This window comes from Metabacillus sp. 84 (assembly GCF_050107715.1).
Taxonomy (GTDB): Bacteria; Bacillota; Bacilli; order Bacillales; family Bacillaceae; genus Metabacillus_B.
Genome location: NZ_JBNILN010000001.1, coordinates 114,038 through 169,059, shown reverse-complemented (window position 1 = coordinate 169,059; position 55,022 = coordinate 114,038). Strand labels below are relative to the sequence as shown.

Sequence of the window (55,022 nt, the reverse complement as noted above, 5' to 3'; positions counted from 1 at the left end):
GGGAATGGCGGGGTATGAGCTGGGGCGGATTGCTTAAAGCGTATAAGGACTATTTGCCGGTAACGGACCGCACCCCCTCTCTGTCTCTTAATGAAGGAAATACACCGCTTATCCGGCTATCCAGCCTTTCAGAGCAATTCGGGATCGATTGGTATGTGAAGACGGAAGGAACCAATCCAACCGGGTCATTTAAGGACCGGGGAATGGTATTGGCTGCAGCAAAAGCGAAAGAGTCAGGCAGCAGCACTGTCATGTGCGCATCAACGGGAAATACATCGGCCGCCGCAGCCGCCTATGCTGCCAGAGCGGGAATGAAATGCATCGTGGTTATTCCGGAGGGGAAAATCGCTCTCGGAAAGCTTGCACAGGCGGTTATGTACGGGGCAGATATTTATGAAATTCCAGGAAATTTTGATGATGCACTCAAGATTGTAAGAAGTGTATGTGAAAAACTGCCGATTACACTCGTCAACTCTGTCAATCCTTACCGGCTTGAAGGACAAAAAACGGCTGCATTTGAAGTGTGCGATGTTCTTGGCGGAGCCCCGGATGTTTTATCCATCCCTGTCGGCAATGCTGGAAATATTTCAGCGTATTGGAAAGGGTTTGTAGAATACAACGGCAAGCACCAAACAGGCTTGCCTCAGATGAGAGGCTTTGAGGCAGAGGGAGCAGCCGCCATTGTCCGGAACGAAGTGATTAAGCAGCCCGAGACAATCGCGACTGCAATCCGGATTGGCAATCCCGCAAGCTGGGATCTTGCTGTTGCTGCAGCCAGTCAGTCCGGAGGAAAAATCGATGAGGTGACAGATGAGGAGATTGTCGAAGCTTATAAATTGCTGGCCCGGACAGAAGGGATTTTTGCGGAGCCTGCTTCATGTGCTTCCATTGCAGGAGTCATGAAACAGCTCCGGAATGGCGATCTTCCTAAAGGTATCCGTGTCGTATCCGTTCTGACTGGAAATGGGCTCAAGGACCCTAATACGGCAATTGACCGAAATGAAATAAAGCCGGTTTCTCTACCGAATGATGAAGCAAGTATGCTGGAGCGGCTGGAAGGAGTGCAAACCGTATGAAGGAAGGCGAGATGCTAAAGATTAAAGTACCCGGCAGCACCGCCAACCTGGGACCGGGCTTTGACTCCATCGGACTCGCATTAAGCCGGTTCTTAATCCTGACGGTATCATTAGCTGAAGAATGGTATTTTGAATCAGAAAGTCTGGAAACTGCCGGATTGCCGGAAGGGAAGGATAACCTGATCTGCCAAGTGGCAGAGCGCACAGCCTTAGCTTATGGAGCCAGCCTCCCCCCATGCCATGTTAAGGTATGGAGTGACATTCCCGTAGCCAGAGGACTTGGAAGCAGTGCCGCCGCTATTACAGCGGGCGTAGAGCTTGCAGATGCTTTATGCGGACTTGCACTTACGCTTGAAGAAAAGGCAAGGTATGCGAGCCTGGAGGAAGACCACCCGGACAACGCTGGAGCATCTGTCTACGGAGGACTGGTTATAGGCCTCCATCAGGAGGAAGAGACACACCTCGTTCATCTTCCTGAGCTTAAAATGGAGCCGGTTGTAATCATCCCATCCTATAAAGTGTACACAAAAGATGCCAGAGACGTACTGCCGGCCTCTTTGCCCTTCAAAAAAGCGGTAGAGGCGGGAGCTGTCGGCAATATGCTGACAGCTGCGCTGATGACGGGGAACTGGCCGCTCGCGGGCAAAATGATGGAAAAGGATCTTTTTCACCAGCCATACAGAGGAACCCTCACACCCGAATTAAAGCTGGCTTCGCTGGCTGCAAAAGAAGCAGGAGCCTACGGTGCCGCTTTAAGCGGTGCAGGTCCTGCTATCATTTGTTTTGCGAAGGAAGGGGAGGGAGCAGGCATCGCCCGGGCACTCAGCCTCCGGTTTCCTGATTGTGAAGTGGATCGCCTCTATGTGCCTGCCCATGGAAGCACAGTAGAGCGTTTTTCAAGCTTTAATCCGACCGGCAGTTTATGAAGGAAAGGCACGCATTCGGAAGCGTGTCTTTTTTTGTGTGAAAAACATAAAAGAGAACCCTTTCGGAGGCCGAAATAAGTATAATGAGAAGAAAAGGGAGTGGTCCTGATGAAAAAAGAGAAAATCACACCTGAAGATTTATTCCGGCTGAAAACTCCGGCTGATCCCCGCTTTTCACCTGATGGAAAGAGAATCGTCTTTTCGGAAGCATCCATTGATCAAGAATCCTATACGTACCATTCCCATCTATTCGTCATAGACCGCAGTGATTATTCGATGCAGCAATGGACCTTCGGGCAGAGCAATAACCATTCACCAAGATGGTCGCCTGACGGCAAGCTTGCTTTCATCTCCAGCCGGTCAGGAGAGCCTCAGCTATACGTAATAAAATCAGATGGCGGAGAAGCTAAGCAGATCACCAGCTCAGAAAGCGGCGCGCAAAATCCTGTATGGATGGATGAACAGAGAGTGCTGTTCACCTCTTTTTTACGGGAGGAGAGCTTGAAAGGCAATTCTTTGCATAATCCTGAGCACCCCATTCCTTTTGAGCTGACAGAACTGCGGTACAAATCGGATGCGGATGGAATCTTGCATGGCCGGAAAAATCAGCTTTTCATTGCCGATCTTACAACTGGAGAGACAGAGCTGTTCCTGACGTGTGAAGGAGATGCAGCAAGCCCGGCAGTTTCCCGGGATTGGCTTGCCTATATTCACTATCCGGAGGAGCGGCCAGGCAAAGGGATGACAGCAGATGTTCACCTGCGAAGCCTCCAGACCGGTCAGGATATAAACCTAACTGAGGGGAGAGGCATCTTCAGCGAGCCCCAATTTTCACCGGATGGCAGGTATTTAGCTTTTCTTGGCCATGAGAAGGAATACAAAAGTGCGACCATTCAGAAGCTTTGGCTGTATGACTTGGCAAATGAAGCCCTGATTTGTCTGACGGGGGAATGGGATATGCACGCCGGGGATGCTGTAGCAGGAGATGCCATATATGGTTCTGTATTTCCGGGGATTCAATGGACATCCGACTCAAAAGGATTTTATCTGATCGTATCAGACCGGGGCAGCACTGGAGTTTATTATGGATCAGTGGAAGGCCTGATGTATCCTGTACGAATGGAAGCTGAGCATGTGAGCGGCATGAGACTGCACCCAAGTTATCACTTAGCTGTATTGGCCATCAGCACACCAGAATTCCCATCAGAATTATTTGAAGTTGATTTTCAGACAGGAGATTCTATCCAACTGACCCGTTTAAATGAAGAATGGCTGCAAAAATCGGCTGTATCAAAACCTGAACCATTTGAAACAGAAGCAGAGGACGGCTGGACGATTCACGGCTGGATGATGAAACCGGCGGATTGGAATCCGGAAAAAAAATACCCGGTGATTCTCCAGATTCACGGAGGGCCGCATATGATGTACGCCAACACGTATTTTCATGAGTTCCAGGTCCTTGCCTCCAAGGGCTATGTCATCCTCTACACGAATCCAAGGGGAAGCCAGGGGTATGGACAGGATTTTGTGAACTTAGTCAGAGGGGATTACGGAGGCGGCGATTTTAAAGATTTAATGTGTGCAGTGGATAAAGCGATCGAGCAGTTTGATTTTATAAATTCAAGCAGGCTGGGTGTAGCCGGAGGAAGCTATGGCGGGTTTATGACAAATTGGATCGTCGGGCATACCAATCGTTTTAAAGCCGCTGTTACCCAGCGTTCCATCAGCAATTGGCTCAGCTTTTCCGGAGTAAGTGACATTGGACCCTCCTTCACTGAATCGGAGGTAGGTGGTGCGATGCCGGAAGACGCGATGATGCTGTGGGAACACTCCCCGCTTAAATATGCCGCAAGCATTGAGACTCCGCTCCTGATCCTGCACAGCGAAAAGGACTACAGATGTCCGATTGAACAGGCGGAACAGCTTTATGTGACCTTAAAAAACAAAGGCAAGACCGTCAAATTCATCCGGTTTCCAGATCAAAACCATGAACTGTCCCGAAGCGGCCATCCGAAGCTTAGAGTAGAACGCCTTCACGCCATCCTGAACTGGTTTGATGAATTTTTATAAACATACTGGAATTTTCAGTTTTTTCTGCCCATCAAAAAAACCCCCGGCAAAAGGGCCGGGGGTCATACTTAAAATACTTGTTCTACTTCCACAACACCGGGAACTTCTTCAAGCAATGCGCGCTCAATTCCGGCTTTCAGCGTAATGGTAGAACTTGGGCAGCTTCCGCAAGCTCCTAAAAGACGAAGTTTAACAATACCATCCTCTACGTCCACCAATTCACAGTCTCCGCCATCGCGAAGCAAAAACGGACGCAATTTATCTAGTACTTCCTGTACTTGTTCTCTTTGATTCTCTTCCATAGCAATCGTCTCCTTCCTGCTGCTATTATATTCCGGCCGAGCCGTAAAATCTAATGCCAAGACTTGAAAATAACCATATTTTATCCTATTGTATCACAATTTCAAGGATAAAAATACGGTGTTTTTGCCAGCATTAAAAACAAATGCAAAAGGATCCGATATCGAATACAATAAAGAAAAACAGCTTGAAAATTGGAGGGTCAGGCATGAATATTGACGTATATGGCGCAGAGGTTTTATGTCCAAGCTGTGTGAATATGCCATCTTCCCGGGAGACTCAGGAATGGCTTTCAGCAGCTTTATCAAGAAAATACCCCAACCAGCAGATTGATGTTACCTATATCGACATAGACAGACCGGAGCTTGAAGGGGAGCAAAAGGAAATCGCAGAAAAAATACGCAATGATGAATATTTTTATCCCCTGGTCGTCATCCAAGGCAGGATAGTGGGAGAAGGAAGCCCGCGCCTGAAAAAAATCTGTGAGGAGCTCGAAAGGCTCGGAATTGCCGCTACCTAAAAAGGCAGGGTGAAAAAAGACCTGCTTTATACATCGCAAAGAGTGCTAAATACACCTTAAATCCCTTATTATAGAAAAATGCATGAGTATTATTCCCTAACTTGTGGTATAGTCTTCTTATGAAGGGAGGCTAAAGCATGAGCAAATCAGGAATCATATCCAGACAGGCAGCAATCAGGCAATTCACTTATGAATACGAAATTGAACAGCACAAATGTACGATTGATATCCACCTTGCACTGGACCCAAAAGGAAAACAGATATATAAAGTTTATGTTGAGGACCAAAACGGACTCTTCCGCTCTAGTTCTTCCGACCAGCTGAAAGCTAAAGCGGTCAGTAAGGCGATCTTGAAATATAAATGGAACTGTGCAGTGTAATGAGTACTTCCTGCAAATTCAATAATGGAACAATGGAAGTACTCTCAGCCAAGAGTGCTTTTTTGTTTTTTTACAAGGAAAGCACCAAAAAAACGGGGAAGATTCCCCGTCAAAAAAGTTATCCATTATGAAACTTGTACATCCATAAAATACCGGATTTAAGCAAGCGCGGCACGCGGCCCATCAACGGCTTCTCATTTAAAAGACCAAACCCGTGTTTTTTCCCTAGAGATCCGAGCACGCCCTTCAGCTTAAATTGAGGAAACGATTCTGGCTCCGGCTCATTTTTCCAGCGTTTCTGAAGAACCTGGACAATTTGCTCCGCCTGCGCTTCCGCAAGCTGTGCGCTTGGCGCATAAGGAAGCGAAGCGCAATCCCCTACGACAAACACACTTTTATCATCGGGAACATAATGCTGTGGTGTAAGAATAACTCTTCCCTGCGCATCCTTTTCTGCATCCATCTGTCTGACTATCTTACTTGGCTGAATGCCTGCGGTCCAAACGATTACATCACTGGCAAACGCTTCATCATGGTTGTATAAAAGGTTGGGCTCAACCTTCGTGATGTTGGCGCAATTTACGATTTGTACCCCATGATCCTCAAACCACCCCTGTACATAACGGCTCAGTCTTTCAGGGAACATGGAAAGAATCATTTTGCCGCGATCAAACAGCTGAATTTTAAGATCCTTTCGGCTTTCGCGCAGTTCACTCGCCAGCTCCACTCCGCTCAGTCCGGCGCCCACAATGGAAACGATTGCACCTGCGGGCAGGTTGTTAACCGCACTGTACGTTCTGCGGGACTGATCAATGGTCTGAATGCTGTAAGAATACTCTTCGGCACCGGGCACCCCGTGATACTTATCTTCACACCCGAGTCCAATAACCAGGTCATCATAGCCAAGCCGGTCCCCATCAGCAAAGACAACCTCTTTTTGATTGCGGTCAATGGAAGTGACTTCCCCATATTTAGCAGTCAAATTCGCATGCTCCGGAAAGTCTACACGAATATGGTGATCCGAAATCGTTCCAGCTGCAAGCGCATAATATTCTGTCTTCAGGCAGTGGTAAGGATTTTTATCCACCAGGGTAATATGAACATCGCTTGGAAGGTTGTTTGGAAGCAGCCTGTGGAGAATTCTCATTCCACCATACCCGCCGCCAAGAATTACTAGATTTTTCATATGCGGATTTCCCCTTCTCCCCATGGGAATGAATAAAAAAATAGTATTCCAGACTGATAAAATTAAAGAAAACCTTTTCAAAATGCCACTAAAAAGTATATCGAATTTGCTGCAAAATCACAACATAAGGCGGAAAAATATCCGTTTAGTATGTAAAAACAATCAATTATACAACCTTATTGCACAAATGTGTTAAGTTAATTGTAACAAAGTGTTCCTTACAAATGGAAGGCTCCAAACCGGAAACATTGACGATTTTTGTTCAAACAGGGTAGGATAAGAGGGAATTAGAGAGGTGAGACCATGAAACCAATCATTGAGTTTTGCATAAGCAATCTTGCCAGCGGATCACAGCGGGCACTTGAGAAGCTGGAAAAAGACCCGAATCTCGACATAGTTGAATACGGATGTCTTGGATATTGCGGCAAATGCTTTGAATCCATGTATGCCCTAGTGAATGGAGAAGCGGTGTCGGCTGAAACTCCGGAAGAGCTCGTTGACAATATCTATCAGCATCTGGAAGAAAATCCGATGTTTTAATAAACGCGACAGCCTGACTAAATGTCAGGCTGTCGTTATGTATAGTGGTCTAGATGTCTTATTGTGCAGACAGCGCTTTTTCCGCCCTCATTTCCTGCCACCGGTCCTTCGCCATTTCGATGATTCCCTTTTCCGGAGAACGATGCTGATGTTCAATAATACGGGAAAAATACCGGATCGCCTGTTTCTCCTTCCCTGTTCTGCGGCTGAGCTCACCGATTAAATACAATATCCTCATATCAGTAAGCTTGGAACCTTCGTAATCTTCGTTCATATAAGATAGGATATATTCATTAAGGGACTGATCTAAAAACCGGTGCTCCTGCTCATGATCGCCAGCTGAACGGTAAAGCCAGGCAAGACGGTGATTCAGACCGGCCTTTGATGCGTGCTTCTCTAGCTTCAGTTCAGCACAATAAAGAGCAAGCTTGTAAGAGGAAACAGCCATATCCATCGATCTCTGCACACTGAAATTTCTTTTTGTCCAGCGCTTTGAAACATGATCAGTCAACCGCCTTCTTGAGGAAGGGGACATCTGGTCTGAAAACTCCTCTGAAAAAGAATAGCCGCATTCCGGGCATACTGTTACATAATAGAGCAAAGGATTATTCGTTTCGGAACGATAATGGGAATAAAAATCAGAATCGCTATAATCAATGCGGATAAAGGAAGAGCGGAGTTTTTTTGTTGTAAAGTGGGCCCTGCATAAAGTGCATGTGGTATTTTTGTCATATAAATGAGGAAAATCCAACTTTCTCACCCTTTCTCATAGAGACAATTGTATCATATTACCTATATCAAAAGAACTAAAAAGAATAATAAAAACTCCCGCACCTAACGCAAGGAGTTTTTATCATTCTATTCAAACGGGGGATATTTCTATTGTGGACTCTTTCAACTAACTTTATACTAGTAGAAATTATTTTTTTGGAGGCGAAGGGATGAAAACCGTAAACTTTACAAAAATGCACGGACTAGGCAACAATTATATATACATAAACCTGTTCAAGGAAAACTTATCCGGTTTGAACCTCCCTGAGCTGGCCAGACATGTAGCGAACCCCTTCACAGGCATCGGCTCAGACGGCCTGATCCTGATCTGTCCCTCTGAGGCAGCACCCGTGAAAATGCGGATCTTCAATAATGATGGCTCAGAAGCACTCAACTGTGGAAACGGCCTTAGGTGCGTAGCCAAATACGCGTATGAAAACCGTTTGGTTTCAGAGCCTGTTTTCCAAATTGAAACCCTCTCCGGGCTCGTTCAGGCAGAGGTTCATACGAATAAAGGAAATGTGTCCGCGGTCACCATTGATATGGGCAAGCCAAGGCTTTTAAAGAAAGACATACCGATGGAAGGAAGCCAGGAGGAAACAACCATATCTGAGGTCATGCAATTTCAAGGAAAATCCTACACGGTCACTGCACTATCGATGGGAAACCCGCATATTATTTTCTATATAGAGGACATTGAAAGTGCTCCCTTGACTGAACTGGGACCGGTTGTCGAAAAAGACCCCCGTTTTCAGGACGGCATCAATGTCGAATTCGTAGAAATGGTTAACAGCACCGAATTGAATTTCCGTGTATGGGAAAGAGGCTCGGGCATTACACAGGCATGCGGTACGGGCGCATGTGCCGCAGCAGTCGCATCGATCCTAAATGGCAAATCCCCCAAAGGAACAGATATAACCGTTCATCTTGCCGGAGGAGATTTGACCATCAATTGGACAGAGCAGGGAAACGTACGAATGACCGGCCCTGCTGAAACCATCGCAGAAGGCATCTATCATATCCGCTGAACCTGAAAATTTGAGTCAAAAGAAGTCAAGATGTATACTTATTACAAAGCCATAATTAAAGAGGAGTGATGACATGGCTGAAATTATCAGCATAACAGAAGCCGCATCCTTTCAAATAAAAGACATGATGAAGGAACACGAAGAAGAAAATGCCTTCCTGCGCGTCGGCATCAAAGGCGGAGGCTGCAGCGGGCTCTCCTACGGCATGGGATTTGACCATGAAAAACAAGAAGGCGACGTTGAACTTGAATTCTTCGGCATCCCCGTCCTGATTGATAAAGACAGCGCACCAGCTCTGAAAGGCACCATTATAGATTTCAAACAATCCTTAATGGGCGGCGGATTTACCATCGACAATCCGAACGCCATTGCTTCCTGCGGCTGCGGATCATCATTTGTGACCGCAACGAATAAGGGAACACCGGAAGAGTGCTAAGAATTTATTGCAAAAGGCTGGCCCATCGGGCCAGCCTTTTTAATCTCATCTGCCTTCTTACTCAGCTGCTTCTGTATCCTGCCACTTTAATTCCTCCACAAAAAATTTATAATTTTCCTGTGACGGTGCTGGAAAATGACTCAGCGTTTTCGCTTTATCTAAAATAGGGCAGTCCACCTGTTTCACAAAATAATAATAGCTGCTCCACCGGTAGCTTTCAGCCTGCTGCACAGCCGAAGCTTTGTAGGGGTTGAGATGAATATAACGGGAAGTGTTTAGAAATTTGGAGATAGTAGGAATGGGGTCTGCATAGAACCTGCCTTCAAACAAGTGGCCCTTGTAGCTGTGTCTGAAGTTGAAATAGCGGGCATAGCGGAAATTCAAGTGTTTCATAATAATGCTCGGCTGGTATTCGGTTACTTCAATGAGGAGATGAACGTGGTTTTTCATCAAACAGAAGGCATGTAGCTTAAATGGATACTTATCCTGTGTCTCCGAGAGGATTTCAAGGTATCGGTCTTTATCACGATAATCTTCAAAAAGTGCCCACTTTCTTATAGCTCTTGAAGTAATGTGATAGATCCCGCCAGAACCAGCTCTCCAGTTTCTGGGGCTCTGCATAGCATTCCACCTTTCTATTTTACTATCTAATTTAATTCGGCAAAGGAAGACAAATTCCTTTACGTTTCATGATAAAAAAGTACGCTTTTGTCAGACGATGGCCAAAATCAGTGCGTTGTCAGGCAAGAATGTCAGACAATGGCCAAAATCAGCGTCATGTCAGACAAGAATGTCAGACAATGCCCAACCCAGTGCGATGTCAGACAAGAATGTCAGACGATGGCCAAAATCAGTGCGTTGTCAGGCAAGAATGTCAGACAATGGCCAAAATCAGCGTCATGTCAGACAAGAATGTCAGACAATGCCCAACCCAGTGCGATGTCAGACAAGAATGTCAGACGATGGCCAAAATCAGCGTCATGTCAGACAAGGATGTCAGACGATGGCCCAACCCAGTGCGATGTCAGACAAGAATGTCAGACAATGATCAAAATCAGCGTCATGTCAGACAAGGATGTCAGACAATACGCAAACCTGGTGCGATGTCAGACAAGAATGTCAGACAATACGCAAACCTGGTGCGATGTCAGACAAGAATGTCAGACAATGGCCAAAATCAGCGTCATGTCAGACAAGAATGTCAGACAATGGCCAAACCGAGTGCGATGTCAGACAAGGATGTCAGACAATACGCAAACCTGGTGCGATGTCAGACAAGAATGTCAGACAATGATCAAAATCAGCGTCATGTCAGACAAGGATGTCAGACAATGTCCAAAATCAGCGTCATGTCAGACAAGAATGTCAGACAATGGCCAAACCGAGTGCGATGTCAGACAAGGATGTCAGACAATACGCAAACCTGGTGCGATGTCATACAAGAATGTCAGACAATGGCCCAACCCAGTGCGATGTCAGACAAGAATGTCAGACAATGGCCAAAATCAGCGTCATGTCAGACAAGAATGTCAGACAATGGCCAAAATCAGCGTCATGTCAGACAAGGATGTCAGACATGACGCAAACCCAGTGCGATGTCAGACAAGAATGTCAGACAACCCCCAAACCCAGCCTCATGTCAGACAAAACGTCAGACAACCCACAAAAAAACTCAACAAAAAAAACCAGTCCCCCACTATCAAAACCCCGGGGAGACTGGCCTCATTATGGCTTATTTATTTTCAAACAAACTTGTGCTGTGAAGCGGCTGAACGCGTGCTTTTGGATCCATGTATGCTTTTGCGTTGTTTACTGCGGTTGGCGCTTCGCCGAATCCGCTGGCAATCAGCTTTACTTTTCCTTCGTATGTGCAGATATCGCCAGCTGCGTAGATGCCTTCGATATTCGTTTCCATCTTGGAATTGACCAGGATGTTATTTTTTTCGATGTTCAGATCCCAGTTTTTGATTGGGCCAAGGGAGGAGACGAATCCGAAGTTTACGATGAGGTCATCAATATCAATGACTTCTTTGCGCTCTCCTTTGACTTCTTGAAGAACGACTTGCTCGATGCGGTCTTCACCGATGATTTCTTCAGGTACGAATGGTGTCATGACGTCCACTTTGGAATTATGAAGAAGCTCTACGCTGTGTTCATGGGCGCGGAACTTGTCGCGCCGGTGGACGAGTGTAACTTTTTCAGCGATAGGTTCAAGCATGAGCGCCCAATCCAGTGCGGAGTCTCCTCCACCGCAGATCATGACACGTTTTCCTGCGAAGGAGTTGAGATCGTCGACAAAGTAGTGCATGTTTTTGCCTTCATATTGGTTCGCATTTTCCAGTTCAAGCCGGCGGGGCTGGAAGGCTCCGTTTCCAGCTGTGATAATAATGGTTTTGGTGTAGTGGATTTCGGAGTTTGTTGTGAGCTTGAATACTCCGTCAGCTTGCTTCTCCACTTCTTCGACTGCCTGGTCCAGGGCAATAGCAGGATTGAACATGGCCATTTGCTCTTTTAAGTTGTTGATCAATTCCTGCGCACGGACTTTTGGAAAGCCGGCTACATCATATATGTATTTCTCAGGGTATAGGGCAGACAGCTGTCCGCCAAGCTGAGGGAGGCTTTCAATTATTTTAACGCTCGCTTGTCTCATGCCTCCGTAAAAGGCGGTAAATAAGCCGACGGGTCCTCCGCCAATGATGGTAATGTCATAAACCTTTGAATCTTCTTTCACAATGCAACCCCCTAATTGATAACTATTCTTACTTACATGATACCATAATTTTTCTATTTGCTCATCTTGATAAATAAAACGGTAATTTTTCCCTTCAAGTGTTCGTAACGCTTGTTGATCACTGCGGACTTCTGCCTAGAGGAGCGGGTGAGATGACACCCGTCATGACTGGGGCGGAAAGTGCCGGTGAGCGGCGGCGGTATTTCCCGGAGTGTATTCAACAATTTTAGATAGTATCCTACATTATTTTCCGAATTTTCGCAACAGTGGTTTTAGGCTAATTATAACTTGAAAAACAATTCACAAAGCATTAGTATTGATTATAGGCATATATATTAATTTTTTGTGAATCATTTGTAAAAAGCAGCGGTTATTCATGCAGTAGATAGTGAAGTACTTCACAAAGTTTTTGGCAAAAATCAAAATAAAATGACGAAAAGAGCGGAAGATACAGTTAGGTATTATTTTATGTTCTTTTCCAACAAACTTAGCAAAGGTGATGTGATTCGTCTTGAGAAAACCAAAAGTAGTGGTTTTAGGTGCAGGTTATGGCGGTTTAATTACGGTTACCCGTCTTCAGAAGTTAGTAGGCGTGAACGATGCAGATATTACGCTTGTGAATAAAAATGATTATCATTATGAAACGACCTGGCTCCATGAAGCTTCAGCTGGAACGCTTCATCATGATAAGTGCCGTTACCAGATTAAAGATGTAATCAGCAGCCGCGTTGATTTTGTCCAGGATACGGTTACTTCCATCAATCCTGAGGCTAAAAAGATTGTGCTTGAAAAAGGCGAGCTTGAGTATGATTACCTTGTAGTGTCTCTTGGATCTCAGCCTGAAACCTTTGGAATTCAAGGTCTTAAGGAATATGCATTCGGCATTACGAACATTAATGCTGCGCGTCAGCTTCGCGAGCACATTGAGCTTCAGTTCGCAACGTACCACTCGGAAGAAGTGAAACAGGATGACCGCTTGACGATTGTGGTAGGCGGAGCAGGTTTCACTGGCATAGAGTTCCTTGGAGAGCTTTCTAATCGTGTGCCTAAGCTTTGCAGCGAGTACGATATTGATCCTAAGAAGGTTCGCATCATTTGTGTGGAGGCTGCTCCGACAGCTCTTCCTGGATTTGATCCTGAGCTTGTTGAATATGCAGTCAGCCACCTGGAACGAAAAGGTGTGGAATTTAAAATCGGCACAGCGATTAAAGAGTGTACAGAAGATGGAATTGTTGTTGCAAAAGACGACCATATGGAAGAAATCAAAGCTGGTACTGTAGTATGGGCAGCGGGCGTCCGCGGTAACAGCGTAGTAGAGGAAGCTGGATTTGAAAACATGCGCGGACGCGTAAAAGTAAATCCTGATCTTCGTGCGCCGGGCCATAACGATGTCTTTATCATCGGTGACTGTTCATTGATCATTAATGAGGAAATCAACCGTCCATATCCGCCGACTGCTCAAATTGCGATGCAGCAAGGTGAAACATGTGCGAAAAACCTCTCTGTCCTTATTAAAGGGCAAGGTGAGATGGAAGGCTTCAAGCCGGACATTAAAGGTACTGTCGCTTCCCTTGGTGAAGATGACGCAGTTGGAACAGTTTTCGGCAAAAAACTTGTTGGAACGAAAGCATCCTTTATGAAAAAAATGATTGATAACCGTGCTTTGTTTATGGTCGGAGGGCCTGGTATGGTGATGAAAAAAGGGAAATTCAAGTTTTTTTAATAAGATAGGGTTCTGAGAGGCAAAAGCGCTAAGCTTTTGCCTTTTATTATCGGATCATCCATAATTATTCTGAGACAAACTGTGGCAGAAGGAGTGGCAGCATGACAAATAAGAGGGGAAATGTATGGCTTGCAGCAGCTGGTATTGTAACAGACGAAATGGGCCGGTGGCTGGTTGTCAAAAAGAAGTATGGAGGGTTAAAAGGGAAATGGTCCCTGCCCGCCGGGTTTGTCGACGGATATGAGACAGTGGATCAGGCTATTGTCCGGGAAGTGTATGAGGAAACTGGAATTAGGGCCGTAATGCAAGGAGTGGTAGGGATTCGTTCCGGTGTAATAAAAGGGCAGGTCAGCGATAACATGATCATCTTTAAATTAAAGGCTTCGAATAGCGAGATCAGAGTTCAGGAAAATGAACTTTTTGAGGCTGCATTTATATCCCATGAAGAGCTGCAGTCCAGTTCGGATTCATCTCTGCTTTTAACGTCATTAACGGAACATAATCTGCTGTCCAAATTAAATTTAATCGATAAACTTGATCCCGGAGAGCAGTTCCAATACTCCGCGTATCACTTATTTTTATAATTTTCAAAAAAATAAGAAAATTAAAGCAAATCAGAGGGAAAAGCTGATGTATTCGCTTTCATTAGCTCATTTGTCATCTTATCTGACTTTATTGTTGACAAGATACCTGTTATCTTAGTTATCAATAAACGTAAGGGGGAGAACAGAGATGAGCACATTAAAAACTGATAAAAGAGAGTGTCCGTACTGTTCCGGTAAAGGATATTTTCAGTTATTGCTTGGCGGTACTGAAACCTGTGACTGCTGCAATGGAACAGGACGAAAATCTTGAAATATAGAAAATACAGAATAATGGATATTGACGAAGGTAATGCGCTTTCAGTACACTGAAATTGGTGTATTGGAGGTGCTTTCCTAATGATTCTGCCGGTATTCATCATTTCCATCGTTTTGTTTTTTGTGCTATTTTTTGGTATTGGGTTTCTGCTTAACATGCTTCTTAGAATGTCCTGGATTATGGCCATCATTTATCCTGTGATCTGTATCCTCATTATTGATGAAATTACAGCGATTACGTATTTTACGGCACCTGGTGAGGCTTTTCCGGAATTGCTGAGCAAGGTTGTTTCCCTGCAGGGAACGGATATTACCATTTTGGCGAGCGGTCTGGCGGGTGCGATTTGTTCAGGCTTCGTCATACAGGCTTTAAGAAAAAAAGGATATCAAATGTTCTAAGGCTTCCGGTTCGTCTGGAGGTTTTTTTGTTTTTCTAATTGTTACATATATTTCATTTTCTTTCTTTAAGCATACTTTTCCTTCCAGTTGGGAACTAATAGCTTAGTGAGAGGAGTGAAGAAAAAAAGATGAAAACAATTGGATTGTGGGCAAGACGACTTGTAATGGTTCTCCTGTTTGCAGGTGCATTGGCAGCTACATTTGAGGCAGTATCAGGTGTTAAAGCGAAGGAACTGACAAGGGATTTTCTCCACGAATATACATATAAGGATGACCGCGGTGTGTTCCGGGTGTTTGGATTATCGTTCAAATTCATGCCTTCAGAGCATACGATGAAACCTTTAACTTCAGCAGCTGAAGCAATCAACAAGGGGACTAAGCTAGAGACGGCTATTAATTGGGAGAAGTATCCGAAGCATAAAGTGACTGCAACAGGCTATACAGCAGGGTATGAATCTACAGGGAAAAACCCGGGCCATCCAGAATACGGCATTACCTATTCAGGAGTGAAGGTGAAACGGGATATGTTTTCAACCATTGCAGCAGATCTGACTATTTTTCCAATCGGCACGGTTCTTTTTATTCCGGATTACGGCTACGGAGTTGTGGCTGATAAAGGTGCTGCCATACAAGGAGACGAGCTTGATCTGTACTTTGACACAGTGTCGGATGTGTATGAGTACTGGGGGAAAAAAGAACTGGATGTTTATATTGTTAAAAAAGGAAACGGCAGCTTTACGGAAGAAGAGTTAACGGAGCTGAATGAGAGCGAATCTCTGCAGGCTTTCAGGCAGCAATACACAAATCAGAAGAACAGCTATTAAGGAACAAAAAAGCCAGCGGAACCCCCGCTGGATTATTTTGTTGACGGTTAGGATAATTCAAACACCGGTTTGTTTTGGAGTATGCTGATTTCTTCTTTAAAATGACCTGGATGAATGGTTTCGGCCAGAATCGCCAAACCTTCATAAAGCCTTGGTGATGGTCTGCAGAATAAAGCTTCCTGCAGCAGGTGAATTCTTCCGTTTTCAAGTGCCGCAAGACGGGATGATCCCGGCCGTTTCACCACATCGCTGATGGTCATTTTAGATTCCTTTACACCGACCCATACCATAAAAAAATAATCGGGATTTCTTGTTAGCACATCTTCCCAGTCTGTTTGAACGCTTGGGATGTCTGCGGCGCTGAAGATATTTTCCGCTCCTGCAAGCAGGCTCATTTCTGTGAGCCAATTTGTGCCTCCGGGTGTAAAGATGGGCTTTGGCCACCATTCAAAATAAACCTTTGGCTTAACTGGCAGTTCCTCTGACTTTAACTTGAACTTTTGAATGACCGTGCGGAGCAGTGCGGTTTTTTCTTTTGCCGTTTCCAGCCGTCCGGTTTTCTCCCCAAGCACAAGAAGATCTTCGTTTACATCCTCCAGGGACTGCGGGTTGAAAACCAGATAGGGCAGGTTTCTCCGTTCAAGCTCCTCTATGTTTCTCTCCATCCCCGGGACGCTCAATGAAGCAAGGACAAGGTCAGGTTCACAGCGTTCTAAATCATCCATGCGTATAGACAGGTCAGGACCAAGACGGGGAAGGCTGTTGAGCTCATGCGGCCAATCCGAAAAATTATCGAGCCCGACGAGCTGACCGGATAATCCTAGGCAGACAGCGAGCTCTGTGTTGCTTGGACAGATTGAAACAATGTTCATATTCTTTCACCCCGGTACTTATATTTGGAAAAACAGGTAGTGCATGAGCAAGGTTAAAACGATTCCTGTAATTCCGCCAAAGAATACCTCGATGGGCTGATGCCCAAGCAGTTCTTTTAATTTTTTCTGTTTTTCCTGTTCCTGTGTCTGCTGCCAGTCTTTAGCTTCCTTCATGAATCGGTTAAAATCGATAACCAGCTTGTTTAACACGGTAGCTTGTTCGCCTGCGTGGCGGCGTACCCCTGTAGCATCAAACATCGTAATGACCGCAAAGATACAGGAAACCGCAAAAAGGGTGGACCCGAGTCCTTCTTCAATAGCTACAGCAGTAGTCAGTGCAGTCACTGCTGCAGAATGGGAGCTCGGCATTCCTCCTGTGCTGGTGACAAGTGTCCAATCCCATTTTCGGATAGCGATGTAATGAATCGGAACCTTTACCACCTGCGCAAATAGGATCCCTGTCAGGGCGGCTATCAAAGGGAAATTAAAAAATATATCCATAATGGCTTCTCCTGCCTTCCGTATGTATCGGTGTTTAGTTGTGTGTTCCTGCCTTCCGGATGGTAGAATATAGATATCAAGCGAAGGGGGAACGCTCGATGGAGGGATATCCGGATGAATATTATCTGTTTTTTATTCATTTTAATGAAGGGGATTTCTACACTTGCCATGATCTCCTGGAGGAAATATGGCTGACAGATAAGTCTAATTTGTTTCTCAAAGGCCTGCTGCAAATGTCAGTGGCTCTTTATCATTACAGCTACGGCAATTTAAAAGGAGCGAGATCCATGATGCTTGCAGGAAAACAGTACATACAGCCCTACCGGCCGGAATATTGGGGCATAAACCTCGACCTTGTGCATCAGTTCATGGAAAATTGTTTACTCATTATACCACAGGCTCCGGAGAAGATACCGTATGAAATGACGAAGAGTCTTCCGGAAATCCCTTTGTTTACCCTTTACCTTGAATAGACAAGTAAGAAACCGGAGAAGGAGGAAATGTATATGTTTCATATAACAGAATCACTGACTGGAAAAGAAGAAACTCTGATCGTTGGGCTGTTCAGAAAAACCCAGCCTTTGCAAGGTACAATGGCAGAATTGGATGACCGACTTGAGGGACACGTAACTGCGCTTCTGAAGGACGGGGATATAAGTGCAGATTCGGGAAAGGTTACGAAGCTGTTTCCGCTTGGGAAAACCTCTTTAAAAAGGGTTTACATTGCAGGGCTCGGCAAAGAAAAAGAGTGGGGATTCGAAAGAGCAAAAGAGGTGTTTGCCACTTTGGTGAAACGGCTGCTTTCCGATAAGAAAACGATGGCCGTGATCGATCTTGACTCTTTCACATCGGACGATTTCAGCAAAATTGAAGCAGCCCATGCTTTTGCTGAAGCACTGGAGCTGGCTTCGTATAAAATTAAGGATTATAAGCACAAGTCGAATGAACCTGAAAAAGCGGTGGAGGAACTGACTTTTCTTTCAAAAGAGGACCCCGCTGAAATTAAGGCAGCTCTTTTTGTCGGAACAGCCCATGGGCGCGGAACGAACACGGCCAGGACGCTTGTCAATATGCCTTCTAATGTATTGACGGCTTCCGAACTGGCAGAGCATGCCGGGAAACTCGCGGAACGCTATGGGTTCGGTCTTGAAATTCTGGAAAAAGAAAATATGCAAAAACTGGGCATGGGAGCTATGCTTGCGGTGAATAAGGGTTCGTCCGAGCCTCCAAAAATGATTGTTCTTACATATAAAGGGGACGAAAGCGGATCCGAAACAATTGGCTTGGTAGGAAAGGGAATTACGTTTGATACCGGGGGCTACTCCATTAAGACCAAATCTGGAATTGTCGGCATGAAGACAGATATGGGCGGAGCGGCTGCTGTGTTAGGGGCGATGGAGATCATTGGAGAAACGAAGCCTGAAAAGAATGTAGTAGCAGTTATTCCTTCTACAGATAATGTCATCTCAGCAGAGGCTTTCAGACCGGATGATGTCATCATTTCCATGAGCGGGAAAACCATTGAGGTATTGAATACGGATGCGGAAGGAAGGCTGGTGCTTGCTGACGCAATGACGTATGCGAAGCATCATGGAGCAACCCATTTGATTGACATTGCTACTCTTACAGGTGGAGTTGTTGTTGCATTAGGAAATGACATGACCGGAGCAACGACAAATGATGCTGGTCTGTACCGGCAGGTAGAAGCGGCGTCTGCAGAGTGCAATGAACCAATTTGGCAGCTGCCGATTACGGAGAAAGACACAAAAAGAGTGAAAAGCAGCAAGATGGCTGATCTGAGCAATTCCCCTGGAAGAGAAGGCCACGCAATCATGGCAGCTGCCTTTTTAAAAGAATTTGCTGAAGAAACCCCGTGGGTCCATCTCGACATTGCAGGGACGGCAACGACCGCCAGGGAAAGCGTGCTCGGACCGACAGGGGGAACAGGCGTTATGGCAAGAACACTTGCCGTTTTCGTAGAGAATTTTGAATAATCGGGGCTTTCGCCCAACGCTCTGGATTGTTGTCCTGCATAAACTGCAGAAAGGTATGAGTTTTCAGAGACAGCATCGGTATGAAATGTACCATGGAATTAATATTCAGGACGTTAGACGGCCATACGGCTTCGGCTTAGGAAGACAGCTTGGTTTTGGATTCGGAGGGCCATTTGGTTTCGGCTACTTTTATTAATAGGTCTTTTTTCAGGCTTAAAGGGAGCGGGATCTAACAGGAAACGTGCCATAGCTAAAAGAGGAGCTGACTGCAGCTCCTCTTTTTAGTCATGCTGCATCCAGCTGATCCTTAGAGCAGCTAAACATTTGAATACGCGTGCGACCCGGCAATCAGCCAGGAATAGGAGATCTGCCTCGTCCTGTGCACAATGCCCTCAAGGCTGTCGCTGATTGACGAAAATGTTCGTGCCTGAGCGCTGCTCTCCCAGATTCTTAACAGAAGGAAGTTCATTTTGGGAAATGCTTTAGTTTGCTAATATGCTAAAATAAACAATTGACAGCCAGGATCTTTCTGTGATAATTTAAGTTCATGTTATTTTATCACTCTACCATATTATCGAACTAAAGTGTTTTGGGGGTTTATATATGAATGCAGTTTTGCTTGCTGTTGGTCTTGTTCTTTTGCTGAGTCTTTTTAGGGTGAATGTAGTTTTTTCACTGATAATCGGAGCTTTGGCTGGAGGACTTGTCAGCGGTCTGGATATTAAGACAATTGGTGAAACATTCTCGGGCGGGTTAGGCGGGAATGCATCTGTAGCTTTGAGCTATGCTTCTCTTGGGGCATTTGCTGCCGCCCTTACGAAAACAGGTCTTCCTGATGCCATGGTTAATGGTGCTGTTAAGCTTGTGGGCAAGGAAGGAGAGTCAAGCCGTAAAACACTCTCCAAAGTAATGATTTTGTTAATCATTTTGCTTATATCCATTTCATCCCAAAATGTGATTCCTGTTCATATTGCTTTTATTCCGGTTTTAATTCCGCCTTTACTAAAGATATTCAATCAGCTGAAGATTGACCGCAGGCTAGTGGCATCCGTGATTACTTTCGGTCTTATTACACCGTATATGTATGTTCAGGCTGGCTTCGGAGCCATTTTCCATGAAACGGTCAGAAGCAATATGGAAAAAGCAGGCCTCTCTATAACGCTGGCGGATATTCCGGCCGCAATGATGATTCCTTCTCTGGGAATGGTGACAGGGCTTATCCTGGCCTTCTTTATTTATAGAAAAAACAGACAGTATGAGGATAAAGAAGTAGCAGGTGCAGAGACTGTAAGCTATTCCAAACAAACCCTCATTTTTGCTGCCGCCGCCATTGCGGGCTCATTGGGAGTTCAGCTCTGGATGGCTTACCTGCAAATTGAAGGGGGCATGATTTTTGGAGCATTGGCCGGCATCGCCATTCTTTATGTGACCCGCGCAATGAAATGGACAGAGGCGGATAGCGTCATGACCCAAGGTATGCAGATGATGGCCTTTATCGGATTTGTTATGCTTGCGGCTTCAGGTTTTGCCAGTGTCATGCAGGAAACAGGGCATATTGATACGCTCGTGAAAAGCTCGGTTGAGTTAATTGGAACCAACCAGTCCTTAGCCGCGCTTCTAATGCTTCTCACCGGATTGCTCGTAACAATGGGAATTGGCTCATCCTTTTCAACCATTCCCATTATTGCCGCGCTTTTTGTTCCGCTTTGTGTCAGCCTGGGATTCAGTCCCCTTGCGACCATTGCGATTATCGGAACGGCCGGAGCATTGGGCGACGCAGGTTCGCCTGTTTCGGACAGTACGCTTGGTCCTACATCCGGACTTAACGCAGACGGACAGCATGATCATATTTGGGATACCGTTGTCCCGACCTTCCTGCTTTACAACATCCCGCTCATCCTTTTCGGCTGGATAGCAGCTGTAACACTCTAATTTCGGTATATCGTCTGTGCAGCCAGACTATATATAAAATCTTGCTAAAGCCATGATTGGAAAAGGGCCTTTCTCAGAAGGGCCCTTTTTTCCATTGAATGAGCGGCCGGCTTAATGTTTCAGAGTGTAATAGAAAAGCAAAAAGCATATCTAAAAAAAAGACCGCCGAAGCACGGCGGTCTATCATTAGTATTATTTACAATGCTTTTGCTTGTATGTTCTTCCATGCGTCCATCAGTTCAGCATCGTCCCAGTCGAACAAATAGTCTGCAGCAGACGGGGTATGGTGCAGTACTTCGTTTTCGAATTGTTCGCGGTCCAGTTCACTTAGAAAATAGCGTTTAATTGCTAATCCAGGCATGATCTCACCTCTTTTATTCCAATACTTGCATTATGCCATTTTAGAGCTCTGTTTATACCTCCAGCGGCAATAGTTAATAGATTACCTCAATTTCCAGGGTAATTCAACCCGTTTTGTTTAAAAATTACATGGGATATTATATGCAGACAGAAGCAATATGATTTGTTTTTAATTTTTCCAGTTATCTGGCGGGCTGGGGTATAATAACAGAATGAAGGATTAACAGGGGATAGGGTCCGGATGATGAGGCTGTTATGTAAAGATCTTGATTGATTGCATTCCGGATCATTTTTTTCAGCTGGAACCCATTCGGATAGATGCGGATTACAGTCCCGATTTGATCCAAAAACGGATTTTCGTATATGAAGTAACCGTTACTAAAGATGTGATGGCTGCAGAAGTTCTCAGCAAAATGATGAGGGAAGCATTTCTTGGAGATGTGCAGGAAGATCACCGCACAGGAGCGCTGATGAGGCTCGTTCCAGCTTAAAACGGAAGAGGAATTCATCACTTTGGCTGAAAGCAAGAGGAGTAAGGATAAACTGGCACTGTTGGAAACAGGATGGAGATTTGCTAAAGGAGCAGCTGGCAGATCTTTGGACCTTTTTGCAGAAATGATTGACTTGCATGCCTTTAGCCTTGATAGAAGTTCTTCCGATGGAACGGATGGCGGAGGAGATTAGCAGGTTCTCAAGAGGCGGATATTAAACATCCCGTTTCCTTGTTTTGTATGGTTTCCCCCTCCCGGACAAGGCAGCCGCTTCTCCCTTAAGTTGAGATAAAACGGCGGCTCTTGAAGGCTCATTATGTTCCCGGGATCTGTCACATAGCTAAGGAAGCTAGGCAGCCCGGCGTGTCATGCTTCCGGATCCCTTTTTTACTTGTTTGTATATACGCGGTGCAATGGCTCCGGCAAATACAGTGAAAACAATATCCTTTACAGCAAACCAGGCCATGATTTGCCAGGCAGCCAAGTAGGAAAGCTTCGTGCTAAGCACATAATTTAATACGGCATACATGTAAGTCGTGCCGAAAAGATAAATGATAAGGATTCCTGCGAAAGATGCAGCGATAAAAGCAGGAGGTTTAGGGTCTTTATTCCATTCAATGATTTTCCCTGCAGCATAAGCAGCGATTATGTAGGAGAGAATAAATCCGCCGGTTTGTCCTAAAATAACTCCGAACCCGGAAGAAAAACCGGCGAATACAGGGGCCCCTGCAGCACCGATCAGCGCGTAGACAATCATTGAAAATGCGGCTAGCCGGCTACCCAGCAGGAGCCCGGCTAGCACGCAGAAAAATGGAGCCATTGATAATGGTACGTTTGCCACCTGAAGAAAAGGAAGCCAGGAGGTCAGGTTGGCTCCTACTGCCATCAATGCAGCAAACATCCCCGCTAAAACGATATCAATTGTTCTAAATTTTTTGCCCATACCATAATCCCCTTTACACTAGTAGACTTTTGTATATAGACTAATAGATGAAAAACGCATTGTCAACTTAAATTAAACAAAGGTTAACATAAAGGATGGTGAGCAGATTGTATTTTGGAAAACCCAGAGCCCATACTGATTCAGAGAGGGTTCCTCCCAATCAGCACGTGACGAAGAAATTTCCCGTTCTGCATGCAGGCAGTGTACCGGAATACCCTGATTTAAACCGCTGGAACCTTCAAGTTTATGGGCTGGTGGATCAGCCGCTCCTCTTAAGCTTTTCTGACCTGATGAACTATCCGCAAACGACTTTAGGAAATGACATACACTGTGTAACGGGCTGGACAAGACTCGATAATGAGTGGTCCGGCATAAAGACTAAAATCATCGCAGAGGCAGCGGGAGTGAATGAGAGAGCAAGGTTTGTCATGCTTCATGCTGAAGAAGGCTGGACGGCTAACGTTGCAATTGAGGATTTTTTACAGGATATGAGTCTGCTTGCCCATTCTCATGACGGTCAAGCGTTAACACCCGAGCATGGCTATCCGCTGCGGGCTGTATTTCCTCATCTTTATTTTTGGAAAAGTGCTAAATGGCTGAGAGGGATCCAATTTACAGAGCATAATCACCCTGGATTTTGGGAGAAAAACGGCTACCATATGAATGGGAATCCATGGGAGGAAGAGCGTTTTTCATGGGACTAAAGAAGTAAATGTTGAATTGGAAAAAAATAATACTTGAAATTTTAAAAAGCTTTCATTTAGGGGGCGCTAAACCTTACATAGACTGGTATAATAATTATGCTGGCATACTGTCAGTTATTCAAATCCGTGAAGATTTAATGGAGTGTAAACCAACATGTATTTTACGTTATTGGCAATCATTGCGATCATTCCTTTCGTATTAGGTGTTCTGATTCTTTTTCACAACCGCACTCCTCTTTTTTATATCGCGGCCAGCTTTTTAGTGCTTCTGGCCTTTTGGCAATTCGATATATCAATTTTGTATGGGGTAGAATTATTTACACATGATCAGGCAATACAATCCTTTACCTTATTCCGTTTCGGCCTGATTTTTAATTTCCCGATGGTCTGCTATCTCATGTATATTCTTCTTACGCGCTACAGCAAAAGCAGTGTTTTTTCAAGGAAGCTTATTAAATGGGTGCTGAGGCTTTTATGTGTAAGTTCTTTTTCATTAAGTGCAGTTGTTTATGCAATCAGCAACACTCCTTTAGGAATAAAAGGCCTGGAAACTTACAGTCAGGGAAAGCAATTTCCTGTACATTATTATCCAATATTCGGAGAGTATCAGTGGCTGTTTGTTCTTAACAGCTCTTTAACGCTTATTACCGCCTTCTTATTAATCATCTATTCTATGTTTTTCGTTGTGAAGGAACAGCGTTTATTCAGTATGTATTTAAGTCTGACGATCTTTATCGTGATCAGCATTGGGCTGCTCAGCGGATACAAGGTACTTCCGCTTTTTGTGTCGGGATTTTCTTCTGTGCTGCTTACCCTGCTCATTTTTATTGCTCTTATTCAAAATTTAAACAGGGGATTAAAAGAACAGAAAAACCTGCTTCATACAATCATGAATTTAAACCCGAGTTACATTTATGTGAAGAATGCAGATCATCAATTTGTTATAGCAAATGATGCAATGGCGGACCTTTACAGTTTAAATGTATCGGAAATTTTGAATAAAACGGATCTTGAACTGAACCCGAGAAGTGTTCAGGCGGTAAAAATAGAGATGGAAGAGAAGAAGGTTCTTCTTGGCATAAAACAAAAATATGAAAAGCTTGAGAAGGTTATCGATTTAAATGGGCAAACCAGGTGGGTTGAAGTGCTGAAGATTCCGGTTACCCTAGAAGGAAAGCAGTTGCTGTTGTGTATCGGAAATGATGTCAGCCAGCGGAAACGGGATGAAGAATACATCCTTAAAACGGAGAAGATGAGCGTAGTAGGGGAGCTTGCAGCAGGTGTAGCCCATGAAATTAGAAATCCTCTTACTTCGTTAAAGGGCTTCGTACAATTTTTAGGCGAGGATGAAAACCTTAAGCATAAAAATCATTTGCGGGTCATGGCAGAGGAAATCGACCGTATCAATGAAGTCATTGATGAGCTATTGCTGATTGCCAAGCCTCAGGGAAAATCCTTTAAGAAAGAAAAAGCAAAGGAGATTATAGAGGATGTCCTCCTGTTACTGGAGGAAACGGCAAAAGCCGCGTATGTTCAGTTTTCCCTGCATGCGGATCCGGAACTTTACATCCTGTGCAACAAAAATCACTTAAAGCAAGTATTCCTTAACTTGGTGAAAAACTCAATCGAAGCGATGGAATTCGGGGGGACAATGACGATTCATTGCGCGATGGCAGCCGATGGATACGCCCAGTTCATACTAAAGGATGAAGGCAGCGGAATTGAACCGGAACGGATTGAAAAGCTGGGAGAACCTTTTTTCACGACAAAAGAAAAGGGAACAGGACTTGGTTTAACGGTATGCTACAAAATTGTCAAGGAAGAGCACAGAGGCACAATTCAATTTCAAAGTGAACTGGGGAAAGGGACAACAGTCACTATCCAGCTGCCTCTGGATCCAATAGAAGAAGCTAAAAAAAGATTTATCTAACACCGGGCAGAGAGGAAAAACCCCCGGATGGCTATAGCTATCCGGGGGTTTTTGCATTCTGTGGGAACGCATGAATCAAAGCGTAAAGCGTGTTCATTTCTTTGAAACGCGCGCCTCCAGTTCAATTGCAACATTGCCTTGCACAGCCCTGGAGATCATGCACGACTGCTCTGCTTTTTCCGTGAGCCTGCGTGCCATTTCCAGCTGTTTATAATCCGCTGCATCTGCTAAAATCAGCATAGGTTTATGGATCATTTTTTTATACGTAATGACACCTTTTTCAACCTCTACGATTCCTTCAGATTCCATTGAGAGGCTATCGACTTTAATAGCGCTTCTTTCAAGCATCGCTGCCAGAGTTATGATATAACAGGTTGCTGCAGCTCCTAAAAGCATCTCATCAGGATTTGTCCCCACACCCGGGCCGTCCATTTCAGGGGGGATGGAGATTTTCGTGTGTAAATTGCCGGCTTTGATCTCACCTACACTGTTCCGGCCGCCCGGCCAGTCTGCTTGAAGCAAAAAGCGGTGTTCTGCCATTGGAACCACCTCCGCATGCTAGTTTATCTCATTTAGCCCCTATAAGAAAAGGAAGGAGCTCAAGGTGATGAGATCCTTCCTTTTTAATTGCCGGCCTATTAGATGGCAAGCTCTTTATTCAATGCAACTTCTACAGGGACGTATGCATGGCCAAGATCTCTGGCGACAGCAGCATAGGTAATTTCACCCTTAGCTGTATTCAATCCTGCTTTAAGCGCTACATTTTCAGAGATCGCCTTAAATACCCCTTTGTTTGCAATTTGCAGGGCATAAGGAACTGTTACGTTCGTAAGGGCTAAAGTGGAGGTTCTTGGAACAGCTCCAGGCATATTGGCAACAGCATAATGAACAACACCATGTTTTTCATAGGTTGGCTGGTCATGAGTTGTTATATGATCGACTGTTTCCACGATACCGCCCTGGTCAATCGCGACATCAACGATTACTGAACCTGGCTGCATGCTCTTTACCATTTCCTCTGTTACGAGTGTAGGGGCTTTTGCTCCCGGAATGAGAACAGCACAGATGAGAAGATCGGATTCCGCAACAGCATGGGCAATGTTAACAGGGTTAGACATCAGCGTTTTAATTTTAGTGCCGAAGATGTCATCAAGCTCGCGCAGACGGTCTGCGCTTAAATCGATGATGGTTACGTCCGCACCAAGGCCAACGGCCATTTTTGCTGCATTTGTACCAACGACGCCGCCGCCGATAATGGTTACTTTCCCGCGGCTTACACCAGGTACTCCGGCAAGCAGGACTCCTTTGCCGCCTTTTGGTTTTTCGAGAAATTGTGCCCCGATCTGTGCGGCCATTCTTCCGGCAACCTCGCTCATAGGCGTAAGCAGCGGAAGTGTGCGGCCGGCTGAAACCGTTTCGTACGCAATCGAAATGACTCCGGATTGTTTAAGTGCCAGTGCCAATTCCGGCTCCGCCGCCAAGTGGAGATAGGTGAACAGAATTAACCCTTCGCGGAAATAGTCATACTCAGGCTGAAGCGGTTCTTTCACTTTCATTATCATGTCTGCTTGTGCCCATACATCCGCAGCAAGCTCGACCAGCTCTGCACCTGCTTCAAGATACGCGTCATCAGTAAAGCCGCTTCCCACTCCAGCTTCCTTCTCTACTAGAACACGATGGCCGGCTGCAGCAAATTGAACCACTCCTCCTGGAGTAAGCGCAACGCGGTTTTCGTTATTTTTAATTTCTCTGGGTACACCAATGATCATGAACCCTTCCTCCTTTAATGTCAGATAATAGTTAGTATGAGTTCTTCTATTAGTATAATACCTGCCAGACTAATTTGGTTTGTCTAAAAAAGAGAAAGGGTTTACATGTCTTTGTGAGATTTCACAAAGACATTCGTTCAAGCTTCAAATCCAGATAAATAGTCATCTTTTCATTGGGATTGCGCAAATCAATTTCAGCGATTTGTCCAATGCGTTTCAGCCGGTAGCCCAGCGTATTGACATGAACATTCAGCTGCTTTGCCGCGGTATGCACATTGCTGTCGGCTTCGAGATAAGCCTCAAGTGTTTGGATCAAGTTCGTTTTATGATCCGAATCATATTCCTTCAGCTTTTTCAGAGAATAATTTTCAAATCCCTCCTGCTTTCTTTTCTCAAATAAAATGTCTATATATTGATAAATGCCAAGCTCTGAAAAACTGGTGAGCGACATGGTTTCCTGTCGAAAGCGGTGCTTGATTTTTGAAACAGCCAGGGCTTCACGGTAGCTTTTCTCAATTTTCACCGTGTCATGGTAAACACCGCCTATGCTGGCTTCGGCATGACGAAGACCAAACCGTTCGTCCAGCTGTTTCACTGTGGAAAAGCAAAATTCCTTCAGCTCGGTCAGTGCCTGTTCCCCCCTCGGCTCTGCAAGAACGATGAGCTGATTGTAGTCGGATGTTGAGAGGAGAACATGAACCTGCTGGGTCGTCTTTAGCAAATAATCGATTTGCTTTTCTGCATTCTGGGAAATCTCCTCCGGAAACGTGAACAGAATCACAGAAAAGGCTTGGGGATACTTTACATGAAGCAGACCGAAGCCTTGCTGAATTTCTTTTTCAGACTGAATATTGCCTGTGAGCAGCCTCCAGAACATTTCCTGGCTTCGCTCCTGTTTCTTAGTTTTAGTGGCATGAAGATTCAGCAGCTTATTCCTGATCGCTTCTGCCGCTTCTTTCAAAAGACCAAGCTCAGCAGAGGTGAGTTTTTTTTCAATTTCGAGAGCCCATACAAACCCAAGCACTTCATCATTTTTCCAGATTGATATCGCAGCCCGGCTCCCAAGGCCCACCTCATCAATTTTATTGACTCGAATCGGCTCCTTAGTAGCCATCAGCTTCGGGATGGTCCCATCCTTCCATAGGCTATTGATCACCCGTTCAGGCACCCGCCGACCGATAATCGTTGAAATCCTTGCAGGATCTGTACACTCATCGTGGGTACTGTATGCGAGCAGCCGGTGATTCACATCTTCAATCGTTATCGGCAAGGATAAAACTTCGCTGATTTTATCGGCAATATCTTCAAGCCGGTCAAAATGATATATAAAAGGATGATCATATCGCTCTGCCATTTTTTTCACTCCCGAACGAGTTGTTAGCTAAAGTATGCGTAATCTGTTTGTAAAAATCAACAAAAAGAAGGGGGGGCTGCAGTCCATGTCGAGTGCCGGGCTCTTAAAAAGCGGCAAATCACACAATTCCACATAATTTTCCAGACATGAACAGCAAATCCTATAGGAGCAGGATCACTATAGAGAGGAAGTGTAAAGCGATGAAAAACATGTGGCTTCTAATCGGATTGGTGCTGGCGCTTTGCCTGCCGGGCTTTGTTTCAGCTGCACAGGGAGGAGAAGAAGGCCTCAGGCAGCACGAACGTTTTAAAAGTCAGAAACAGCAGGAGCTGATGGGTCTTGTGAGAACATATACACCCGAAAAGGTGCGGGAATGGGAAGCGGCACTGAAAGAAAGGGACCGGATCAAACAAAAGCTTCATAAAGATTATAAAAAGGATCGCATGGAGCTGCTGGAGTTAAAAAAAAGCTGGAAGGAACAGAATTTATCAGACGCAGAGATCCGCAGGAATCTGCAGGCATGGAGGAAGAGCAAGCAAGAAATTGGCGGACATCACCGTGACCGGAAAAAGGCTGCACAGGAGTTAAAACATGCCATTGAGCGCCGGGATGAAGGGGAAATAAAACAGTCACTGAATGACATGCTGAAAAGGATACAGCGCCGTAATACAGAGCTTGAAAAAAGGTGAATGAATGACTCACGGCTAACCTGCGCTTGAAGCGGCAGACTTCAAAAATTCGTTTGATTTCCCATACTTCTATCATCATTCTGCGTCATTTATCCGCTAGCATGGAATATGAAGTATTCAACTTAAGTATGGAAAGGGAGCTGAATCAGATGAAAAAATGGATTGCAGCGGGAACAGCTATGATGCTGGCCATCCCGGCGATGGCTTTTGCATCAGAAAGCAGTGAAATGCCAAAACAGGAATTTTCAAATGAAGAATCAGCCGGTAAAAAGGATAGGCAGCAGCTGAAAAAGAGAGCGGACGAAATTGTGAAAGAGTATGCTCCGGAAAAGCAAGAGGAGTTCAAGGAAGCTGCTGAAGAAAACAAAAGATTGACCAAACAGCTTAGAAGCGGTCAGGAAGAGCAGCTAAACAGGAAAGAGCGGTTGCAGGCTAAAGTAAAGGATTGGAAAACACAAGGGCTATCAGACCAAGAAATAAAAGAAAAGGTAAGTGCTTTTAAAGAAAAAAGAAAGGCGAATCGGAGCAGCCGTAAGGAATCTGCAGAAGATTTACGTACGGCAATAAAGAACAAGGATGAAGCTTTAATTAAAAAGCTTTTGGATGAAAAGTTAAAAAGCATGCAGGATCGTAATGAAAAACTGGAAAAGCGTTTAGCTGAAAAGGTAAAATAATCATATGGGATGAAAAGGGGCGTGCCTGCGCTCCTTTTCTAATGGGATAGAATACAAGGCAGACGATGACACATAGGTTTTTTCCAGTACATGCATGGGTGCCGGAGAGTCTTATGGAAGAAAAGCGGGGCAGAATCTGCAGCCCGGATGTCAAGCTTACGGAGGAATGAATATGTCTTATACCGTTTATTTAGTAGAGGATGAACATCACTTGAATACGGTTTTAACCACCTATTTAAAGCAGGAGAATTGGGAAGTTAAAAGCTTTTTAAATGGATCGGATGCGATTCATAGCATTCATGAGCAGCCTCATTTGTGGATTCTCGATATTATGCTGCCTGATATAGACGGGTATGATGTCATAAAAGAGATAAAAAAGGTTAATGAAGAAACACCTGTTATTTTCATCAGTGCCCGTGATGAGGACTTAGACCGGATTATTGGACTGGAGCTTGGTGGAGATGATTACTTATCAAAACCTTTTCTTCCAAAGGAACTGATCATCAGGGCAAAAAAAATTATGAAGCGGACTTATGAGAGGCAGGAAGAGCCAAGCTTAATCTATGGCCCCTACGTAATTAAGGAAAGAGAACGTACCATTTCAGAGAATGGGGAAGTGATCCAGCTTACTTCCAAGGAGTTTGACTTGTTTGTATACCTTGTGAAGCATGTAGGCAGCGCTTTAAGCAGAGAACAGATTTTAACATATGTGTGGGGGGATGATTATTTTGGTTCCGACCGTGTGGTGGATGACCTTGTCCGCCGGGTCCGAAAAAAATGTCCAAAGCTTCACGTTGAAACGATTTACGGGTTCGGGTACCGGACGGTAAAATACCTTGAGAAATAAACCGCTGTTTGTTCAGATTGCGGTACTTTTTACAGGATTGATTGTTGTTATGGCCATTGTCTTTTTCCTCGTGATTCCCTCAACCCTGAAGACCTTCTTCACAAATGAGCTGTTTCGCACAATTGAAGAAGCTCAGGAGAGGCTGACTCCGGGGTTTAGCGATTCAGTGCCCTCAGATTCAACTGCCGGCCAGCAGATGAGACTTGTTAAGAATCTCTACATATATGAAAACGGGGATTACGTCGGACCAAAATTTCAGCCGAAATCCATTGAGCTGTTCCTGTTTCAGGCAGAAAAACAAAAAGAAAACAGCCAGCGCTACAATGTTTCCGTTGGAAATAATGAAATTCTCTATGTCATTAAAAAAGGGTTTGATCCAAAAGGGAACGAGGTTGTACTCGTTTCTTATCTATGGGACACCTACCGGAATGAACTAATACAAACGTTATTAACCAGAATCTTTTTTATCTTTGCGCTAATTATTGTCGGAGGGATCGTTCTGGCTTTGATTTTTTCAAAGTGGCTGGTGAAGCCGCTGGATTTAATTACAGCACATGTAAACAAGATTTCTAAACGGAACCTGAACGAGTCGCTCCTCCTTGACCGCAAGGATGAAATCGGAAAGCTGGCCGCGTCCATTGACGACATGAGAAATCAGCTGAAAAAGCAGGATGAGTTTCAGCAGACAATGCTTCAAAATGTATCACACGACCTGAAAACACCGATTATGGTCATTAGAAGCTATTCAGAAGCCATGAAGGACGGAATTCATCCAACCGGTTCACCGGAAGGAACGGCAGATATTATCGAAAAAGAAGCACTTCTGCTGGAGAAAAAAATAAAGGATCTGCTGTATTTAACTAAGCTTGATTATCTCTCCCAGCTAAAGCTTGAGAACACACCGGTACAAGTGAATGAAACAGCTGAGGATGTTATCGTGAGGCTCAGTGCATCCAATCCTGCCATTCACATCCATTCGGATCTGGATCCTGTGTCGATCAGGGGAAATGAAGAGCAGATCAGGGTGCTTCTTGAAAATCTGCTTGAGAATGCGCTGAAATACGCGGAGACGAAAGTGGAGCTGTCCATCAAAGAAGCGCAGGATTCCATAACAATCCGCTGCTATAATGATGGAAAACCAATGAACGATCAATTGCTCGCCAACCTTTTTCAGCCATTTGTTAAAGGAGAAAAAGGGAATTTTGGCCTCGGTCTTGCGATTATTAAGAGAATAGCTACCCTCCATCATGCTAGAATTACAGTTGATAACGGCGAGCATGGCGTAGCTTTTAAGGTTGAATTTCCTGTTTAATGAGCCAGCTCGATGATGAAGTGATAATGTAAAGGGTTCATCTGGCTGCCCCCGTATTGGAAATCGGAGCTCTCACATACAGCCTGTTTAATACAAGGCCGCGAAGAAGCATAAGGTTGATGTTTCAACATCAGCTGATTGAAGCGGAAGCTGTGAGACTCATGCGGACAGGTTTCAGGCGAACGCAAAGCGCTGAGGAGGCACACCGCCCGCCCCTGGATAAGAGAACGGCTGAAAAAGAAATCAGCAGCCGGGTGAATAGAGATAAAAAGAATAAGAGGGTGCTCTGTTGAGACACTCTCTTAATTTTTTCATAGGGGAAGGATGTGACGCTGTCATGTCCTTCTCCTTCCTTAACCTTATTAAAATGCGGCAGGGCATCTGTATGGACAACACTCAATCCTTGTCATAGATTATAACATTTCATTTGATATTGCCTTCCCAATATGATAATTTGGAAAAAAATTTAGGGTAAGGAGGGTTCATAGATGAGGAAGGTTATGCTCACTGAAATCTTTGACCATCCCATTGCTCAAAAATATTTGCAGCGCTCCGGCATGGCTCACGCGGTCTCAGCTGCTTTTCATGCTTGCAGATTGGCATTTAAAAAAGGCGTCAATCCAGACCTTGCCGCAAAAGCCGCATTGCTCCATGATATTGGGCATTATGAATGGTATACCGATGGAGAATGGGATTTTGAACAGTATAAAAAAAATGATATTCATGCAATTAAAGGTGCAGAGCGTGCTCATAAGCTTTTGATCCGGCTTGGCGAAGACAGGGAGGCAGCAAAAGAAATTGCTTTGGCCATTCTGTTTCATACCGATTCCTATCTGCCTGAGGGTACATTTATCCAAAATCCGCTTCAGCATGTTGTAAAGGCAGCGGATGAAATGGATGAGGAACCGAATGGAAAGCATCATTACCGGACCATCTCTGTTCAAACAGCGAGAAAGAAACTGGCAGAACTGGATGATCATATCGATAAAAGGAACCGTCCCTTTAAACGAACCGTCTAAGCGCGAGTGGAATAATGGTGCTATCCCCGCTGAACAGCTCATACGTTAAAAGTGTGAAAACTGTATAAGGGAGATGACCAAACGATGCAAAATCAGGCTCCTCAGATGATTACCATCATTGATCCATACGTTTACCAGACGCTGCAGACCGTCATTGGGAAAGATTTGGTGATTCAGACAGTTCGGGACACAACAAGAGGAAAACTCACAGATGTCAAACCAGATCACATTGTGCTGAAGACAAATGGGGATTCCATATTTTTTATACGCATTCAGCAAATTGTATCGATCATGCCTGATGACGATTGATTAACCTGCAAAAGCCGGTCCGTAAAGACGCCGGCTTTTTTTAATGGCTAATGGCAGAATCCTGTTACAAAATTATACATGTGAGAGGAAGCTTAAATGAGGGTATAAGGATAAGTATGCGCCGGGCCGCTAATTAGCTTTCCGGGCATGTAAAGGAAAATGACAGTTTGAATCACTTGGAGGTGACTCCTGATCCGGACCGGATAAGGGAATTTTTTATTTAGTTAAATTAGTTTTTGTGGCCATACTTATCGCATTAACCGCATTCTTTGTAACGTCTGAGTTTGCGATTGTAAAAATTAGAAGCTCCAGACTTGATCAGCTGATGGCAGAAGGAAGCCGCAATGCTTTGGCGGCGAAAAAAGTAACCACCAATCTGGATGAGTATTTGTCAGCCTGTCAGCTTGGAATAACCGTGACGGCATTGGGGCTCGGGTGGCTTGGGGAGCCAACGGTTGCGGATCTGCTGCAGCTTTGTTTGAAAAGCTGCCATTCAGTGAATCTCTTGCTCATGTCGCGGCAGTAGCCGTTGCATTTGCTGTGATTACATTTTTGCATGTAGTCGTGGGAGAGCTTGCACCAAAGACTGTTGCCATTCAAAAAACTGAGACAGTGGCGCTTGCCTTTGCAAGGCCTCTTATTTTATTCTACCGGATTGCCTTTCCATTTATCTGGGCACTCAATTCCTCAGCGAGATTCGTAACCGGCTTATTTGGCATAAAACCCGCTTCTGAGCATGAGCTTGCCCATTCTGAGGAAGAACTCAGGATCATTTTGTCTGAAAGCTATGAGAGCGGAGAAATCAACCAGTCTGAATACAAATATGTGAATCGGATTTTTGAATTTGATGATCGGATCGCGAAGGAAATCATGGTTCCGCGGACAGAGATTGCCGTTTTAAATGCCGATGAGCCGTTTCAGGAAAGTCTTGAAATGATGAGTAATGAAAAATATACCCGCTACCCTGTTGTGAATGGGGATAAGGATAATATTGCCGGGATGGTAAACAGCAAAGAGGTCTTTACGGATTTGTTTTCGAAAAGTGCCGCTGGACAAAAAGACACGTCTTTAACGGAGTACATCAGACCGGTTATTCAGGTTATTGAAACCACGCCAATCCGGGACCTTCTGATCAAAATGCAAAAAGAGCGGGTTCACCTGGCTGTACTCGTTGATGAGTATGGTGGAACCGCAGGTCTTGTTACGGTAGAAGATATTATAGAAGAGATTGTTGGTGAAATCCGGGACGAATTTGACCAGGATGAAATCCCTGAGATTCAGAGAAAGTCAGAACACCACTTTATTTTTAACGGCAAGGTGCTTCTTCATCAGCTAAACAGTCTGCTTTATCTGCAGATTGAGGAAGAAGATATTGATACTGTCGGCGGCTGGATGCTTTCTCAAAATATGGACATTGGGGAAGGAGATACACTTTTTTACGAGGACTATGAATTTACGGTCCGTGAAATGGATGGCCATTTAATCCGTTCAGTTGAGGTGCTTAAAATTCATTCAAAGCTGAAAAAAGCAGAAGCTGAAAACAGCTAAAAGGCGCGCAGGGATAAGCCTGAGCGCTATATTTTTGATAATAAGATTGACATTGCTTATAGGGAATAGTAGGTTTTAGATAAAAGAATAAACTGTTTTTAGGAGGCAGGTACGGTTGCTGAAGTCTAAAGTCCATTTCTGGACACTCGAGATTTTACTCATCCTTTTAATTATCTACGTATGTACAAAGGTTTCATTCCTGTTCGCACCGATTGTGTCATTTACAACGACACTTTTCTTTCCGATGCTCATAGCAGGTGTGCTCTTTTTCATCTTCAGCCCGATTGTGCGGTTTTTAGAAAGAAACAGGGTGCCGCGAACGCTTGCGATCTTGATTATCTATTTGATTTTCATCGGTTTGATTGTTATGCTTGGCGCTTTTGCTGGACCGCTGCTCTCAAAGCAGATTACAGACCTGATCAACAATATTCCTAATTATATAACAGAGCTTACACAGTTTATTCAAAATCTTTCCCAGTCGAGCTGGTTTACCTGGATCATGACTCAGGATTATGTATCAATAGAAAAAATCGAACAGTCTTTAACCGAATTTTCCACAAAAATACCGCAAAACCTTACTTCAAGCGCATATGCAGTTCTCGGGGTGGTAACGAATATTACACTGACGATCATTACTGTTCCGTTCATCCTGTTTTTTATGCTGAAGGATGGCCACAGGTTCCCGGTTCAGGCTGTAAGGGTCCTTCCGAATACATACCGTCATGAAGGAATTAAGATTTTCCATGACCTGTACGAGACCCTTGCTGCATATATTCAAGGCCAGCTGATTGTTTCAATCTTTGTAGGGACTGGCTGCTTTATTGGATTTTCCATTATCGGACTGGATTATGCGCTGATTCTTGGGCTCGTCGTTTCCATTTCGAATATCATTCCTTACCTCGGGCCGTTTTTAGGAGCGGCGCCGGCTGTTGTGATTGGACTTTTGGATTCACCGACAAAAGGATTACTGGCAGCCTTAGTCGTGCTGGTTGTACAGCAAATTGATGGAAACCTGCTGTCTCCGCTGATTATCGGCAAACGAATCAATACCCACCCGCTTACCATTATCCTATTGCTGATCGGGGCAGGGAGCTTCGGGGGAGTCATCGGAATGATTCTTGCTGTGCCGACGTACGCTGTTCTAAAGGCGACGACCTTAAATTTGACGAGACTCATCCGCCTTAGAATGAGGTATCAGAAAGAGAAGAAAGACCAGTCGAATAAAATTCCGAAGTGACAAAAACGAGGACTGGCTCAGGGGGAGTCAGTCCTTTTTTGGCTGAATGAATACCTTTGGATGCTTACTGTCAGATTGCTTGCTTTTTCCATAAACCTGCCCGATATTCAGCTGGCCGGGAAGTTCTTTTATTCCGAGCTGCCCTAAATTGCTGCTGAGGTCAACTTCCTTCATATCTACGTTTTCAACGTGAAGGTGCTGGATATAAATAAACGGAACCCCGTTTTTTTCAAGGGTCCCCTCATTAGAGGCAGACAACTGTTTTTTTATGAGAGAAATTTCATGTTGCACACCTGCTAAGATTTGTCCAAGCTCGGCCTGTTTTTTTCTGATTGCCTGTGAGTCCAATTGGGAGGGAAGGGCTTCAGGGCGGTTTTCCTGCCGGGTGAGCAAGTTCTGAATCCGCTGAACCGATTGATCGAGACTTGAGAGCCTCTGCTGAATCCTAATTTCTTCGTCCTTTTGCTTCTTTTTCCTGAATATCATGGACTGATCCCACACATGTTGTAAGAGTTACTTCAGTATATGGACTCAAGGCCCGTCAGTATGCCCTTCGGCAAAATTTATTGAAACAGCGTCCTCCTCTTCGGCTCTTTTAAACGTAAGCTCAAGAATACCGTTCCAGTACTTGCTCTGAACGGTTTCCTTTTCTACAGAAAAAGGCAGGGTGATGACCCGCTCGATTTCCCCGTACTGCCTTTCGCAGGCTACCCTGTATTGAAAGGAATAAGGAGCCTGGAGAGCTCCTTTAAAAAGGATTTTTGAACGTGCTGAATCGAGGGTGACAGAAAAATCCTCTTTCTTAAACCCTGGTATTTCAATAAGGACAGCCACTATATTTTCATGAGCGTACACATCACATTTTGGATAAGTGTCAGAAGGTTCCTGGCCAGCCGCTCTGCCGTTCCCTTGACTTGTTCCCCCATCTTCAAAAAGAGACTTCCAAAAATCATTCTTCTGACATTTATCTGTTAACTCCAGCCACTTTTGAATTTTTTCCTTATCCACTTATCTCCCTCCTCTTTATATCTGAGTCGTTACCGGAAGAGATGGATTGGCAATCTGATCCTGGTCACTGACATCGGGGTCTGCGTTTCCATTTGCCATTTGAGAGAAGTTTGGAGAAAGATCACCGAGTGAAAAACTGGCTCCGACTGATTTAGTGTTGGCAGTATGGCTGTTTTGCGATACGTTGCCAAAATCAATATTTCCGTTTTGTGTAACTCCATTCACTTTAATATTAAATATATTTATCTGATAAGGCATGAGAACCCTCCTTAAGATTGGCTGGCGATAAATTCATCCAGGTTGGCAATGTTTGACTGGTCATTTTGGTCCGGATCAATATAAATGTTCTCCATGAGGGAGTCAGATGGTGAAAAATCGCCGTAAGATGAATTGGCCCCTGTTGATTTAGTGCTTGAGGTTGGACTGTTGATCACCGTCTCTCCAATATTTAGAGAACCGTTGCAGGAAATGCTGTGTACTTTAAGATGAAACAGATTAATGGTTGTTGGCACACTCTCACCTTCCTCCATTCGCTTTTACAGTGTATGCCCGGCAAAGCCCATTTGTTCTGGAGCACCGAATTCAGGAAAAGGGCATAGGCTAAATAAGCAGAGCTAAATGGCAAAACATAAGCGACTCTGAAAAAATTAGGAAATGATGATGAAAGAGGTGAGGAATATGCCAGCCTTTGTAGGTCCGATGGAAGTGGAGAGTGTTTCGGGTGTCTTCAAGGTGGGGGACACTTTTACCATTTCTCCTAAAAGTGTTCAAAAATTTGCTGTAGGATCAGGAGCGCTTTCAAATGGAGATGGGAATCATCTGGTGAACAGCAGGAGCTGGACCAATGATTTTGACTCAGATGTAATAGACCAGGCTGATTCTCTTAACGCTTAGGGAATATACTTTTCAACTATGTTAAAATTCTGTGAAAACATTGATTCGCCCTCTGACATTTTGTACGATTTAGTCAGAGAGGTGATTCTTATGAATAGGAAAGCATGCATTGCCATGCACGCGGGCGTTCCGCTGGATCAAGTAGAGGAAGTGCTCCATTCCAAAAGAAAGTCTCCTGAAACAAATGTCACAACGCTGAAGATTCTTCAGGCTGCGGACACGTTTAAGCCGATTTCATCTGAATAAACCCGGAATTAACGATTACAGCAGTCTATTTAAGAAAGGAATAGGAAATGAAAATTAGAAGGGCTCACTTGCCGAATACCGATAAAATATATATCTACGAAAACAAGAAGGAAGAATATCACTTAATCGCCGTACCGGACCAGCACTGGTCATGCCTCATAAAATATGAGGAGGGATCAGTGGCCGCTAGAGAGAAACTCGTTCAATCGCTTGAGCAAAGGCTGAATAAAGAAGAAGCCGGACTGCTCGCAGATAAAATCGGACAATGGATTACAGAAATGTAAAAAGGCGCTCATGTGGCGCCTATTTTAATTGCGGTAATCGAGGAAGCTAAGAACTTCATCCATCATGTGCTGACGCGGATAGAATCTGTACAAGTTTGAACGCAAACGGACGGGGTCGCCAAAGAAAAACCGCTCATACTGGGTCTGACGGCCTCCGAATGAACTCATCGTGGTATCCCAGGCTAGACGGAACAAAGCGGTTTTCATTTTCCCGTCGATTGCTGCTCCCTGAAGAAAATGATCGGCTTTTTCAGCAATTTCTGATTCGAAATCTTCCTCGGAAGGGATCGTCAAATATCCTCCTGCACCAATAAGCTGAAGAATCTCAATGTACGCAGGATAGAGCTTGGAGTTAAGACATATAGCAGCATAAAGAGGCTGCAAATTGGGACACATCGTCCCCCACTGATCCAAAGCCGCTGTATGCTCTGATTTTTGATGAAGTGCGCTGATTACTTCACACCCGATGATTAATTCCGATATTTTTTCCTGGATGTGCTGATATTCGCTGACATTCAGCGCTGAAACGAGAAGCTGGGCGAGGCCGAGCAAGTATTCAAGCTTTACAAGCTGCCGGTTTACGACTTGATGGAGAGCCTGAGAAGCAAAGCTGCTTTCATTAAATAATTTTGCGGCAAGGTCCGGACGGTGATAAAAAAACACACGATCCCAGGGTACGAGAACATCATCAAACATAATTAAGGTGTCCATTTCTTCAAACCGGGAAGATAAAGGGTAGTTAAAAGCAGAATCTCCGGGCGCAAAGGATTCCCTGCATAAAAAGGACAGCCCTTTTGTATTGCTTGGTATTGAGAAGGAGAAAGCGTGTTCTTTGGACTGCTTTCCTCCGCCTGATGGAAAGACAAGGACTTCATCCGTCATTCCGCCTTCTGTTGCCAGAAGCCTTGCTCCTTTTACGATGAGGCCTTCCGCCGTTTTCTTAATCACTCTGGCTGCTACAGGGTGATGATCTGATTCATAATAGGCCGCTGAGCGATTTGCCTGAGGATTGATAAAGCTGTGAGTGAACGAAAGGTCTTCACGGGAGGCCCGTTCATAAAGGCGGACCAAGTTTTGGGCGAAATCATCATCCTGATCTTCAAGTATCGCTGCAGAAGCCGCGAGAGCCATGACAGCTGTATTCATATAGTCAGGCGTTCGTCCCATCATTCCATGTGTTTTCTTAGCCCATTCGGTCATCATCGCTGATCGTTTTGTAAGATCTTCTTTCGTTTGCGGGCGCAAATACGACAGACCCTTCCTTTCATTCGTCTCCGGGCATTGATACGTCATCCTGTCCACCTTTTCCGGATGGTGCTGCAGGTCGTAAAGCTCTGCTTTTGTCCGTATAGCCCCTTTATAGGCAGGGTGTTCTGAAATGGGGCCTTCTATCTTACTTCCTTTGTACCATACGGCAGGATGAAGCTTATTTAACCGATCGATAAATTGTTTTCCAGAGATGACCGGCAATTTATTTCACTCCCGATAGTTGATGTTCAAACCTCAATAATTGAATCCTTTTTCACTATATGCGGGTCTAAGCGGAACGTGAGTCCTATTAACCGGGCTCCTGCAGGAAGTGATAACTGGAAAGACAGTCGAATATATATAGCAAGCAGCAGTTTATCACTCGCCTATTTTGGACAAGATGTAGCGGACCGTCAGGAGGAGATGACATGAGACAGGAAGGGAATTTCTTTAAAGGAATGCTTTGGGCAGCAGGTTTAAGCATTCCAATATGGATGGCTGTAATCGGCTGGACGAAAATGATTCTGCATTTTTTGCAAAAATAACGCAAAAAACACAAAATTCGACAAAAATTTTCCTCTATATGAGCTAAAATAAATGGGTATAAAGCACTTATATTCAGAGAGGAAACAGCATGAAAGTATACATTGGAAGACAGCCGATCTTTGACCGGAAAGGGTTTGTAAAAGGATATGAACTCTTATACAGAAACAGCGAGCAAAATTCGTTTCCGAAAATAGACGGAAACGAAGCCACTATGCATTTAATTTTAGACAGCTTTTTAAATATGGGCTTGAAAGAATTATCTGAAGGAAGCCCTTGCTTTATTAATTTTACCGAAGATCTTTTAAAGCTTAAAATACCGGAATATTTGGATCCGCGTTCTGTTGTTATTGAAATTTTGGAAGATGTTCCGCTTACATCCGAGCTTGCATCCATATGCAATAGCCTGAAAGCGAGAGGGTATACCATTGCATTGGATGACTTTTTTATTGAACAGGATAGCATGCATCCGGAAGTGCAGAGCATTTTACATGCAGCAGATTACGTTAAAGTGGATATGCTGCATACATCCTTGAAAGAACTTTCTGTAATGATGAGGCAGCTGAGCATTTACAACCTTGCATTCATAGCGGAAAAAGTCGAGACTTTGGAGCAGTATGAGCAGGCGAAGGCACTGGGATGCGAGCTGTTTCAGGGGTATTTCTTCAGCAAGCCTGTTATACTGGCCGGCCACGATATGCCTTTAAACGTCCTGTCCTACTTTAAAATCATTCAGGAATTAAATAAAGAAGAACCAAGAATTGATCTGGTTGCAGACCTGATTGAGCAGGATCTTTCGTTATCATACAAGCTTCTGAAATTAATGAATTCGCCAGCTTTCCGCCCTCCAAATCCGATTCATTCAATCCAGCAGGCGATTGTTCTTCTGGGGCTGACAGAGATCAGAAAATGGATGTACATTATGTCGGTGAGAGGGTTTTTTAAAAAGGACGAGCCGCTCATGAATGAAGTGATCAAGCTTTCATTAATCCGTGCCAAGCTATGCGAACAGCTGGCAGTAAAAACCGGGAGAAATTCCTCCTCCTCTTATCTTCTGACAGGGATGTTTTCAATGATTGATACGCTCCTGCACAGGGAGAAGGCGGATATTTTAGTTGAACTTCCCCTTGCACCTGATATAAAGGATGCTCTTTCTGGCACAAATAATGATTTGACGAGAATCTTTAACTGGGCCCGCAGACTGGAGCTGGCGGAATTTCATCTGCCTGAAAGCGGATTATCGGAGCAAGAAGCCTATGAATCCTATATTGCATCCATTCACTGGGCGGAAGACTTGCTGTCAGGGACTGACTGGTAACGGAATCAAAGCACTTTGAAAGCCTTCAGAATTAAAGTACACTATACGAAAAGAGAGGAGAATGATCATGGAACGCATTCATATAGCAGAAGATTTATCCTTTAGCCGTATTATTCACGGATTGTGGCGTTTAGCAGACTGGAATATGAGCAAAGATGAGCGGCTGCAGCTGATTGAGCAGTGCCTGGACCTCGGCATCACAACCTTCGATCATGCAGACATTTACGGCTCTTACACGAGTGATAGTCTATTTGGCGAAGGTCTTGCTTTAAAACCATCTCTCAGGGAAAAGATGGAGATCGTAACAAAAGCAGGGATTGCCCTGATTTCGGAAAATCGTCCCGAAAACCGGATCAAGCATTATGATACAAGTAAAGAGCACATTATCGCTTCAGCGGAGCAGTCCCTGAAAAACCTTAAAACCGAATACATAGATGTGCTTCTGATTCACCGTCCTGATCCATTTATGAATCCTGAAGAAGCTGCAGAAGCCTTCACGAAGCTGAGAGAAGAAGGAAAAGTGCGTCACTTCGGTGTCTCAAATTTTAAACAGTCCCATTTTCATATGCTGCAGTCCTATCTCGACTTCCCGCTTGTAACAAATCAAATCGAACTATCTGCCTATCAGCTTGAAAATTTTGAAGACGGCACAATGGACCTATGCCAGGAAATGAGAATTCCCCCTATGGCTTGGTCTCCACTGGCAGGAGGCCAAATTTTTAAAGCGGAAGATGGGAAAGCGAAGCGTCTTGTTACAGTACTTGAACAAGTCGGAGAAAAAATAGGCGCCGGAGGAATCGATGAAGTTCTATATGCATGGCTGCTTGCACACCCTGCAAAAATCATGCCGATTGTAGGATCAGGTAAAATTGAACGGATTCATTCAGCGGTTCATTCTCTCGAATTAAAAATGGACAGGCAGCAATGGTTTGAGATCCTGCACGCTTCAATGGGGCATGAAGTCCCTTAAATAGTTGGTATACGTATAAAACAAGGGCTGCTGTAAGCGCCCTTGTTTTAATTTTGCCCAGCGATATGCCTTTTCTCCCGGTTTTTTTTACGATAGTATCCAATTCCGGTTACGAGGACAATCACAGCTAATTCAAATGTATAAGTAATCCATTCTTCCTTAAAATAAGGCTTAAGAAATGGCTCCTTTACAATCATTTTTGCGGCAGTCCAGGCTAATATGGCTGCCCCGATGACAATGATGGCCGGAAAGCGGTCGATGAATTTTAAAATTAACGTACTCCCCCAAACAACAATCGGAATGGAGATCAAAAGCCCTAGGGTAACCAGCAAGAAACTTCCATGAGCTGCACCTGCTACCGCCAAAACGTTATCAAGCCCCATTACAGCATCGGCAATAATAATGGTTCGGATGGCAGCTCCCATACTGTTTCCTGATTTTACGTCATGCTCTTTATCGTCGGTCAGCAGCCGGTAGGCGATCCAAAGAAGGATCAAACCGCCCGCTAAAAGCAGACCGGGAATCTTGAGTAAATAAACGAAGGCAAACGTGGCAATAGCCCTTATAATAATCGCTCCTGCAGTACCCCAAAGGATAACCTTCTTCCTCTGTCCTGCGGGCAGGTTTCTGGCAGCCAATCCAATTAGGATCGCATTATCCCCTGCAAGCACCAGATCAATGACTATGATGGATAAAAGGGAGGCCAAAAAATCAGCCGTAAATATCTCCATGAATTCACCTCGCTTTTAGTTTTAGCACACCCCGCCCATGTATGCTGACCGGAATTTACTAATTGCTGTTACCACCTTAATGAAGCGGTCAGATGCCCGTGATCCTTTAGGATAGTGATGTTGATCCCATCTGGAGTATAAGCTACATCAAATGGAGAAACTAACCCTGATTGACGGATTAGCCGCCGAACCTCCTTCGTATTGGAAAGCTCCGCGTTTTTTCTTATTTGAAAGGCGTACCGCGGTGAGGAAGAGATGGCTGCCAATACTTTTTGCAAATCTGCATAAAGAGAAAGGCATTCCCTTGCACTTAAGCCAAAAACATCTGTATAGGGCGAACGCAATGGACCGGACAAGCACTTCACCTCCAAATAAGCATGTATTATATGTATGTTCCTCTTTATTATATTTGTCTATTTTTATTCTCAAGCATAAGGGTGAACGTAAACACCTGCTGATAGAAGGAGGGTTTAAGCAAAAAAGAGCGAATAGTTAAATAATATGACATCTTTTAGGAGGGAATCGTTTTGCTTGAACCGAAAATCTTTGAATTGGAAAATAAGCTGGTTGTTGCCTTTGTATTCCATCATGAAGGAAATGCGGTCGAAGCAGAATTCGTATGCTCTGAAAAAAGAATTGAAGATTTACTAATCAGATACAATGGTCCGGCTGAATTAGCAGCTGTCCGTGAAAGGGCTGAATGGCATGCGCAGGAAATATTCCGGGACCAATTATTCAGTAATTTCGGTGAACCTGAGTATCCAGGCATGAAAGTCAAATCTTAATAGGTACAATAGCACGACTGATAATCCGTAAATATGAATCATATGGACTATTGAAAGGGTTGCGGTATCCCGCACTGTGAATTTCGCCTTATTTTCGGTTACAAACGGCCCGCACTCCTTTAGTATTAAAGTTAGCAAAAGGGTTAGCAAGCGAATAGAAGCCAGCCCGATTTAAAGAAGGAGTGTGGAAGCGATGACACAACACAAGATCGAAGAATTGACACAGTTTCTTCAGCAGCTGGAAAAAGAAATTCGTGAAACGAAGCAATCCTTGCAATCCATAAACAAGAGCATCGATAAATACGATAAATACGCATATGTAAAGGTCTCGTAAAGCTCTTATCAGCCAGAGCTTTTTTCTTTGTAAACAGAAGAATGGACGGATAGAAACAGAAAGCAGTTTCCTTAAAGGAAACTGCTTTTTTTCTTCTAAATTAAGGTAAAATTTTTATAAGAATGTAAAAATTTTATAATTATCTATTAAAAAAAATGCATATATAGTAATATTACTTTTAAAGGGGTGATTGCAATTAGTGACCATTTACACTTGAACTTCGACGCAGTCATAAAGGCATCCGTGCAATCGGTAACCTCAAAAGTAAAGAACGAATCAGCAAGGGATCGAATTTTGTCGTTTATCTGCACGAAGGATCAGGTTTTCTTCGGGCAGCTTGTATTTCTCCACGGAATGCTTTTTGCCAAAGAGTCTGACATCCTTCCCCATTTTGAAGAGGGACTGTATAAAATTGCGGCCGCAGTCGAGCTATATGCACTCTCATTCGATATTCTGGATGACCTTGAGGATCAGGATAATTATTCAGAGCCGTGGATGAAAATTCATCCAGGAGAAGCGATAAACCTTGCGACCATGATGTATACACTCAGCCTTCAAATGGTTGCGGAGCTGGAAAACAGTGAACCGCTGACCAGGCTGATCAGTCGTTATTCTGTCCTGGCAATGGAAGGGCAGCACGAAGATTTGACAGGATCGGCTCTTACCGAAGAAGCATGCCTGGAAATGATGAAGCGAAAGTCCGGATCGCTCCTGGCCATGGCCTCCATGACGGGCGTCATCTACTCGGGCGGAACCGAAATTCCGGAAGTGCATGAATACGCAACGCAAATCGGTCTTGCGGCGCAAGCTGAGAATGATTTCAGGGATTTATTTCACTCGCATAAAAGTGACGTGTCTGCTCAAAAAAACACCTTGGCACTTTTATATATAAAAAGGGAATTTAACGATGCATCAAAAGAACTGCTGCAGTTTTTTAGAAGCGGCAAAACGTTCGAAGAGGAATATGGCGGTATAAAGACTTACAAAGAAGTGCTCTTTAAATCAGGAGTCATTTCTTATTTAAACGTCATCAAGCAGATTGCCATCCAGAAAGCAGCCACATCAATGAACCGTCTGCCTCTAAACGCGGATCGGATTGAGATTTTAAAATCTCATTTGATAAATAATAATAAAAAGGAGCTGTAAACATGCAGGATATAGTACAATACTTATTAGATAATCCAGATGTAGTTGAGAAAGCAATGAATGGCGAAGTAAGCATTTTAGGAGTGAGCTTAGAGGAACTTCCAAGTTTAATAGAAGGATTATTTAACGCAACAAAAACTGTAGCACACTATTGGTGGTAATGTTTCGTTTCAAATAGATAAAAAAGGTGTTTTATAATGAAAAACTACTTCAGTAGAATTAACACATGGTATAAACTCACTGTAATTGTAAGTGTATTATTATGCTTGTACTTCCTTGTCTTTAATTTTCTTCATCCCTATATTGGTGCAATTGTTGATGAAAAAAAAGACGGGAAGTATATCATTTCTGATGTGGAGCCCCAAACGTGGGCTTCTTCTGTGGGTTTGAAAATTGGAGATGAAGTCCTTGTAGTTAATAATGAGAGTCCTTCTAATCATCAGCCTATCATAAGGGACCGAAAATTAGAACGGGTGCAATCTTTCACCATTGACTCAAATGGTGTAATTAGAAATTTTGAAGTAGAGGATACATTAATAAATAGTCAGTCATTCTTCATAGTAGTTCTTCCGCTAGTTCTCATGGTTCTCTGCCTATTTTGCAGTTACTTTTTATACAGGTCAAATAGAAAATTAAATTTGCTCTCGGCATTCATTTTAAATGCTTTTCTACTTAACATTGCGTTGGCTCATTTCAGCGCAGGTGTTTCAGCAAGAGCTGATGTTTTTGCACGATATGCAAATATAGTTTTCTTTTTATTGACTCCAGTCCTTTACCTTCATTTCATCTATCAATACTTTAAAGAATATGGCAGACTTTTATTCAGTAAGTGGTTCTTGGTGTTTGGTTACGGAATTACACTATTTAATTTAATAATCGAATTTCCTAGATATGATTATAGCTCTTACAATTTCACCAAAATTTCAAACTTAATTACATTTGGAACTCTTATTATTTTAGTTTTTGTTTTAATTATGAGAAGCTTAAAAAAAATTAGGTATACAGATCAAAAATATCTTCTGAAAGTGCTTATCGTTACTAATTTCATGGCTTTTTTTCCATTTATTTTGCTTTATTTAATTCCATTTTTAATTTTTAATAAGCATATTTTTCCGCCTACAATATTAGCAGCTTTCATCCTGCTAATTCCTTTTTCATTAGTTTATCAATTTGTAGCTACTAAGATATATGATATTGAATTTATTCTTGGAAGAGTTAGATATTATGCTCTGTTGGCTGTATTACCAACTGCAATTTGTCTTGGAGCTATTTTGTTATTGGAAGAAAGCGATACAAGCTTTTATTTAGTCAAGCTGACTATTTTCATCTATATAACAGTGATCCTAATGTTTTATTTTAAAGAAATCCTTGATTTTAGGTTTAAATTAAAACGCTTTTCTGAAAAGTATAATTATCAGGACAGCATCTTTAAGTATACAGACCAAATTAGTAAATCTGTTAACCTGGTCCAGGTTATTACACATTTAAAAAAGACAATTACTGATGTTCTTCTAGTAAGTAAAGCGTATTTTATCGAGGCAGACACTCAAGGAAACGTTTTATTACAAACCGAAGAAGAAGTTATGAATTATGTAAAGGAAATCCCCTTTACGTTATCAGAAATAGGAAAAATTAAAGAAGTTGATAAGGGGTTTTTAATAAAAATAGGAGAAACGGAAGATCGAAATTACATTCTCCTCTGTCTCTCAACCATAAATACCCCTAAGCTAACAAGAGACGAAATTTCATGGCTCAAAGCGCTCTCATTCTATACTCATGTCTCTCTCGAAAACTTCCTCAAAATTGAGGAGCTTATGAACCATCTAGAAACGGTGCAGAAGGAAGGCACCAATCCTTCCTGGCTGACAAAGCTATTCTTTTCGATAGAAGAGAAGCAGCGCTCCAACCTTGCGAAGGATTTGCATGACTCCGTTCTTCAGGACCTGATTTCTCTTAAGAGGCAGTGTGAAGTGGCGCTTGTAGAGCTGGAGGCGGCTCCCGCAGACCTAAAGAATCAGCTTGAAGATATGAATGAGAACATGACGAAGATTATTAAAACAACCAGGGAAACATGCCAGGAGCTCCGCCCGCAGCTTTTATATGATCTGGGGCTTGTTAAGGCTTTAAATAAACTGGTTACCCAGTATCAGGAATTTGCAGACTTTGAAATCCGGATGAATGCCGGCAAATTTCAGACGAATACGGATATTGATGTTCAGCTGAATTTATACCGTATTATCCAGGAGCTCCTCACGAATGCCCATAAGCACTCTCATGCAAGCAATGTGCTGATTATGCTTGTGTGCATCAAAGATAAGATTGTTCTTCACTATGAGGATGACGGAATTGGGTTTGATCAAAATGAGATTATCTATAATTCTGAAAGTATGGGCCTATCCGGTATCAGCGAGCGCGTAAAGGCTTTAAAAGGAACGCTGACCATTGAAACGTCGAAAGGTGAAGGATTTAAAGCAGTAATTGAAATATAACTTTTTTCACGAAAGACTTGGCTAATGCCAAGTCTTTTTTATACAATAAGACTAGCTTCATGGAGAGGTAGGAGGGCTATGATACATATTTTAGTAGTGGATGATCACCCGGCAGTAAGAGAAGGGACGAAAGCAATTTTAGAAAAAGATCCGGAAGTGACTGTGGATTTTATGAATCCGCCATTTACCCTTGAGGCGGTGGAGAAGCAGGACTTTTCCCCATACGATGTCGTCCTGATGGATTTGAATTTGGGAGATATTAATGGAATGGAGCTTTCCAGGGGGATCGTAGAGCAGAACTGCGGCTGTAAAATTATTTTGTATACGGGCTATGAGGTTGAGGATTATTTTGAAGAAGCCATTCGCATGGGAATCCACGGTGCCATTAATAAAGCAGAGTCTAAAGAGAAAATTCTTTCTTATATCCGTCATGCTATTAATGGAGAAATCGTCCTTCCATATGGATACCTCCAAACCCTTCTTTCGCAGCAAAAGCAGAAGCAGGACGATCAAAGTATGGATGCTGAATGCTTAAACGAACGTGAAAAATCCATTTTGCAAGAAGTGGAGAAGGGGCATACGAACCAGGAAATCGCAGATAATCTGCATCTCAGCAAGCGATCCATAGAATACAGTCTGACCTCCATATTCAATAAATTGAATGTAGGCTCCAGAACGGAGGCTGTGCTAATAGCTAAATCGGAATCGATTATTGACTAAGCTTAACGCTTTGGGATACGGCAAAAAGATTCATTTGCAGCAAAATTGAACAGATGCTCACATATATTTAGAGAAATATCTCTGAAAGAAGTGAGAGTATGCAATATGGAGGCTACATGCCAACCCTAAACGGGCAGAACCGGGACCGGAAAGAGTATTTAATGGAAGTCACAGGACAGGGGTCTGCAGAGGCAACGCCGGACACAGCACTGATCCAGCTTGGGATTGTAACAGAAGCAGAAGATGTCAAGACCGCTCAGGAAGAAAACAAGCTCAGGCTGGAGCGGGCTGTGAATGCTCTTTTCAGGCAGGGAATCAACAAAGAGGATATCCAAACGATTTCCTATAGCATTTCTCCTAAGTATTCGTTTCAGGATGGCAAGCAGACGCTTGTAGGGTACGAGGTCGTAAATTTAATTTCAGTAAAGACGGAACGGCTCGATCAAATAGGTGCAATTGTCGACACTGCTGTCAGCAATGGGGTGAACCGCGTAGACCGGGTGGTGTTTAAGCTTGAAAATGCCAAACCCTATGTGGAGGCTGCTTTGCAGGAGGCTGTCAAGCAAGCCTATGAGAAAGCGGCCGTTCTTGCCGAAAGCTACCAGGTTTCCTTGAACCGGGTGCCTGTTAGAGTCACCGAATCGTCAAGGTCGTTCGTTCCCTATGAGCGGGAAGGGCTGTCGCTGGCAGCAGCTCCGGCATCCTCTGCACAAGTTTTTCCGGGTTCTTTGACAGTTTCAGCAGAGGTCCGCGTTCATTACCGCTACAGTTAAAAACGGCCGCGCCAATAACAGAACTTTACAAAAAATAAACATATTCTCAATATTCACGTGATATTCGTCCCGTATGATGGTAATCATGTATTATGATCGAATTCATACGAGGGGGCTGAAATGAATATCCTGGCGGTTCTACCCGCGTTGCTTTTGCTGGCGGTTTATTTGGTTTTTGTGATTAAGGTGCTAAAAAATTAACGACGGATCAGCGCTCAGGCGTTAAAATATGATAGACGGGGACAAAGGGGGAACAGAAGTGGATACTGCAAATACAATGATTGAAACACTAGGGATTGAAATTAAAGAGGTTTCAGATCAAGGGGTTATTGCGGTCATGCCGGTTGACAGCAGGACGCATCAGCCGTTTGGCATTCTGCACGGAGGTGCATCAGTAGCATTAGCAGAGACTGCGGCAAGCATTGGGGCGTATCACTTTATTGATCAGGAAACAGAATTATGTGTAGGACTTGAAATCAATGCGAATCATATTCGGTCCAAACGGGATGGATTTGTAACGGCACGTGCAACCCCTTCCCATAAAGGGAAATCTACCATGGTATGGGATATCAGGATTACGGATGAGGATGACCGGCTTATTTGTATTTCAAGATGCACAATGGCAGTCATTCAGAAGAAGCAGTAAGGTCTTTGATGCTTAGCGGGTGAATGAGAGCCTGAATCAAAACAAAAACCCCTTTGCAGGGGTTTTTGTTTTTTGTATACAGGAGCATCTTAAAGTGAAAAATCCTGCTATCTGCTGATGATTTTTAACGCTTCCTTTTTGCTGAGCGGTTTTAGTTCATTTTGTGCCGTGAACTGAATGACCCATTCCGGATTCGTTTTCGAATATTCTCTAAGTGCCCAGCCAATGGCTTTTTGAAGGAAAAATTCATTTGAATCAGAAAGTCTGCAAATGATCCTTCCCAGCTTATCTGAGTCTGTTTGGTCTTTGTATTTAAGCTGGAAAAGAAGGGCTGTCCGCTTCATCCAAATCGACTCATGCTCGACCCACTGCTCTGTCACCGTACTTGAGGCTGGTTCAGAGGACAGCAAGTAGCCTGCGATATGGGAAGCCAGCAGGTCTACAGTGTCCCACCATGGCTTTGTCAGGATCAGCTTCTCCAAAAAGGTAAGGTCCCCTGAATGAAGATGCTTTTTTCTTTTAATAAGCAAATCCAGACCTGCATATGCGTATTCCCTGAAGGAAGACTGGAAAAGAATAATAACGGTTTTTTTGAGATCTTCCGGGGTTTCGGGATACCCTGATTCTTTAATAAAATCCTTTAGAATCTGTTTACGTTCAGGCGTTCTAATCCCTAGAAAATGAAATTGATTCTTCATATAGGCTTCCATGGCTTCCTGATTTTCAGGGACAGCTTCAGCCTTCAGGCGCTCCATCAGGCGGTTTGCATACTGTTCTGCATGGTCAATCCCCACTATGCCCGGCTTCCCCGTCCTTCTTTTTCCGAAGATCATTTTGGACGCTGTTTTCCCATAAAGGAACCTTAGTATTATGAGCGGCTCTCATGATTAAATGTCCGGCTACAGGAGAGGTAATAAATACGAATGCAATTCCCAGAAGCACTCTGGAATTAAAATGGCCCTGAATGAGCAGAAAGTACAAAAATACGCCAAGCAGCAAGCTGATGATGCCTAGTGTCGCCCCTTTCGAAGCGGCGTGATTCCTAGTGTAAACATCGGGGAGCCTTAAAACTCCTATGGATGCGAACAGGCAGAGAAGGGCGCCCTGTAAAATGAGATAGGCGATGATAATTTTACTGATCACGATCATTTTCGATAATTTCTCCTTTCTCAAGAAACTTCGAAAAGGCTACGGTTCCAATGAAGGCGAGAATCCCAAGCAGGAGGATGACTTCAAGGAACGCATTCGTTTTCAGGACAACTGAAATGACTGCTGTCATCCCGATCAGGTTAATGCCGATTGCGTCCAGCGCCACCACCCTGTCTGGAACGGTTGGACCCTTTACAAGCCGGTAGAAGTAGAGCAGAGTGGAGACCGCCAGAATGAGCAGTGCGAGCCTCATTGCGAGTTCAAACATGTCCATATCAGCGGCTCACCTCCTTGATTGCTTTTTCAAAGGAATCTCTGATATCTTTGCGGGCCTCTTCTGCGCTATTGATGTCCATTGCATGGATGTAGAGGATTTTGTTATCCTCTGAAACTTCCACAACAAGTGTTCCGGGTGTCAGTGTAATCAGGTTGGATAAAACAGTTATTTCCCAATCCTTCTTAAGGTCTGTCTCATAGGCGAAAATGCCCGGAGTCAGCTTTAACGTCGGAGTCAGAATGATTTTGAGCACTGAGAGATTGGATAGGACCAGCTCTTTAATAAAAATCGCAAACAGCGTAAAGACGGCCAGTACATTCCAGAAATAAAACCTTGTCGTAAAAAAGCGCCTCATCCCGAAAATCATGAGCAGTCCAAAGAGAAAACCAACTGCAAAGGTTCCAAACGTATAAGTATTCTGCAGAAACATCCATATAAACGCTATAAAGAAATTTAACAATACTTGAAAAGCCATTTGCATCACTGCTCCTTTAAAACGGCTTCAATATAGATGGACGGATCCAGCAGTGTTTCGGCTGCCTGGGTAATATATGGTGAAACAAATTCTGTCCCAAGGCCAAAAGCTGCGGAAAGAGCTACAAGGATGACAGCCGGATAGACCATTCCTTTAACGGAAGGATTTCCTTTAATCGGCTGCACCTCTCCCCAGAAACCGTTCATGAAAATTTTCATGATCGAGTAGAGGACGAGAAGACTTGAAAAGAGCACAACCAGAGCAATTGCATATTCTCCTGCTTCAAAGCCTCCCTGGATGATTTTCAGCTTGCCAATAAAGCCGCTCATTGGAGGAATGCCTGCAAGCGCTATAGCCGACAGAAAAAACATCCACCCGGCAAGCGGGTACTGTTGAATAAGGCCGCCCATTTTTCGTAAATTGGAGGTTCCTGTAATGCTGATCATAATTCCGGCCAGGAAGAACAAAGCCCCTTTAATAATCATGTCGTGGATCAGGTAGTAGATCGAACCTTCAATTCCAGCGGGTGTTGCAGCCGCTACCCCGAATAGGATGACCCCAACCGCCGCGATGATGTTGTAAATAACAATTTTTTTTACGTCCCAGTATGCGATTGCGCCAATCACCCCAAATAAGATGGTGAGAGCCGCAAGCCATCCAAGGATCTCATGCGTAAAGGCTTGTTCGTGAGTAAAAATCAGTGTGTAAATTCTTGTAATGGCATAAACGCCAACCTTTGTCAGTAGTGCACCAAACAGGGCTGTAACGGCTGCAGGAGGGGCATGGTAGGATCCCGGGAGCCAAAAATAAAGCGGAAAAATAGCCCCTTTCATTCCAAAAACGATCAGGAACAGGATGGCGATTACCGTCAGCAGTCCGGTTTGCCCGCCTTCACTGATTTTCACACTCAAGTCTGCCATGTTCAAGGTTCCTGTTACCGCGTATAAAAAAGCGACGGTTATAACAAAAAGAGCGGAAGAGAAAATGTTTACGGTGATATACTTGATCGATTCTCTCAGCTGCTTCTTCTCACCGCCAAGTACCATAAGGACATAAGAAGCCATGAGCAGGACTTCAAAGAAGACGAACAGGTTGAAAATGTCCCCTGTCAGAAACGCCCCTGTTACCCCTGCCAGCAAAAATTGGACAGCCGGGTAGTAAAAGAAATACTCGCGTTCTTTCCCGATTGTACGAAAAGAAAATAAAATGCCGGTTAATCCTATTACACTTGTTGATAAAACTAAAAGACTTGCGTACATGTCTGCGACAAACGGAATGCCGTAAGGAGGCGCCCACCCTCCAATTTCAACGGTCTGGATGCCGCTTTGGTGAACCGTGCCGACCAGGATAGCTGAGAAAATCACGGCTGTAAGAGAAAACAAGGCGCTTAACGTTCTTTGGATCCGTGGTTTTTTATTAAAGAAAATAAGTAAAATGCCTGCGATTAAAGGAATAATCAGAGGCAACATCACAAAATTGTTACTCATGGGAATCAGTTCCTCTCATTTGATCCATATCATCCGTTCCCAGCTCCTGATAGGTTCTATAGGCAAGGACAAGCATAAAAGCGGTCACCCCGAAGCTGATAACGATGGCCGTTAATATCAGTGCCTGCGGGAGGGGATCCACGTAGTTCTCTGCCTTCTCTCCAAGCAGCGGGGGAGCCCCTTCTTTAAGCCCGCCCATTGTCAGAATCAGCAGGTGGGCACCATGACTGAGAAGGGAGGTACCGACGATAATCCGCAGCAAGCTTTTAGAGAGCATCAGATAAGTGGCGGCCATGAATAAAATACCGCAAACAATTGACATTATGACTTCCATTATTCCGTCTCTCCAATCGTCTGGATTATGGTCATGGTTACACCTACTACAACTAAATAAACTCCAAGGTCAAAAAGGGTGGCAGATGCCAGCTCAACCTCGCCAAACACTGGCAAATGCACCGGACCGTGGGCCTGCTTCAAAAAAGGAAGGTCGTAAAAAAGGGCTCCAAGACCTGTCCCTAAAGCTAAAAGCAACCCGACTGCCGCCACTTTAATAAAATTAAACGGCAGGATGGAGGTAACTGTTTTTACATCATAGGCCAGCAGTAGCAGCACCACAGCGGAGGAAGTCATCAGACCCCCGACAAACCCTCCGCCCGGAGTATAATGCCCTGCAAAGAAAAGGTAAATGGAGTAGATGAAAATGATAAAAAACACAATTTTAACAACTGTTTGCAAAATATGGTCATTGGTTTTTAAATTCGTCCGTTTCACGTTTCTTCCCTCCTTGACAGCCGCAGTTTAACCATCGCGAATATGCCCAGAGCGGCAGTCAGCAGGACTGTGATCTCAAACAGCGTGTCAAAGCCCCTGAAATCAACAAGAATGACGTTTACCATGTTTTTTCCGCCTGCTTCTTTATAGCTGTTTTCAATAAAGTATCTTGAAATCGTTTCTGATACCCTCTGGCTGTTGGCAGAAAGAGCCACGAGAGTAACGACTGTACCTACCCCGAGTGAAATAAAGAAATTCGCCATTTTAAACGGCAGTCTTTCCCGCTTTTGCAGTTCCGGCAAATAATAAAAGCAAAGCAGGAACAGAGCAACAGATACGGTCTCAATTACAAGCTGGGTCAATGCGAGGTCGGGTGCCCTGAACAGGACAAAAAACAGCGACACACCATATCCAACTGACCCTAAAGCAATGATGGAGGTCAGCCTTGTTCTTGCAAACAGGATGGTGACCAC

General features: G+C 44.0%; 67 protein-coding genes and 1 pseudogene (2 of these 68 running past the window's edge). 41 read left to right on the top strand and 27 right to left on the bottom strand.

Annotated features, from left to right (window positions below; genetic code table 11):
• From ACQCV8_RS00925 to ACQCV8_RS00910, 4 genes are all read left to right on the top strand, one after another.
• A protein-coding gene (locus ACQCV8_RS00925; RefSeq protein ID WP_426842664.1) for a homoserine dehydrogenase crosses the window boundary here: on the top strand, positions 1 to 18 show its 3' portion. 1,281 nt of this gene lie to the left of the window's left edge; only the last 18 of its 1,299 coding nucleotides appear in the window; its start codon lies off the left edge, out of view; the stop codon is at positions 16 to 18.
• Positions 15 to 1,076, top strand: a complete 1,062-nt coding sequence (gene thrC / locus ACQCV8_RS00920; protein WP_426842663.1) for a threonine synthase — start codon at positions 15 to 17, stop codon at positions 1,074 to 1,076. The genes ACQCV8_RS00925 and thrC overlap by 4 nt, the downstream gene beginning before the upstream one ends.
• Positions 1,073 to 2,002, top strand: a complete 930-nt coding sequence (gene thrB, locus ACQCV8_RS00915) for a homoserine kinase (protein ID WP_426842662.1) — start codon at positions 1,073 to 1,075, stop codon at positions 2,000 to 2,002. The genes thrC and thrB overlap by 4 nt, the downstream gene beginning before the upstream one ends.
• A 108-nt stretch (positions 2,003 to 2,110) precedes the next feature.
• Positions 2,111 to 4,072: a S9 family peptidase gene (locus ACQCV8_RS00910; protein WP_426842661.1), complete on the top strand. Its 1,962-nt coding sequence runs from the start codon at positions 2,111 to 2,113 to the stop codon at positions 4,070 to 4,072.
• Between the two features lie 68 nt (positions 4,073 to 4,140).
• On the opposite strand, the gene ACQCV8_RS00905 is transcribed toward ACQCV8_RS00910, so the two are convergent.
• Complete coding sequence (locus ACQCV8_RS00905) at positions 4,141 to 4,374, bottom strand: NifU family protein (RefSeq protein ID WP_123919089.1); 234 nt, start codon at positions 4,372 to 4,374, stop codon at positions 4,141 to 4,143.
• A gap of 206 nt (positions 4,375 to 4,580) precedes the next feature.
• On the opposite strand from ACQCV8_RS00905, the gene ACQCV8_RS00900 reads away from it, so the two are divergent.
• Together ACQCV8_RS00900 and ACQCV8_RS00895 are read left to right on the top strand one after the other, a co-directional pair.
• Complete coding sequence (locus tag ACQCV8_RS00900; protein WP_426842660.1) at positions 4,581 to 4,892, top strand: YuzD family protein; 312 nt, start codon at positions 4,581 to 4,583, stop codon at positions 4,890 to 4,892.
• 137 nt (positions 4,893 to 5,029) lie between these two features.
• The gene (locus ACQCV8_RS00895; protein ID WP_426842659.1) at positions 5,030 to 5,272 is read left to right on the top strand and encodes a hypothetical protein; all 243 of its coding nucleotides are present in this window, start codon (positions 5,030 to 5,032) and stop codon (positions 5,270 to 5,272) included.
• Between the two features lie 118 nt (positions 5,273 to 5,390).
• On the opposite strand, the gene ACQCV8_RS00890 is transcribed toward ACQCV8_RS00895, so the two are convergent.
• Positions 5,391 to 6,458 carry an NAD(P)/FAD-dependent oxidoreductase gene (locus ACQCV8_RS00890; RefSeq protein WP_426842658.1) on the bottom strand — a complete coding sequence of 356 codons (1,068 nt, stop codon included), beginning with the start codon at positions 6,456 to 6,458 and terminating at the stop codon, positions 5,391 to 5,393.
• Positions 6,459 to 6,761: 303 nt separating this feature from the next.
• Here ACQCV8_RS00890 and ACQCV8_RS00885 point away from each other — a divergent pair, with 303 nt between their 5' ends.
• The gene (locus ACQCV8_RS00885; protein WP_426842657.1) at positions 6,762 to 6,998 is read left to right on the top strand and encodes a YuzB family protein; all 237 of its coding nucleotides are present in this window, start codon (positions 6,762 to 6,764) and stop codon (positions 6,996 to 6,998) included.
• A gap of 58 nt (positions 6,999 to 7,056) precedes the next feature.
• Here ACQCV8_RS00885 and ACQCV8_RS00880 read toward each other — a convergent pair whose 3' ends face one another.
• Positions 7,057 to 7,758 carry a DUF2225 domain-containing protein gene (locus ACQCV8_RS00880; RefSeq protein WP_426842656.1) on the bottom strand — a complete coding sequence of 234 codons (702 nt, stop codon included), beginning with the start codon at positions 7,756 to 7,758 and terminating at the stop codon, positions 7,057 to 7,059.
• 181 nt (positions 7,759 to 7,939) lie between these two features.
• Between ACQCV8_RS00880 and dapF the strand changes: the two genes are divergently transcribed.
• Both dapF and ACQCV8_RS00870 read left to right on the top strand, forming a co-directional pair.
• Positions 7,940 to 8,797, top strand: coding sequence for a diaminopimelate epimerase (dapF, locus tag ACQCV8_RS00875; protein ID WP_426842655.1), 858 nt, complete (start codon positions 7,940 to 7,942; stop codon positions 8,795 to 8,797).
• A 73-nt stretch (positions 8,798 to 8,870) separates the two neighbouring features.
• Positions 8,871 to 9,233, top strand: coding sequence for a HesB/IscA family protein (locus ACQCV8_RS00870; protein ID WP_426842654.1), 363 nt, complete (start codon positions 8,871 to 8,873; stop codon positions 9,231 to 9,233).
• Positions 9,234 to 9,290: 57 nt separating this feature from the next.
• Here the strand turns inward: ACQCV8_RS00870 and ACQCV8_RS00865 are convergent, their stop codons facing one another.
• Positions 9,291 to 9,854, bottom strand: coding sequence for a transposase (locus tag ACQCV8_RS00865; protein WP_426842653.1), 564 nt, complete (start codon positions 9,852 to 9,854; stop codon positions 9,291 to 9,293).
• Between the two features lie 1,111 nt (positions 9,855 to 10,965).
• Positions 10,966 to 11,964: a ferredoxin--NADP reductase 2 gene (gene yumC, locus ACQCV8_RS00860; RefSeq protein WP_426842652.1), complete on the bottom strand. Its 999-nt coding sequence runs from the start codon at positions 11,962 to 11,964 to the stop codon at positions 10,966 to 10,968.
• 511 nt (positions 11,965 to 12,475) lie between these two features.
• Between yumC and ACQCV8_RS00855 the strand changes: the two genes are divergently transcribed.
• From ACQCV8_RS00855 to ACQCV8_RS00835, 5 genes are all read left to right on the top strand, one after another.
• Positions 12,476 to 13,687: an NAD(P)/FAD-dependent oxidoreductase gene (locus ACQCV8_RS00855; RefSeq protein ID WP_426842651.1), complete on the top strand. Its 1,212-nt coding sequence runs from the start codon at positions 12,476 to 12,478 to the stop codon at positions 13,685 to 13,687.
• A 101-nt stretch (positions 13,688 to 13,788) separates the two neighbouring features.
• Positions 13,789 to 14,271, top strand: coding sequence for an NUDIX domain-containing protein (locus tag ACQCV8_RS00850; RefSeq protein ID WP_426842650.1), 483 nt, complete (start codon positions 13,789 to 13,791; stop codon positions 14,269 to 14,271).
• Positions 14,272 to 14,419: 148 nt separating this feature from the next.
• The gene (locus tag ACQCV8_RS00845; RefSeq protein WP_426842649.1) at positions 14,420 to 14,542 is read left to right on the top strand and encodes a YuiA family protein; all 123 of its coding nucleotides are present in this window, start codon (positions 14,420 to 14,422) and stop codon (positions 14,540 to 14,542) included.
• An 86-nt stretch (positions 14,543 to 14,628) separates the two neighbouring features.
• Positions 14,629 to 14,946 carry a YuiB family protein gene (locus tag ACQCV8_RS00840; RefSeq protein ID WP_426842648.1) on the top strand — a complete coding sequence of 106 codons (318 nt, stop codon included), beginning with the start codon at positions 14,629 to 14,631 and terminating at the stop codon, positions 14,944 to 14,946.
• Positions 14,947 to 15,074: 128 nt separating this feature from the next.
• On the top strand, positions 15,075 to 15,770 hold the full coding sequence (locus ACQCV8_RS00835) for a 3D domain-containing protein (protein WP_426842647.1): 696 nt from the start codon (positions 15,075 to 15,077) through the stop codon (positions 15,768 to 15,770).
• A gap of 47 nt (positions 15,771 to 15,817) precedes the next feature.
• On the opposite strand, the gene ACQCV8_RS00830 is transcribed toward ACQCV8_RS00835, so the two are convergent.
• Positions 15,818 to 16,642, bottom strand: a complete 825-nt coding sequence (locus tag ACQCV8_RS00830; RefSeq protein ID WP_426842646.1) for a cobalamin-binding protein — start codon at positions 16,640 to 16,642, stop codon at positions 15,818 to 15,820.
• Between the two features lie 18 nt (positions 16,643 to 16,660).
• Positions 16,661 to 17,143: a divergent PAP2 family protein gene (locus tag ACQCV8_RS00825; protein ID WP_426842645.1), complete on the bottom strand. Its 483-nt coding sequence runs from the start codon at positions 17,141 to 17,143 to the stop codon at positions 16,661 to 16,663.
• Positions 17,144 to 17,241: 98 nt separating this feature from the next.
• Here ACQCV8_RS00825 and ACQCV8_RS00820 point away from each other — a divergent pair, with 98 nt between their 5' ends.
• From ACQCV8_RS00820 to ACQCV8_RS00810, 3 genes are all read left to right on the top strand, one after another.
• Positions 17,242 to 17,616: a DUF309 domain-containing protein gene (locus tag ACQCV8_RS00820; RefSeq protein WP_426842644.1), complete on the top strand. Its 375-nt coding sequence runs from the start codon at positions 17,242 to 17,244 to the stop codon at positions 17,614 to 17,616.
• A gap of 33 nt (positions 17,617 to 17,649) precedes the next feature.
• Complete coding sequence (locus tag ACQCV8_RS00815) at positions 17,650 to 19,137, top strand: leucyl aminopeptidase (RefSeq protein WP_426842643.1); 1,488 nt, start codon at positions 17,650 to 17,652, stop codon at positions 19,135 to 19,137.
• 603 nt (positions 19,138 to 19,740) lie between these two features.
• Positions 19,741 to 21,069, top strand: a complete 1,329-nt coding sequence (locus ACQCV8_RS00810) for a Na+/H+ antiporter family protein (protein WP_426842642.1) — start codon at positions 19,741 to 19,743, stop codon at positions 21,067 to 21,069.
• A gap of 196 nt (positions 21,070 to 21,265) precedes the next feature.
• Here the strand turns inward: ACQCV8_RS00810 and ACQCV8_RS00805 are convergent, their stop codons facing one another.
• Complete coding sequence (locus ACQCV8_RS00805) at positions 21,266 to 21,430, bottom strand: hypothetical protein (protein WP_426842641.1); 165 nt, start codon at positions 21,428 to 21,430, stop codon at positions 21,266 to 21,268.
• Between the two features lie 265 nt (positions 21,431 to 21,695).
• Between ACQCV8_RS00805 and ACQCV8_RS00800 the strand changes: the two genes are divergently transcribed.
• A complete protein-coding gene (locus ACQCV8_RS00800; RefSeq protein ID WP_426842640.1) occupies positions 21,696 to 21,920 on the top strand; it encodes a hypothetical protein in 225 nt (74 codons plus the stop codon).
• Between the two features lie 349 nt (positions 21,921 to 22,269).
• Here ACQCV8_RS00800 and ACQCV8_RS00795 read toward each other — a convergent pair whose 3' ends face one another.
• The gene (locus ACQCV8_RS00795; RefSeq protein ID WP_426842639.1) at positions 22,270 to 22,863 is read right to left on the bottom strand and encodes a biotin transporter BioY; all 594 of its coding nucleotides are present in this window, start codon (positions 22,861 to 22,863) and stop codon (positions 22,270 to 22,272) included.
• 107 nt (positions 22,864 to 22,970) lie between these two features.
• On the opposite strand from ACQCV8_RS00795, the gene ACQCV8_RS00790 reads away from it, so the two are divergent.
• Both ACQCV8_RS00790 and ACQCV8_RS00785 read left to right on the top strand, forming a co-directional pair.
• Positions 22,971 to 23,567 (top strand): sulfite oxidase-like oxidoreductase, encoded by a 597-nt coding sequence (locus tag ACQCV8_RS00790; RefSeq protein ID WP_426842638.1) that lies wholly within the window; start codon positions 22,971 to 22,973, stop codon positions 23,565 to 23,567.
• 154 nt (positions 23,568 to 23,721) lie between these two features.
• On the top strand, positions 23,722 to 25,497 hold the full coding sequence (locus ACQCV8_RS00785) for an ATP-binding protein (protein ID WP_426842637.1): 1,776 nt from the start codon (positions 23,722 to 23,724) through the stop codon (positions 25,495 to 25,497).
• Between the two features lie 93 nt (positions 25,498 to 25,590).
• Here the strand turns inward: ACQCV8_RS00785 and ACQCV8_RS00780 are convergent, their stop codons facing one another.
• The 3 genes from ACQCV8_RS00780 to ACQCV8_RS00770 all read right to left on the bottom strand — a co-directional run bounded on the left by ACQCV8_RS00780 (position 25,591) and on the right by ACQCV8_RS00770 (position 28,620).
• Positions 25,591 to 26,037, bottom strand: coding sequence for an OsmC family protein (locus ACQCV8_RS00780; protein WP_426842636.1), 447 nt, complete (start codon positions 26,035 to 26,037; stop codon positions 25,591 to 25,593).
• Positions 26,038 to 26,135: 98 nt separating this feature from the next.
• Positions 26,136 to 27,266, bottom strand: a complete 1,131-nt coding sequence (gene ald / locus ACQCV8_RS00775; protein ID WP_426842635.1) for an alanine dehydrogenase — start codon at positions 27,264 to 27,266, stop codon at positions 26,136 to 26,138.
• A 121-nt stretch (positions 27,267 to 27,387) separates the two neighbouring features.
• The gene (locus tag ACQCV8_RS00770; protein ID WP_426842634.1) at positions 27,388 to 28,620 is read right to left on the bottom strand and encodes a PucR family transcriptional regulator; all 1,233 of its coding nucleotides are present in this window, start codon (positions 28,618 to 28,620) and stop codon (positions 27,388 to 27,390) included.
• A 200-nt stretch (positions 28,621 to 28,820) separates the two neighbouring features.
• Here ACQCV8_RS00770 and ACQCV8_RS00765 point away from each other — a divergent pair, with 200 nt between their 5' ends.
• The 8 genes and pseudogenes from ACQCV8_RS00765 (at position 28,821) to ACQCV8_RS00730 (ending at position 36,255) form a co-directional block, all read left to right on the top strand.
• Entirely contained in the window at positions 28,821 to 29,309 is a 489-nt protein-coding gene (locus ACQCV8_RS00765; RefSeq protein WP_426842633.1) for a hypothetical protein, read from the top strand.
• 149 nt (positions 29,310 to 29,458) lie between these two features.
• Positions 29,459 to 29,983 (top strand): hypothetical protein, encoded by a 525-nt coding sequence (locus ACQCV8_RS00760; protein WP_426842632.1) that lies wholly within the window; start codon positions 29,459 to 29,461, stop codon positions 29,981 to 29,983.
• A 172-nt stretch (positions 29,984 to 30,155) separates the two neighbouring features.
• Positions 30,156 to 30,830, top strand: coding sequence for a response regulator transcription factor (locus tag ACQCV8_RS00755; RefSeq protein ID WP_426842631.1), 675 nt, complete (start codon positions 30,156 to 30,158; stop codon positions 30,828 to 30,830).
• Positions 30,820 to 32,142 carry a sensor histidine kinase gene (locus ACQCV8_RS00750; RefSeq protein ID WP_426842630.1) on the top strand — a complete coding sequence of 441 codons (1,323 nt, stop codon included), beginning with the start codon at positions 30,820 to 30,822 and terminating at the stop codon, positions 32,140 to 32,142. Before ACQCV8_RS00755 ends, ACQCV8_RS00750 begins: the two co-directional genes overlap by 11 nt.
• Positions 32,143 to 32,630: 488 nt before the next feature.
• Complete coding sequence (locus ACQCV8_RS00745; RefSeq protein WP_426842629.1) at positions 32,631 to 33,161, top strand: HD domain-containing protein; 531 nt, start codon at positions 32,631 to 32,633, stop codon at positions 33,159 to 33,161.
• 84 nt (positions 33,162 to 33,245) lie between these two features.
• On the top strand, positions 33,246 to 33,470 hold the full coding sequence (locus tag ACQCV8_RS00740) for a YuzF family protein (RefSeq protein WP_426842628.1): 225 nt from the start codon (positions 33,246 to 33,248) through the stop codon (positions 33,468 to 33,470).
• A 211-nt stretch (positions 33,471 to 33,681) separates the two neighbouring features.
• A pseudogene (locus ACQCV8_RS00735) lies at positions 33,682 to 35,018 on the top strand (hemolysin family protein).
• 115 nt (positions 35,019 to 35,133) lie between these two features.
• A complete protein-coding gene (locus ACQCV8_RS00730; RefSeq protein ID WP_426842627.1) occupies positions 35,134 to 36,255 on the top strand; it encodes an AI-2E family transporter in 1,122 nt (373 codons plus the stop codon).
• 27 nt (positions 36,256 to 36,282) lie between these two features.
• Here ACQCV8_RS00730 and ACQCV8_RS00725 read toward each other — a convergent pair whose 3' ends face one another.
• Genes ACQCV8_RS00725 through ACQCV8_RS00710 form a run of 4 tightly spaced genes read right to left on the bottom strand, consistent with a single transcriptional unit; the run spans position 36,283 to position 37,775 of the window.
• A complete protein-coding gene (locus ACQCV8_RS00725) occupies positions 36,283 to 36,741 on the bottom strand; it encodes a hypothetical protein (RefSeq protein ID WP_426842626.1) in 459 nt (152 codons plus the stop codon).
• 45 nt (positions 36,742 to 36,786) lie between these two features.
• The gene (locus ACQCV8_RS00720; RefSeq protein ID WP_426842625.1) at positions 36,787 to 37,263 is read right to left on the bottom strand and encodes an Hsp20/alpha crystallin family protein; all 477 of its coding nucleotides are present in this window, start codon (positions 37,261 to 37,263) and stop codon (positions 36,787 to 36,789) included.
• Between the two features lie 15 nt (positions 37,264 to 37,278).
• Positions 37,279 to 37,521 (bottom strand): spore germination protein, encoded by a 243-nt coding sequence (locus tag ACQCV8_RS00715; RefSeq protein WP_426842624.1) that lies wholly within the window; start codon positions 37,519 to 37,521, stop codon positions 37,279 to 37,281.
• An 11-nt stretch (positions 37,522 to 37,532) separates the two neighbouring features.
• The gene (locus tag ACQCV8_RS00710) at positions 37,533 to 37,775 is read right to left on the bottom strand and encodes a spore germination protein (RefSeq protein ID WP_426842623.1); all 243 of its coding nucleotides are present in this window, start codon (positions 37,773 to 37,775) and stop codon (positions 37,533 to 37,535) included.
• A gap of 166 nt (positions 37,776 to 37,941) precedes the next feature.
• Between ACQCV8_RS00710 and ACQCV8_RS00705 the strand changes: the two genes are divergently transcribed.
• The 3 genes from ACQCV8_RS00705 to ACQCV8_RS00695 all read left to right on the top strand — a co-directional run bounded on the left by ACQCV8_RS00705 (position 37,942) and on the right by ACQCV8_RS00695 (position 38,687).
• Positions 37,942 to 38,157 carry a spore germination protein gene (locus tag ACQCV8_RS00705; protein WP_426842622.1) on the top strand — a complete coding sequence of 72 codons (216 nt, stop codon included), beginning with the start codon at positions 37,942 to 37,944 and terminating at the stop codon, positions 38,155 to 38,157.
• Between the two features lie 90 nt (positions 38,158 to 38,247).
• Positions 38,248 to 38,403, top strand: coding sequence for a hypothetical protein (locus tag ACQCV8_RS00700; protein ID WP_426842621.1), 156 nt, complete (start codon positions 38,248 to 38,250; stop codon positions 38,401 to 38,403).
• Positions 38,404 to 38,471: 68 nt separating this feature from the next.
• Positions 38,472 to 38,687 (top strand): YueH family protein, encoded by a 216-nt coding sequence (locus tag ACQCV8_RS00695; protein WP_426842620.1) that lies wholly within the window; start codon positions 38,472 to 38,474, stop codon positions 38,685 to 38,687.
• A 24-nt stretch (positions 38,688 to 38,711) separates the two neighbouring features.
• Here ACQCV8_RS00695 and hpaB read toward each other — a convergent pair whose 3' ends face one another.
• Positions 38,712 to 40,157 carry a 4-hydroxyphenylacetate 3-monooxygenase, oxygenase component gene (gene hpaB, locus ACQCV8_RS00690; RefSeq protein WP_426842619.1) on the bottom strand — a complete coding sequence of 482 codons (1,446 nt, stop codon included), beginning with the start codon at positions 40,155 to 40,157 and terminating at the stop codon, positions 38,712 to 38,714.
• 412 nt (positions 40,158 to 40,569) lie between these two features.
• On the opposite strand from hpaB, the gene ACQCV8_RS00685 reads away from it, so the two are divergent.
• Entirely contained in the window at positions 40,570 to 41,796 is a 1,227-nt protein-coding gene (locus tag ACQCV8_RS00685) for an EAL and HDOD domain-containing protein (protein WP_426842618.1), read from the top strand.
• A gap of 67 nt (positions 41,797 to 41,863) precedes the next feature.
• On the top strand, positions 41,864 to 42,766 hold the full coding sequence (locus ACQCV8_RS00680) for an aldo/keto reductase (RefSeq protein ID WP_426842617.1): 903 nt from the start codon (positions 41,864 to 41,866) through the stop codon (positions 42,764 to 42,766).
• A gap of 47 nt (positions 42,767 to 42,813) precedes the next feature.
• Here ACQCV8_RS00680 and ACQCV8_RS00675 read toward each other — a convergent pair whose 3' ends face one another.
• Entirely contained in the window at positions 42,814 to 43,497 is a 684-nt protein-coding gene (locus ACQCV8_RS00675; protein WP_426842616.1) for a TerC family protein, read from the bottom strand.
• Between the two features lie 68 nt (positions 43,498 to 43,565).
• Positions 43,566 to 43,853, bottom strand: a complete 288-nt coding sequence (locus ACQCV8_RS00670) for a hypothetical protein (protein ID WP_426842615.1) — start codon at positions 43,851 to 43,853, stop codon at positions 43,566 to 43,568.
• Positions 43,854 to 44,024: 171 nt separating this feature from the next.
• On the opposite strand from ACQCV8_RS00670, the gene ACQCV8_RS00665 reads away from it, so the two are divergent.
• From ACQCV8_RS00665 to ACQCV8_RS00630, 8 genes are all read left to right on the top strand, one after another.
• On the top strand, positions 44,025 to 44,282 hold the full coding sequence (locus ACQCV8_RS00665; RefSeq protein WP_426842614.1) for a hypothetical protein: 258 nt from the start codon (positions 44,025 to 44,027) through the stop codon (positions 44,280 to 44,282).
• Between the two features lie 193 nt (positions 44,283 to 44,475).
• Positions 44,476 to 44,616 carry a degradation enzyme regulation protein DegQ gene (degQ, locus tag ACQCV8_RS00660; RefSeq protein WP_426842613.1) on the top strand — a complete coding sequence of 47 codons (141 nt, stop codon included), beginning with the start codon at positions 44,476 to 44,478 and terminating at the stop codon, positions 44,614 to 44,616.
• Between the two features lie 213 nt (positions 44,617 to 44,829).
• Positions 44,830 to 45,762, top strand: coding sequence for a polyprenyl synthetase family protein (locus ACQCV8_RS00655; RefSeq protein ID WP_426842612.1), 933 nt, complete (start codon positions 44,830 to 44,832; stop codon positions 45,760 to 45,762).
• A 2-nt stretch (positions 45,763 to 45,764) separates the two neighbouring features.
• Entirely contained in the window at positions 45,765 to 45,923 is a 159-nt protein-coding gene (gene comX, locus ACQCV8_RS00650; protein ID WP_426842611.1) for a competence pheromone ComX, read from the top strand.
• Between the two features lie 36 nt (positions 45,924 to 45,959).
• A complete protein-coding gene (locus ACQCV8_RS00645) occupies positions 45,960 to 48,251 on the top strand; it encodes a histidine kinase (RefSeq protein ID WP_426842610.1) in 2,292 nt (763 codons plus the stop codon).
• Between the two features lie 78 nt (positions 48,252 to 48,329).
• A complete protein-coding gene (locus ACQCV8_RS00640; protein WP_426842609.1) occupies positions 48,330 to 48,971 on the top strand; it encodes a response regulator transcription factor in 642 nt (213 codons plus the stop codon).
• A gap of 116 nt (positions 48,972 to 49,087) precedes the next feature.
• Entirely contained in the window at positions 49,088 to 49,744 is a 657-nt protein-coding gene (locus ACQCV8_RS00635) for an SIMPL domain-containing protein (protein ID WP_426842608.1), read from the top strand.
• Positions 49,745 to 50,021: 277 nt separating this feature from the next.
• Positions 50,022 to 50,390: a hotdog fold thioesterase gene (locus ACQCV8_RS00630; RefSeq protein WP_426843336.1), complete on the top strand. Its 369-nt coding sequence runs from the start codon at positions 50,022 to 50,024 to the stop codon at positions 50,388 to 50,390.
• A gap of 107 nt (positions 50,391 to 50,497) precedes the next feature.
• On the opposite strand, the gene ACQCV8_RS00625 is transcribed toward ACQCV8_RS00630, so the two are convergent.
• The 8 genes in view from ACQCV8_RS00625 to ACQCV8_RS00590 are tightly spaced (at most 7 nt apart) and all read right to left on the bottom strand, a layout consistent with a single transcriptional unit that may run on beyond the window.
• Positions 50,498 to 51,184 carry a DNA alkylation repair protein gene (locus ACQCV8_RS00625; protein WP_426842607.1) on the bottom strand — a complete coding sequence of 229 codons (687 nt, stop codon included), beginning with the start codon at positions 51,182 to 51,184 and terminating at the stop codon, positions 50,498 to 50,500.
• Positions 51,174 to 51,539 carry a monovalent cation/H(+) antiporter subunit G gene (gene mnhG, locus ACQCV8_RS00620; protein ID WP_426842606.1) on the bottom strand — a complete coding sequence of 122 codons (366 nt, stop codon included), beginning with the start codon at positions 51,537 to 51,539 and terminating at the stop codon, positions 51,174 to 51,176. Before mnhG ends, ACQCV8_RS00625 begins: the two co-directional genes overlap by 11 nt.
• A complete protein-coding gene (locus tag ACQCV8_RS00615) occupies positions 51,523 to 51,807 on the bottom strand; it encodes a Na(+)/H(+) antiporter subunit F1 (RefSeq protein ID WP_426843335.1) in 285 nt (94 codons plus the stop codon). Before ACQCV8_RS00615 ends, mnhG begins: the two co-directional genes overlap by 17 nt.
• Before the next feature lie 7 nt (positions 51,808 to 51,814).
• The gene (locus tag ACQCV8_RS00610; protein WP_426842605.1) at positions 51,815 to 52,291 is read right to left on the bottom strand and encodes a Na+/H+ antiporter subunit E; all 477 of its coding nucleotides are present in this window, start codon (positions 52,289 to 52,291) and stop codon (positions 51,815 to 51,817) included.
• A 5-nt stretch (positions 52,292 to 52,296) separates the two neighbouring features.
• Positions 52,297 to 53,778: a Na+/H+ antiporter subunit D gene (locus tag ACQCV8_RS00605; protein ID WP_426842604.1), complete on the bottom strand. Its 1,482-nt coding sequence runs from the start codon at positions 53,776 to 53,778 to the stop codon at positions 52,297 to 52,299.
• Complete coding sequence (locus tag ACQCV8_RS00600; protein WP_426842603.1) at positions 53,771 to 54,112, bottom strand: Na(+)/H(+) antiporter subunit C; 342 nt, start codon at positions 54,110 to 54,112, stop codon at positions 53,771 to 53,773. Before ACQCV8_RS00600 ends, ACQCV8_RS00605 begins: the two co-directional genes overlap by 8 nt.
• Positions 54,112 to 54,549 (bottom strand): Na(+)/H(+) antiporter subunit B, encoded by a 438-nt coding sequence (locus ACQCV8_RS00595; RefSeq protein WP_426842602.1) that lies wholly within the window; start codon positions 54,547 to 54,549, stop codon positions 54,112 to 54,114. Before ACQCV8_RS00595 ends, ACQCV8_RS00600 begins: the two co-directional genes overlap by 1 nt.
• On the bottom strand, positions 54,546 to 55,022 hold the end of the coding sequence (locus tag ACQCV8_RS00590; protein WP_426842601.1) for a Na+/H+ antiporter subunit A. It continues 1,929 nt past the right edge of the window; only the last 477 of its 2,406 coding nucleotides appear in the window; its start codon lies off the right edge, out of view; it ends in the stop codon at positions 54,546 to 54,548. The genes ACQCV8_RS00595 and ACQCV8_RS00590 overlap by 4 nt, the downstream gene beginning before the upstream one ends.

Coding starts and splice junctions, on each gene's coding strand:
- ACQCV8_RS00840 (WP_426842648.1), top strand. CDS start 14,629: ATGATTCTGCCGGTATTCATCATTTCCATCGTTTTGTTTTTTGTGCTA.
- ACQCV8_RS00725 (WP_426842626.1), bottom strand. CDS start 36,741: ATGATATTCAGGAAAAAGAAGCAAAAGGACGAAGAAATTAGGATTCAG.
- ACQCV8_RS00700 (WP_426842621.1), top strand. CDS start 38,248: ATGAATAGGAAAGCATGCATTGCCATGCACGCGGGCGTTCCGCTGGAT.
- ACQCV8_RS00765 (WP_426842633.1), top strand. CDS start 28,821: ATGAAAAACATGTGGCTTCTAATCGGATTGGTGCTGGCGCTTTGCCTG.
- ACQCV8_RS00645 (WP_426842610.1), top strand. CDS start 45,960: ATGAAAAACTACTTCAGTAGAATTAACACATGGTATAAACTCACTGTA.
- ACQCV8_RS00705 (WP_426842622.1), top strand. CDS start 37,942: ATGCCAGCCTTTGTAGGTCCGATGGAAGTGGAGAGTGTTTCGGGTGTC.
- ACQCV8_RS00675 (WP_426842616.1), bottom strand. CDS start 43,497: ATGGAGATATTTACGGCTGATTTTTTGGCCTCCCTTTTATCCATCATA.
- ACQCV8_RS00640 (WP_426842609.1), top strand. CDS start 48,330: ATGATACATATTTTAGTAGTGGATGATCACCCGGCAGTAAGAGAAGGG.
- thrC (WP_426842663.1), top strand. CDS start 15: ATGAGCTGGGGCGGATTGCTTAAAGCGTATAAGGACTATTTGCCGGTA.
- ACQCV8_RS00635 (WP_426842608.1), top strand. CDS start 49,088: ATGCCAACCCTAAACGGGCAGAACCGGGACCGGAAAGAGTATTTAATG.
- ACQCV8_RS00755 (WP_426842631.1), top strand. CDS start 30,156: ATGTCTTATACCGTTTATTTAGTAGAGGATGAACATCACTTGAATACG.
- ACQCV8_RS00845 (WP_426842649.1), top strand. CDS start 14,420: ATGAGCACATTAAAAACTGATAAAAGAGAGTGTCCGTACTGTTCCGGT.
- comX (WP_426842611.1), top strand. CDS start 45,765: ATGCAGGATATAGTACAATACTTATTAGATAATCCAGATGTAGTTGAG.
- ACQCV8_RS00605 (WP_426842604.1), bottom strand. CDS start 53,778: ATGAGTAACAATTTTGTGATGTTGCCTCTGATTATTCCTTTAATCGCA.
- ACQCV8_RS00885 (WP_426842657.1), top strand. CDS start 6,762: ATGAAACCAATCATTGAGTTTTGCATAAGCAATCTTGCCAGCGGATCA.
- ACQCV8_RS00760 (WP_426842632.1), top strand. CDS start 29,459: ATGAAAAAATGGATTGCAGCGGGAACAGCTATGATGCTGGCCATCCCG.
- mnhG (WP_426842606.1), bottom strand. CDS start 51,539: ATGATCGTGATCAGTAAAATTATCATCGCCTATCTCATTTTACAGGGC.
- ACQCV8_RS00805 (WP_426842641.1), bottom strand. CDS start 21,430: ATGCCTGGATTAGCAATTAAACGCTATTTTCTAAGTGAACTGGACCGC.
- ACQCV8_RS00680 (WP_426842617.1), top strand. CDS start 41,864: ATGGAACGCATTCATATAGCAGAAGATTTATCCTTTAGCCGTATTATT.
- ACQCV8_RS00825 (WP_426842645.1), bottom strand. CDS start 17,143: ATGGATATATTTTTTAATTTCCCTTTGATAGCCGCCCTGACAGGGATC.
- ACQCV8_RS00865 (WP_426842653.1), bottom strand. CDS start 9,854: ATGCAGAGCCCCAGAAACTGGAGAGCTGGTTCTGGCGGGATCTATCAC.
- ald (WP_426842635.1), bottom strand. CDS start 27,266: ATGATCATTGGTGTACCCAGAGAAATTAAAAATAACGAAAACCGCGTT.
- ACQCV8_RS00740 (WP_426842628.1), top strand. CDS start 33,246: ATGCAAAATCAGGCTCCTCAGATGATTACCATCATTGATCCATACGTT.
- ACQCV8_RS00890 (WP_426842658.1), bottom strand. CDS start 6,458: ATGAAAAATCTAGTAATTCTTGGCGGCGGGTATGGTGGAATGAGAATT.
- dapF (WP_426842655.1), top strand. CDS start 7,940: ATGAAAACCGTAAACTTTACAAAAATGCACGGACTAGGCAACAATTAT.
- ACQCV8_RS00715 (WP_426842624.1), bottom strand. CDS start 37,521: ATGCCTTATCAGATAAATATATTTAATATTAAAGTGAATGGAGTTACA.
- degQ (WP_426842613.1), top strand. CDS start 44,476: ATGACACAACACAAGATCGAAGAATTGACACAGTTTCTTCAGCAGCTG.
- ACQCV8_RS00630 (WP_426843336.1), top strand. CDS start 50,022: ATGATTGAAACACTAGGGATTGAAATTAAAGAGGTTTCAGATCAAGGG.
- ACQCV8_RS00820 (WP_426842644.1), top strand. CDS start 17,242: ATGGAGGGATATCCGGATGAATATTATCTGTTTTTTATTCATTTTAAT.
- ACQCV8_RS00785 (WP_426842637.1), top strand. CDS start 23,722: ATGTATTTTACGTTATTGGCAATCATTGCGATCATTCCTTTCGTATTA.
- ACQCV8_RS00810 (WP_426842642.1), top strand. CDS start 19,741: ATGAATGCAGTTTTGCTTGCTGTTGGTCTTGTTCTTTTGCTGAGTCTT.
- ACQCV8_RS00745 (WP_426842629.1), top strand. CDS start 32,631: ATGAGGAAGGTTATGCTCACTGAAATCTTTGACCATCCCATTGCTCAA.
- ACQCV8_RS00610 (WP_426842605.1), bottom strand. CDS start 52,291: ATGGCTTTTCAAGTATTGTTAAATTTCTTTATAGCGTTTATATGGATG.
- ACQCV8_RS00795 (WP_426842639.1), bottom strand. CDS start 22,863: ATGGGCAAAAAATTTAGAACAATTGATATCGTTTTAGCGGGGATGTTT.
- ACQCV8_RS00905 (WP_123919089.1), bottom strand. CDS start 4,374: ATGGAAGAGAATCAAAGAGAACAAGTACAGGAAGTACTAGATAAATTG.
- ACQCV8_RS00600 (WP_426842603.1), bottom strand. CDS start 54,112: ATGGAAGTCATAATGTCAATTGTTTGCGGTATTTTATTCATGGCCGCC.
- ACQCV8_RS00815 (WP_426842643.1), top strand. CDS start 17,650: ATGTTTCATATAACAGAATCACTGACTGGAAAAGAAGAAACTCTGATC.
- ACQCV8_RS00895 (WP_426842659.1), top strand. CDS start 5,030: ATGAGCAAATCAGGAATCATATCCAGACAGGCAGCAATCAGGCAATTC.
- ACQCV8_RS00850 (WP_426842650.1), top strand. CDS start 13,789: ATGACAAATAAGAGGGGAAATGTATGGCTTGCAGCAGCTGGTATTGTA.
- ACQCV8_RS00870 (WP_426842654.1), top strand. CDS start 8,871: ATGGCTGAAATTATCAGCATAACAGAAGCCGCATCCTTTCAAATAAAA.
- thrB (WP_426842662.1), top strand. CDS start 1,073: ATGAAGGAAGGCGAGATGCTAAAGATTAAAGTACCCGGCAGCACCGCC.
- ACQCV8_RS00780 (WP_426842636.1), bottom strand. CDS start 26,037: ATGGCAGAACACCGCTTTTTGCTTCAAGCAGACTGGCCGGGCGGCCGG.
- ACQCV8_RS00830 (WP_426842646.1), bottom strand. CDS start 16,642: ATGAACATTGTTTCAATCTGTCCAAGCAACACAGAGCTCGCTGTCTGC.
- ACQCV8_RS00685 (WP_426842618.1), top strand. CDS start 40,570: ATGAAAGTATACATTGGAAGACAGCCGATCTTTGACCGGAAAGGGTTT.
- ACQCV8_RS00910 (WP_426842661.1), top strand. CDS start 2,111: ATGAAAAAAGAGAAAATCACACCTGAAGATTTATTCCGGCTGAAAACT.
- ACQCV8_RS00770 (WP_426842634.1), bottom strand. CDS start 28,620: ATGGCAGAGCGATATGATCATCCTTTTATATATCATTTTGACCGGCTT.
- ACQCV8_RS00615 (WP_426843335.1), bottom strand. CDS start 51,807: ATGTTTGAACTCGCAATGAGGCTCGCACTGCTCATTCTGGCGGTCTCC.
- ACQCV8_RS00835 (WP_426842647.1), top strand. CDS start 15,075: ATGAAAACAATTGGATTGTGGGCAAGACGACTTGTAATGGTTCTCCTG.
- ACQCV8_RS00900 (WP_426842660.1), top strand. CDS start 4,581: ATGAATATTGACGTATATGGCGCAGAGGTTTTATGTCCAAGCTGTGTG.